Below are 57,671 nucleotides of genomic sequence, written 5' to 3' on the forward strand. Positions count from 1 at the left end.
TGTACATCAGCGTGCTGCCGGCCGGGACCGGGTGGCCGCCCAGCTCGGCGTCGGTCGGTGCGGTGCGGCTGACCAGCCAGACCGGCGGGTAGAGGCGCAGGGCCTCGGTGAACACGCGCCGGGTGAACGGGAGCCGGTTGAGGTCGTCGTTGGCCGGGGCGCGGCCGTCGAGGACCCCGTCGAGCTCATCGTGCATCCGCCGCTCGATCTCGGGGTGCTCGGCGAGCAGGTGGAAGGTCCATGCCAGGGACGAGGCGGTGGTCTCGACCCCGCCCGAGAACAGGTTCAGGACGTTGTCGTGGATCTCCTGGTCGGTCAGGCCCTCACCGTCCTCGTTGCGGGCCGACAGCATCATCGACAGCGCGTCGCCGTGGTCGACACCGGAACGCCGGTAGTCCTCGATGATCTTGTCGACCAAGCCGTGCAGGCGGGCGAGCGCGTCGTCGAACTCCGCCCGCTCCGCGGCGGGGAGCTGCTCGACCATCTCCTCGGGCGCGGTCATCCGCAGGTAGACGCCGCGCAGGATGATGGGCAGGCAGTGGTGGACCTCGGCGACCGCGTCCGGGCCGCCGCCGGTGGAGAACATCGTGCGCGCGGTGACACCGGTGGTCAGCGCCTGCATCGCGGCGGTGATGCCGATGCTCCGGCCCTCCGTCCACGACTCGGTGACCTTCACGGCCTCCTCACGCATCACCTCGACGTACTCGGCGATACGGCGCACATGCATGGAGGGCTGCACGAGCGGGCGCTGCCGCCGGTGGATCGCGTCCTCCGAGGAGGCCAGCCCGTTGCCGAAGAAGGCCCGGGACTTCTCGAAGATGGGGCCGCCTTTGTCGAACGTCCGGGTGTCGCGCAGCATGTCCTGGATGAGCTCGGTGTGTCGGACCAGGTAGACCGGTGTCTCACCGAGGCGGAACTCGACCAGGTCGCCGCAGGGCGCCAACGAGGTGATGAATTCCAGCGGCCTTTTCTGGAACTCCATCGCGTGGCCGATCTGCGGCAGTCCCCCCGGTGCGGTGCCGAGTCGGAATTCGGAGCGGGTCGGTGTGGGCGGCATGGTGTTTCCCTCGTGAATGTCGCGGGCGCCGGCATGGCTGTCGGCCGCAGGCAGGGAGAAAAGGGTGGGAATGCCCCGGCCGGGTTCATCGGCGCCCCGGTGGATGTCCGTCGATACCCCACTCGGCCGCGCTGGAGGCGCGGATCCCCCCGTGGGAACCGCAGGCGGTGCGGTTCGATGCCGGTGCGTGGCGCTGATCGAACGGAAAGCCGATTCGGCGTCATCGGTCGGTCGTGCTCGTTCGGCGTGCTTCAATGAAATGTCGCGTCGTCGACGTCACCTGATTCTGGAATCCGCCGATCCGGGTTCGCAAGGGATCTTCGCCGATTGGCACCCTTTCTCCCGCGCTAAGGGGGAGGACGGACATCGCGTTAAGGGGGTGTGCGTTTTCCCCGCGGAGGGGTGCCCGCGCCCTTGACAGCCCGTCGGCCGCATGAGCCGCACCGTCGGGTGGGCGCCCCGGCCCACCGCGGCCGGAGGGAGAGACCGCATGAGCGACACCGGGTCCTCGGCCGGCGGCCCTGCGCCCTGCCTGGTCGTGGGCGTCGGCGCGGTGCGCGGCGTCAGTGCCGCGGAGGTCGGAGGCCTCATCGACCGGATCCTCGCCGAGGCGGGACTGGCCCCGGAGTCGGTTCGCGCGCTGGCCACCGTCGACCGCAAGGCCGACGAGGAGGGTATCCTGCGCGCCGCCGCCGAGCGCGGCTGGCCGGTGGTCACCTACCCGGCCGCCGAACTGGCCGGCGTGGACGTGCCCCATCCCAGCGAGGCGGTGCGGGCCCGGGCCGGCACTCCGAGTGTCGCCGAGGCCGCCGCACTGCGCGCCGCCGCCGACGTCGGCTGCTGCGCCGGGCTGGCCGCGGCCAAGCGGAAGACCGCCAACGCCACCGCCGCCGTCGCCCGCTCGCACCCCCGCACGCCCCGACACGACCGTTGATCTCGGGGCCGCCGACCGGATACCGGCGAGAATTCGGTCGACGGCCCCGAGATCAACGGTCGTGGGGGAGGAGGGCCGTGACCTCTTCCGGGGTGCCGGGGTCGGGGGCGCCGACGGGAAGGAGGCCGGCGGTGCGCAGGGCGCGGCCGACGGCCGGGCCCCAGGCCGGGCGCAGCCGGGCGGCGGCCAGGAGGGCGGTGTCGTCGAGGACCTCGCGGACCGGCCCCGAGCCGAGCAGGCCGCGGTCGATGACCAGGGCGCGGTCGGCCCACCGGTAGGCCAGGTCGACCTCATGCGTGGAGACCACCAGGGTGGTGCCCGCGGCGCGCAGCCCTTCCAGGGTGGCCAGCATCGCCTCCACCCCGGCCGGGTCGAGGCCGGCGGTGGGTTCGTCGAGGACGAGGACCGAGGGCCGCATCGCGACCGCCCCGGCCAGGACCACGCGCTTGCGCTGACCGTAGGAGAGCAGGTGAGTGGGCTGGTCGGCGAGGGCGGTGATGTCCAGCGCGTGCAGTGCCCGGTCCACGCGTTCGCGCACCGCCTCGGCGTCCAGCCCCTGGTTGAGCGGGCCGAACGACACGTCCTGGCGCACGCTCGCGGAGAACAGCTGGTCGTCGGGGTCCTGGAAGACGAGCTGCACCCGGCGGCGCAGGCCGCCGATGCCGCGCCGGCTCTGCGGGACCCCGGTGCCGTCCAGCAGGATCTGCCCGGACCGCGGGCGCAGGCTCCCCGACAGAAGGCGCAGCAGCGTGGTCTTGCCGCCGCCGTTGGGGCCGAGCACGGCCAGCACCTCGCCCGGCCGGACCTCCACGGTGAGCCCGGTGAACACGGGTTCGGCGTCGTCGTAGCCGAAGGTCAGGTCGCGTCCGGCAAGGACGGCGGGCGCGGTGTCGCGGACACCGCCGGGGGGCAGGTCGATCGAGGTCACAGCCAGGCTCCGAGGACGAGGGTCGACGTCGCGACGAGAACGGGGACGGCGGCGGCCGCGAGGACGGCCCGCGGGCGCAGCGGCAGGTCGTCGACGAGCACGGTCAGCTCGCCGGTGTACCCGCGGCATTCCAGACCCCGCTGCATGCGCTGGGCCCGGTCGTAGGAGCGGATGAACAGGGCGGCGCCCAGGGAGCCGACCGAGCGGATCCACGCCCGGCGGCTCGCGTATCCCAGCCGTCCCGCCTGCCCGGTGCCGATGCGGCGGGCGGTGTCGAGCGTCACGAACAGCATCCGGTAGATGAGGGCGACCATCTCGACCAGTGCGGTGGGCAGCCCGATGCGGGTGAGCCGGGGCAGGAGGTCGGCGAGCGGGGTGGTGAACGCGAACAGCAGCTGGCACATCAGGGCCGCGGTGGCGCGGGCGACGATCTCGGCGGCGCGGGCGAGGCCGTCGGGGTCCCACGCCACCGGCCCCAGGGCGGGGCCGGTGGCCGCTCCGTCGGGTGCGCCCACGCTGAACAGCAGCGCCACCGACCCGGTGAGGACGAACAGCAGTGGCGCCCAGGCCGCGCGCGCGAACGCGCGCGGGTCCACCCCCGCCGGGCCGAACGCGACGGCGAGCGCGGCCGCCGCCGTGATCACCGCCCCCGGCCAGGCGGGGAGCACCAGCGCGCACAGCAGCAGCCCGCCGAAAAGGGTGCCCTTGACGGCGGGGTGCACGTCCCGCCAGGGGCTGCGGTAGGCGGCGGCGTCGATGGCCAGCATCGCGGGCGCCGCTCAGTCGCGGGCGGGGGCGGTGCCGTCCGGGGCGTCCCCGTGCGGGGACGCGTCCGTGGCGTCGGGGTCCCGGGGAGCCCCGGTGGTCCCGGCGGCCGAGGCGGCTGCCGACGGTGCCGGGGCCTGTTCCCGGCGCATACGGGAGCGCGTGTGCACGACACCGAAGTAGTAGCCGATGATGCCCGCGCCGATCGCGGCCTGCACCGCGAAGATGCCCGACTCGACCTCGGCCGAGGGGGCCTCGAACAAGGGGTCGAGCCACGGCTCGTAGGCCGGTGCGATCTCCTCGACGGCCTCCTCGCCCTGTTCGTCGGCGCCGGGGAAGGGTTCGTCGAGGTGGTCGCCCGCGCCGGTCACCAGTGGAAGCGCCGCGATCACCGCGATGACGGCCACCATGGCCCAGGTGATCCACGCCCGGGGGCGCGGGCCGCCGTCCCGGCGGGGGTCGGTGCCCTGGTCCGGCCGGGGCTGCTGCGGCTGTGCCGGTGTCATCGTTCAGGCCTTCTTTCGCTCGGTCGGGGCACCGGCGGTCGCCGCGGAGCGCAGCACGCCGAGTCGCAGCAGCTCGCTGCGGCTGGCACTGATGAGCAGCCGCACGATGACCACGGTCATCAGGCCCTCGATGACCGCGAGCGGGATCTGGGTGACGGAGAAGATGGTGCCGAACTTGATGAACGCGCCCAGGACGCCGGCCTGGGCGTCGGGGAAGGCCAGTGCCAGCTGCAGGCTCGTCACCGAGTAGGTGGCCAGGCTGGCCAGGCAGGCCGCGAAGAACACCGACAGCCCCAGCGAGGTGTTCTCGGTGAGTGCCCGGGTGAGCCCGCGTACCAGCCGGAACACACCGTAGGCGACCCACGGGCCGACGATGGCGAGCGAGAAGACGTTGGCGCCGAGCGTGGTCAGCCCGCCGTGGGCGAGGAGTAACGCCTGGAAGAGCAGGGTGATCGTGCCGAGTGCGGCCATGACGGGTGGTCGGAAGAGGACCGCGCCGAGACCCGTCCCGGCCGGGTGCGAGCTGCTGCCCGTGACGGACGGGATCTTCAGGGCGGACAGCACGAAGCAGAAGGCGCCGGCGGCGCCGAGGAGCAGCTTGGACTCGGGGTTGGTGCGGATCGTCGTCGTCAGCGCGCGGACGCCGTGGATGACGAACGGCGCTGAGACCGCGGTCCAGGCCACGGCGTGGACGGGCGGGAGGAAACCTTCGGCGATATGCATCTGTAGGGGACCAATCTCCAACACCTCGTGGACGGTCGTCGTATGCCGTGGCCGGTCTCCTGGCTGCGGGTCGACGCCCGTCGCCGGCCTTCCCAGGAGAGCGTCCGCGTACGGATGCCCTCCCAGTGGCCGTCACCGCCCGCTCCGCCGGAGGCAGGGGACGGGGCCCCGGGCTTCCCGTTCACAGTGGCGAGGGCCGCGCCGGTTTCGCACCGGACTTCCCGAACACCACGGCTCCCTGAAGGTAATGCCCTGGTCGTGCGCTTTGCAATAGCCAAAGATTCGCAATAGGTGCAGATGGGGCGACCGAAATCCCGACCCGGTGCGCGCTTCGGCCGCTCCGCAACGGTGCGGCCGGGCCGAGGGGGCGGGAAGCGCGGGTGTAGGGTGCGCTGTCGTCCGGTGCGGCGCGGGAACGGGAATTCGGCGAGGTGGTTTCTGGTGCGGGACACGGTGGGACGGTCTGCGGGCGCAGGCGCGCCCCCGTCGACCGCGGCCGAGGCGGACCTGCGGCACCACGGCGACGCCGAGACCGGCCCCGGGCTGCTCGACTTCGCGGTCAACGTGCGGACCGGGACGCCCCCGCCGTGGCTGGCCGAGCGGATCCGCGCGTCCGTCGCCGACCTGGCGGCCTACCCCGACCCCTCCGCGGCGCGCCGCGCCGTGGCCCGGCGCCACCGGCGCGATCCGGCCGAGGTGCTGCTCACCGCCGGGGCGGCCGAGGCGTTCGTGCTGCTCGCGCGGGTGCTCAGGCCGCGCCGTGCGGTCGTGGTGCACCCCCAGTTCACCGAGCCCGAGGCGGCCCTGCGCGCGGCCGGCCACCGGGTCGAGAGGGTCGTCCTCGCGCCCGACTTCACCCTCGACCCGCAGCGCGTCCCCGAGGACGCCGATCTGGTCATGGTCGGCAACCCCACCAACCCCACCTCGGTCCTGCACCCGGCCGCCGCCCTGGAGCGCCTGGCCCGCCCCCGGCGGGTCCTCGTCGTCGACGAGGCGTTCGCCGACTGCGTGCCGGGCGAACCCGAATCGCTGGCCGCGCGCGCCGGGGTCCCCGGCCTCGCCGTGGTCCGCAGCCTCACCAAGACCTGGGGCCTGGCCGGGCTCCGAGCCGGGTACCTGCTCGCCGACCCCGGGCTCGTCGCCCGGCTGGCCGAGGCGCAGCCGCTGTGGTCGGTGTCGACCCCCGCCCTCGTGGCGGCCGAGGCCTGCAGCACCCCGGAGGCGGTGGCCGAGGCCGACGCGTGGGCGGAGCGGCTGGCGGCCGACCGGGCCGCGCTCGCCGCGGACCTGGCCGCCCTGGGCCTGCACGTCACCCCGAACGCCGCGGCGTCGTTCCTCCTGGTCAGGGCGGAGAAGGGCGAGGAACTGCGGGCCGGGTTGCGAAACCGCGGCATCGCACTGCGGCGCGGCGACACTTTCCCCGGTCTCGGGCCGAACTGGTTGCGCGTCGCCGTCCGCGAGCGGGATACCGCTCTGCGGATGACCCGGGTTCTGGCACAGTTGCTGTAGCCGAGTCGGAGGTGAAAAGCGTCGTGTGTCCGGGTGCCCGCCGCCGGGCGGGCGTACGGCGGCGCACGGGTGCGCCCGGGGGATCACGTCAGGTCTCGGCGTCGGTGACAAGGGGGAGAACATGCCGAAGAGAGACGCGACCTGCCGGGGCGGTGCCGCGGCCGGTACCGCCGGAGGAGCACCATGACCGGTGACGAGAAGCGCCGCTACCCCGCGCGCCGGGGGGCGAGGGACAGCAGGTCGGCCGCGGACGCGCGCAACTCCGCCGGCCGTCCCACTCGCGGATCGGCCGCCCGCGGACTGCTCGACGACCTGCCGGAGGCGGGCCGGGGCGCAGGTGCCCCCGCGGCCGGGACCGCGGCCACCGCGCCGCGGCGCAACCCGTTCCACACCCCGGCGAAGCCCGCGGCGGCGCCGCGCACGCCCGCGTCCGAACCCGCGCCCCGACCGGAGGCCGACCGCGCGGGCGGGGCGGCCGGGAGCGCCGCACCGGCGCCACCGGCGGAGGCGGTGCCGTCGCCGGTGCCCGCTGCGGACCCGGACACGGGGGACGCCGCCCCGCCCTACCGGCCCCCGGCCCGGCGCGACAAGACCCAGCAGCACACCGGACAGGAACAGGAAACGGAATCCCCTTTGGAACCGAACGTCATCCCGTTGCGGGGAGGCGGCCCCGACCGCGCCCCCGCGACCACCGTCGACCCTCCGGGGGGCGATACGGACGATCGCGCGCAGCACGCCGAGCCGGCGCCGGTGCACGAGCCGCCGTTCGCGCCGCGGTACGAGCCCGCGGAGTCGGCTCCGTCCGAACCGCCGCCGGCCGTCCCCGCACCACCCGACCTGCACACCTATGCCGAGCAGGACCGCGACGCCATCTATCGGGCGATGCGCGAGCGCCGCGACGTGCGGATGGGCTTCCGGGCCGACCCCGTACCCGACGAGGTGCTCACGCGGGTCCTCGGCGCGGCCCACATGGCGCCGTCGGTCGGCTTCTCCCAACCGTGGGACTTCCTCATCGTCGAGGACGAGGCCGTCCGCGCGAGCGTCCAGGACCTCGCCCAGTCGCAGCGCGAGGAGTACGCCCGCGCGCTTCCGGCCGCCCGCGCCCGCGCGTTCTCCGGGCTCAAGGTCGAGGCGATCCTGGACACCCCGCTCAACATCGTCGTCACCGTCGACGCGACGCGCGGCGGACGGCACACCCTCGGGCGCCACGCGCAGCCGCAGACCGCCGCGTACTCCACGGCGCTGGCCGTGCAGAACCTGTGGCTGGCGGCGCGTGCCGAGGGCCTCGGGGTGGGCTGGGTGAGCTTCTTCGACGAGCGCGATCTCGCCGCCGTCCTCGATCTCCCCCCGCACCTGCAGGTGGTGGCCTACCTGTGCGTGGGCTATGTGGAGGACTTCCCCACCGAGCCGGAGCTCGCCCTGGGCGGGTGGGCGCAGCGCCGCCCGCTGTCCTGGGCCGTGCACCGCGACCACTACGGGCGCCGCGGCCTGCCCGGTGAAGAGCCGACGAGTCTGCTGGAGGAGACCATCGCAGCCATCGGCCCCCTCGACCCGCGCGCCGTGGCCGAGGCGGAGGACCGGCACTCGCGCATGACGATGCCGCCGGGTGCGCTCGGCGACCTGCAGGAGGTCGCGGTTCGGCTGGCCGGGCTGTCCGGGGAGTGCCCGCCGCCGATCCCCGAGCCGGCCGCCGTCGCGATCTTCGCCGGCGACCACGGCGTGCACGCCCAGGGGGTGACCTCCTGGCCGCAGGAGGTCACCGCGCAGATGGTGCAGAACTTCCTGTCCGGGGGCGCCGTGGCCAACGCCTTCGCCGCGCAGGTGGGTGCCGAGGTGACCGTGGTGGACGTGGGTGTCGTCGGCGACCTGCCCGCGGTCCCCGGCCTGCTGCCGCGCAAGATCGCGCGCGGCACGGCCGACATCAGCCGGGCCCCGGCGATGACGCGCACCCAGGCCGAGTACGCCATCGAGGCGGGCATCGAGGTCGCCCGCGACCTCGCCTCGGCGGGCAACCGGTGCCTGATCACCGGGGACATGGGCATCGCCAACACGACGCCCTCGGCCGCCCTGATCGCCGCGTTCACCGGTGCCGACCCGGCCGAGGTGACCGGGCGGGGCACCGGGGTGGACGACGCCGTGCACGAGCACAAGGTCGAGGTGGTCCGCCGGGCACTGGCGGTCAACGCGGTCGACCCGGAGGACCCCGTGGGCGTGCTCGCGGCCGTGGGCGGCCTGGAGCACGCCGCCCTGGCCGGGTTCATCCTCGGCGCGGCCGCCCTGCGGGTTCCGGTGCTGCTCGACGGGGTGATCGCCGGTGCGGCGTCGCTCGCGGCGGCCGCCATCGCCCCGGAGGCGACCAACGCGTGCTTCGCCGGGCACCGCTCCGCGGAGCCCGGGCACACGGTGGCGCTGGACCACCTCGGGCTGCGGCCGCTGGTCGACCTGGAGATGCGGCTGGGCGAGGGCTCCGGCGCGCTGCTCGCGCTGCCGCTGCTGCAGGCCGCGGCGCGCGCCCTTCGCGACGTCGCGACCTTCGACTCCGCCGGGGTCTCCGAGCGGGGGTGAGGCTTGGAGCGGGGGCGTGGCACGGCCGCTCCCGGTTCCGTGTTGCGTGCGGGAACCACTGCGCCGCAGTGGTTCCCGCACACGGCGTCAGGGCGGCCGGGACCGCGGCCGATCGCTCGGCCCCGGTTTCGGACAAGTGGCAGTGGGTGGGAAATCACGGCCGATTCTGCGGTTTATGCAGGACTTCGGCGTGCATTATGTGCGGGAGCGCGGGCGAAACCCCGGTTTGACACGGTATTTTTTGGGGCATTGACGCACTCCGCCTCAGCGTCGAGCACGGGTGCGGGAACGAGCAGCGTGAACACGTGCCGGAGCAGGGGCGTGGGGCACCGGGAGACGGTCGCGGCGAAGGCGGATCGGCCGGTCCCGGGCACGACGTGGCCCGCGTTCGGACGCGGTCACAGATCTGGAGGTCAGCCCAGGTGACGTATCTTCTCGGCCTGCGTATGAACGGGCGCGACGTGCTGGTCGTCGGAGGCGGCCGCGTCGCCCAGCGCCGGGTCCCCGTCCTGCTGGAGTCAGGGGCGAAGGTGACCGTGATCGCGCCCGAGGCCACGGCGGCCCTGGAGGACCTCGCCTCGGCCGGCCGCATCACCTGGCACCGGCGCGGCTTCGAACCGGGCGATGTGCGCGACGGCCGCCTCGGCGAGTTCTGGCTCGTCCACGCCGCGACCGACGCCCCCGAGGTCAACGCCGCGGTCGCCGAGGAGGCCGAGGCGGCCCGGCTATGGTGTGTGCGCGCCGACGACCGGCACGCCGCCACCGCTTGGACCCCCGCCAGCGGCAATGTGGGCGACGTGACCGTGGGTGTCGTCGCCAACGGCGACCCGCGAAGAGCGGCCGGGCTGCGCGACGCCATCACCGACGGCCTGTCCGACGGCACCCTGGACGCGCGCCGCGGCCGCGAACCACTGCGCGGTGTCGCCCTGGTCGGCGGCGGCCCCGGCGACCCCGGCCTGATCACGGTCCGCGGCAGCCAACTGCTGTCCCAGGCCGACGTCGTGGTGGTCGACCGGCTCGCGCCCATGTCCCTGCTCGACCGGCTGCCCGCCGAGGTCGAGATCGTCGACGCCAGCAAGATCCCCTACGGCCGCTCCATGAAGCAGGAGGAGATCAACCGGGTCCTCGTCGACCGGGCGCTGGCGGGGCGCTTCGTCGTGCGGCTCAAGGGCGGCGACTCCTTCCTGTTCGGGCGGGGCGGCGAGGAGGCGGCGGCCTGCGCCGCCGCCGGTGTCCCGGTCACCGTCGTGCCGGGCGTGACCAGTGCCCTGGCCGCCCCCGCCGGCGCCGGCATCCCCGCCACCCACCGCGGCGTCGCCCAAGACCTGCACATCGTCTCCGCCCACGTCGTCCCGGGCGACCGGCGCTCCACCGTCGACTGGGCCGGGCTGGCGCGGGCCGGCGGGACCCTCGTGGTACTCATGGGGGTGGAACGCGTCGGCGCCATCGCCGCCGCCCTGATCGAGCACGGGCGCGCGGCCGACACCCCCGTCGCCGTGGTGCAGGACGGCACCCTGCCCACGCAGCGGACGATCGTCGCCACCCTCGGTACGGTCGCGCGGGCCGTCGCGGACGCCGGGGTGCGCCCCCCGGCCGTCATCGTCATCGGAGAAGTGGTGGATGCGGCCCGCGAACTTGACATACTGCACGAGGGGCCGGGTGAGCCGCCGGTGAGGACGAACGGCCCCGGCGGCGACGAATCCCCCGAGGGGAACCGGATCAGGTGACCGCGAAGAGCAAGGAGAAGGGCGGAAGCGCTATGCCCCGGCCGCCTGCCGCGCCGGAATCGACAGGGCCAGGTGAAGCGAGGGCGGAGTCGGCCGCCGCCCCCGGGCGGAGCGCACCCGCCCGGCACGAAGGCGCCCGGCCCGCCATCCCCTCCTCCAAGGCCAAGCACCGGGGCGGGGTCGCCGACGACAGCAGGTTCGAACGCGTCCTGGAAGGGCTGCGCGACCGAGTGCGCGCCATTACCTTCGCCGAGGGCCTGCCCGGCGCCACCGAGGGCGTGACGGCCCGCGCCGACGTGCTGCACCAGCTCGACGACTACGTGCTGCCGCGCGTACGCCGCCCCGACACCCCCCTGCTCATCGCGGTCGCGGGGTCCACCGGCGCCGGAAAGTCCACCCTCGTCAACAGCCTCGTCGGGGAGCAGGTCACCACCACCGGGGTGCGCCGCCCGACCACCAACAGCCCCGTTCTGGCCTGCAACCCGGCCGACGTCGACTGGTTCAACGAGGCCTCCTTCCTACCCACGCTGCCGCGCGTGCGCCAGGAGGGGCTGGCCATGCCGGGCAAGGACGGCATGCTGGTGCTGGCCGCCAGCGAGTGCATGCCCAAGGGCGTGGCGCTGCTGGACACCCCCGACGTCGACTCCGCGGTCGCCGCGCACCACGAGTTCGCAGCGAAGTTCCTCGACGCCGCCGACCTGTGGGTGTTCGTCACCACCAGCCGCCGCTACGCCGACGCCCGGGTCTGGGAGTTCCTGCAGGTCGCGCGCGACCGCGACACCTCGCTCGCGGTGGTGCTCTCGCGGGTGCCCGAGCGCGGGCACGAACAGCTCACCCACCACTTCGGCGCCATGCTGGACGCCAACGGGCTGGGCAACGCGGCCCGGTTCCACATCCCCGAGACCGACCAGATCGCAGGTGAGCGCTTCACCGCCAACACCGCCGACCGCATCCGCGACTACCTGGCCGACGTCGCGGGCGACCTCGCCAAGCGCGACCGCGTCTCCCGGCGCACCTTCATCGGCGTCGTCGACAGCTTCCGCACCCGCGTGCCCGAACTCGCCAAGCAGGTCGAGCGGCAGGTCGAGATCGGCCGGGTGCTGGAGAAGTCGGCGGCCACCGCCTACGACACCGCGGTCGCCGAGGTCACCCGGTCCGTCCAGGACGGTTCACTGCTCCGCGGCAACCTGCTGGCGCGCTGGCAGGACATCGCCGCCAGCGGCGAGCTGGCCCGCACCATGCGGCTGCGCGGCAAGCGGCGCGCCACGACCTCCGAGCAGGCCGCCGAGCGGGTGAAGGCGCTGCAGGGCGCGGTCCGCGACAGCCTGCAGGCCCTCATCCTGTCCTCGGCGGGGCGCGCCGCCGAGCAGGTCGCCGAGCGGTGGGAGGAGGTCCCCGGTGCGGCGGCCATGGCGGACGCGGCCCGGGGCGAGGCGGCCGGGGGCGAGCTGGCCCGCCGCACACGTGAGGAGATCACGGGCTGGCAGCAGCGCGTGGCGGAGCTGGTCGCGGCCGACGGCGCCACCAAGCGGTCCGTCGCCCGCTTCGTCACCTTCGACGCCACCGCGTTCACCCTCGTCCTCATCGTCGACCTGCTGGGGTACGCGGCGGTGGAGCCGACCACCCCGCGCAGCGCCGGGCCGACGCCGCAGCGATTGCTGAAAGGGCTCTTCGGGGCCGAATCGCTGCGTAACATTGGCACGATGGCACGCGACGACCTGCAGCGGTGCGTCACCGAGCTGCTGAACACCGAGCGCGCGCGCTTCCTCGACGCACTGTCCGCGGCGGGGCTGCCGCAAGAAGCCGATGCCGTCCAGCTCTACCAGGCCACGTACAACCTTGAGATTGCGCGATGACGACTCAGCGGAACCCCGCTCACGCCGACGAGGAACCCGACGTGGCGGGAGCCCAGGCCGATCCGGGGGCATCTCCTCCCGCGGATCCCGCGCGGCACGCCCCGGAGGCGCCTGACGGCGCACACCGGGTACGCGGCGACGACCAGTGGACCGGCTACTCCCTCCCGGCCAAGGTCCGCAGGGACGCCGGGTGGACGCAGCCCGCGGGCAACGCCTGGCCGCCGAGCCACCCGGAGGCGTCCGACCCCGCGTCCTACCCGGCGCTGCGCCGCGCCGTCGACATGCAGTCGGGCCCCCACCCCTCCCTCGCCGACGAGCAGGACGCCCCTCCGCCGCCCGGCCACCCCGGGGACGGGAACCGCGCCCGCCCGGCCGGGGCGGAGCAGTGGGGCGACGCCGCCGCGGGCGCGGTCGGCGGGCCGGTCGGCCCCGCGCCGGACGCGGCATCGGCCTCGGGCACCTACCCGGCGCTGCGGCGCGCCGTCGACCGCGTCGGAGGGGGGCGCCGACGCAGGACCAACCCCGACCTCCTTGCCGACGACCCGGACGACGGTGCCGGCTGGCGTACCGACGCCGGTGCCCCGCCCGTGGGCGGCCGCCGCTCCGCGACCGGCCCGCGAACGGCCATGACTCCGCCGCCCGCGACCGCGGAGGCACCCCCGGGCGACCCGGGCACCGTCCCGCCGGCTGCGGCGGCGAACACCGCTCCGCCCCCGGCGGATTCCGCCGCGCAGGCAGCGCCGGAGCCGCAGGGCACCGACGGCCCGGCCACCGGGGGAGCCGACCCCGCTGACCCGGCCGCCTCGGACGGCGGCGCCCGCCCCGAGCGCCCGACCCGCGGCGGTCGGCACGCCGCCCCGAAGCGGCCCGCGTCCGCGGTCGCGGCCGACACGGCCGTCGGCCCCCCGGAGGACACCGTCGACCCCGACGCCCCGGGGACCGGCCCGGTCCACGACGGCACCGACCCCGACGACCCCGAGCGGCTGGCCGACTGGGTGGGCGCGCTCACCGAGGCCGACGACGAGACCTCCAAGATCGCCGGTCGGCGCACCGGGCCGATCCCCATCGTCACCGACGAAACCCGCGGGGACTCCTCCGCCTGGGCGGCGACCGCGACCGATGAGGACGACGAGTACCGGATCAGCTCCAACGACCCGTGGCAGCCCATGCCCGCCACCACCCGCGAGGAGCTGATCGCCCGCCTCGACGCGCTGGCCGAGATCGTCGCGATCGGCCGCGACGATTTCGACCCCGAGCTCATCGCGCACGCCCGCCACCTCCTCGACCATGCCGGTGCCCGGCTCCGCCTCTCGGGGGACCACACCGTCGTCGCGCTCGCGGGCGGCACCGGAAGCGGCAAGTCGTCGCTGTTCAACGCGTTGTGCGGGCTGGAGTTCTCCCGGGTCGGCATCACCCGCCCGACCACCTCCTCGGCGCACGCCTGTGTCTGGGGGAACGAGGGCGCCGACGGCCTGCTGGACTGGCTCGGCGTCCCGCACCGCAGCCGCCACTCGCGCACCAGCGTGCTGGACACCGGGAACTCCGAGCTCAGCGGTCTGATCCTGCTCGACCTGCCCGACCACGACTCCGTGCGGGCCATGCACACCGCCGAGGCCGACCGCCTCATCGGCGCCGCCGACCTGCTCATCTGGGTCCTCGACCCGCAGAAGTACGCCGACGCCGCGGTGCACCACCGCTACCTCAAGGAGATGTCGGGGTACGGTGCGGTCACGGTCGCCGTGCTCAACCAGGTCGACCGGGTGGAGCCCGAGGAGCTCGAAGAGCTCCTCACCGACCTGCGGCGGCTGCTGGAGACCGAGTCCGGTGTGCACCCGCGCGTGCTCACCACATCCGTCCTCACCGGCCACGGCGTCCGCGACCTGCGCGAGCTGCTCATCGGGACCGTCACCGAGCGGCGGGCGCTGATCGACCGGCTCGTCGCCGACCTCGACCAGGTCATCGTCGGCTTCGAGCGCTACCGGGGGGCCGCCGAGCCGCCCGCGGTGTCCGACGCGAGCCGCCTGCGCCTGGTCACCGACCTGCTGTCCGCGAGCGGGGTCTCCGCCATCGCCGACACCACCGAGACGGCGCACGAGCGGCGCGGCAGCAGACGGGTGGGCTGGCCGGTCACCCGTTGGGCGCGCAAGCTGCGTCGCGATCCGCTGCGCGCCATCCGCATGGGCTTCCACAGCGACGACGACGAACGCGGCGTGACCGGCCCGGTCGACGCCCACCAGGCCGAGATCGAGACCGCGACGGCCCAGATCGCCGACGGCGCCGGGGGCTCCCTGCCGTCTCCGTGGCCCAAGCGGCTGCGGGCGGCGGCCCGCCGCAACCTGCGCGACCTTCCGGTGGGCCTGGGCAACGCCATCAGCGAGACCGTGCCCGATGCCGAGGACACACCGCTGTGGTGGCAGATCGTGCGCGTCCTGCAGTACGCGCTGCTGGCCACGGCGGGCGCGGGCCTGGCCTGGTTCTGCACCCTGCTGGTCAGCTGGGTCGGTGGCGGGCTCACCGGCATCGGCCTGCTGGACGACCCCGCCTACCTCGGCTTCGCGGGGGCCGTGGTGGTCGCGACGCTGGCCGTGGGCTGGCTGACCGACGTGGGCTGCCGCAACCTCGTGTCGGTCGCCGCGACCCAGCGCCGCGACCAGGTCGAGAGGGAGAGCGCCGAGCGGGTCCGGGCGATCGCCGAGGAGCTGGTCATCACGCCCTTGGAAGAGGAGCTGGCCCGCTACCGCGCCTTCCGCCGGGCGCTCGGCACCGCCCTGGTGAAGCACGATGAGCAGGACGGGAGCCACTAGGGCGTGTTCGGCGGATGCTTTCCGGTGAGCGAGCAGCCGTCCGGCGCAGCGAGCGTCGTTCCGGTGGCCGCGAGCCGGAAACGATCCGTCAGACACGCCCCAGGTCGCGTTGCGCGGTCCATGTCCCCCGGGCGGCCGCCCGCTCTCCGCAGAGCACCCGGCGAACACGCTCGGGCGGACCCACGCCCACCGGATCCGCTCACGGCGCCGGGCGGGGGTCGCCTCCCCCGCCCGGCGCCGTCCTCCGTCGCAGAAGCGGCTAGACCCACTGGATGCCGGCGGCCATAGTCCCCCCAGTCTGTGTGCGCACACTCGGTAACGGTGCCCAGGGCGCTCGCGGCGGATCCGGACGATCGCCGGGGCCGCCCGCGACGCCGTTCACCGACTCGCGGCCGACCGGGCCGCGCCCCAGGCCATGATCGCCGCGCCGCACGTGTCGGCCAACCCCCGTCGTGCGGCCGCCTGACCGTAATGGGCGGGCTGCAGCGTGCCTCAATCTAGTGGTTTCCGCTCCGCAATGCACAATCGGCGATTAAGGTGTCACTGACTGTGATTCAATGTCGGGTCGTGTCACCCCAAGCCGCCCTGTCCCAGCGGGTTCGGGTGGCGAGGGCCAGTGAGGGCCGGTCCGGGTGCACTGGTGGCGAGCGGGGGGATCGACATGGCGGTGGCCGAGCGGGTAGTTACCGAACGTGAGCGGTCCTGGAGCTGGCAGGCGCGCCGGTGGGCGCTGTTCGACCAACCCCGACCGCTCCTCGTGTTCATGGCGATGGTGCTGGTCTGTGCGGTGTCGCTGCTTGCGATCTCCGCGGCGCTGACCCCCGCGCGCCGTGAGGAGATGGTCACCTTCTGCTCACTCGTGGTATGTGCCGCGATTTGTGTGGAGGCGATGCGCCGACTCGGTACCCCGACCGGTCTGACCCGCGATCTGCTGGGGGCGTGGTGGTTTCCCACCCTTCTGCTCCTACCGCCGGTGTACTCCCTTATCATCCCCATTCCGGTCTATCTCCTCCTGCAGTTCCGTATCAGGAGGACCATGCTGCACCGACGCGTGTTCAACGCCGCGTCGGTCGGGCTGTCGGGGTTCATCGCCTCGGCCGTCTTCCACCTCGCCCTCACCGGTGACATCGTCGGCCCGGCCGGGATGCCCTCCCACATCGGCCGGGAGATCCTGGTGACCGGGTCGGGGGCGCTGCTGGCGGTGTTCTGCTGCGCCCTGTTCACCGTGCTGAACACGCTGACCATCGCGATGGCCGTGCACCTGAGCGCGTCCGACACCACCTGGCGCCGACTGCTGTGGGACCGCGAGGCCGTCACCGTCGACAGCGTCGAGATGTGCGTGGGGCTCACCGTCGCCATCCTCTCCGGACTGTCGGTACTGCTGCTGCTCATCGCCGTGCCGCCGGTCATGCTGCTCCAGCGCAGCCTGATGTACCAGCAGCTGCAGGCCGCCGCCCGCACCGACCCCAAGACCGGGCTGCTCAACGCGGCGACCTGGGAGCGCGAGGCGCGCGCCGAGCTGCGCCGCGCCGTGCACGGACGGCGGTCGGCCGCGGTGCTGGTCATCGACATCGACCACTTCAAGCGGGTCAACGACACCTACGGGCACCTGGTCGGCGACCACGTACTGGCGGGCGTGGCGGCCACGCTCGCCCACCAGCTGCGCCAGGGCGACAGGATCGGCCGCTTCGGCGGCGAGGAGTTCGTCGTGCTCCTGCCGGGCGCCGACATGGCCGAGGCGTGCCGGGTGGCCGAACGGCTCCGCTGCACGGTCGGCCGCACCGTCCTGGCGATCGGCGAGCACACCGTGGACATCACCGTCTCGATCGGGGTGGCGCTCCTGCGCACGCACGGCGACGACCTCGTCGACCTGCTCGCCGCCGCCGACCTCGCCCTCTACCGGGCCAAGGACGCCGGACGCGACCGCGTGTGCCTTCCCGCGTTGCGCCGGCCGCCCACCCTGCGGCAGTCGCCGCTCCGGCATCGCGCGAGGTGAGCGCGGCGGCGTCGCCCCTCCCGCACCCCCGGACCGGTCGGCGCCGGGTCTCCGGGCGTCCACAGGGCCGAACGGCGCCTTTGCCGGGTGATCGCGCGATCACCCACCGTGGACGCATGGCACACGACGACGGTCCGCACCTCTCCTCCTTCACCGATCCGCCCACCCTCACCATCGGCGGCCCCACCGACGTCATCGCCGCCGTCCCCTACCTCCTCGGCTTCCACCCCGCCGACTGCCTCGTCATCCTCGGGCTCCGCCCGGGAGCCGCGCGCCTGCGCTGCGTGCTCCGCTGCGACCTGGCCGACCGGCCGCCCGACCTGCCCGCGCAGTGGGGCCGGCAGGTCGCCGCACTGCTGGCCGAGGCCGGCTGCGCCAACGTGATCGCGGTCGGGTACGGCCCGGCGCACCGCATCACCCCGCTGGTGGACGCACTGCGCGCGCACGCCCCGGCCGCCGGGGTGCCGGTGCGGGAGGCGCTGCGGGTGGTCGGCGGCCGCTACTGGTCCTATGTCTGCTCCGCGCCGGAGTGCTGCCCGCCCGACGGAGTCGCCTACGACGTCGGCACTTCCACGGTCCCGGCCACCGCGGTCGTCGGTGGGCTCACCGCCTGGCGCGACCGGCGGCTGATCGAGGAGTTCGTCGCCCCGGTCGGCGGACCGCGCTCGACCGAGATGCGGCGGGCGACGGCCCAGGCCGAGGCGCGCGCCGCGCGGCTGCGTCGCCACGCGTCCGACCTGGGCCCCACGGCGGTGCGCACCGCCCTGCGGGTCGAGGGCGTGCGCGCGGTACACGCGGCGGTCGGCGCCGCGCGCGACGGCCGCCTCGTCGACGACCCGGAGGCCATCGCCTGGCTCGGCCTGGTCCTGGCCAGCGTCCGCGTGCGCGACGAGGCGTGGGCACTCATCGACGCCGAACACATCGACACCCACGTCGGACTGTGGCGCCACGTCTTCCGGCACGTGGGCCCGGAATACGCGGCCGCCCCCGGAGCGTTACTCGCTTTTGCCGCCTGGCAGAGCGGCGACACCGCCCTGGCCGACGTCGCGCTGGACCGCGTCGAAGAGTCGGCGCCCCACTACACGATGGCGGCGCTGGTGCGCCAGGCGGTGCGCGGCGGGATGCCCCCGGAGAAGTGGGAGCCGATGAGCACCGAGTGGCTGGAGCGGGTCGCGCCGCTGGCCGGCCCGGACGGTCCCACGGCCCTGCCGGAGGCGGTGGAGCAGACCGGAGCAGCAGGGACGACCGGGACGGGCGCGGACGATGCGAATCCGCCGTGATGTCAAGGGCACCTGCGCGTACGCCCTAGGCTGGAGAGCATGCCGGAGTACATCTACACCATGCGGAACGTGCGCAAGACGCACGGCGACAAGGTCGTCCTGGACGACGTTTCGGGTTCGTTCCTGCCCGGCGCCAAGATCGGTGTCGTCGGGCCGAACGGCGCGGGTAAGTCCACCCTGCTGAAGGTCCTGGCGGGCGTCGAGCAGCCGTCCAACGGTGAGGCTCGGCTGATGCCCGGGTTCAGCGTGGGCATGCTGGCCCAGGAGCCGCACCTCGATCCGGACAAGACGGTCCTGCAGAACGTCGAGGACGGCGTCGCCGAGACCAAGCGGATGCTGGACCGGTTCAACGAGATCGCCGAGAAGATGGCGACCGACTACTCCGACGATCTCCTCGAAGAGATGGGCAAGCTGCAGGAGCAGCTCGACCACCGCAACGCCTGGGACCTCGACAGCCAGCTGGCCCAGGCCATGGACGCGCTGCGCTGCCCGCCGGCCGACACCCCCGTCACCAACCTCTCCGGTGGCGAGAAGCGCCGTGTCGCGCTGTGCCGCCTGCTGCTGGAGAAGCCCGACATGCTCCTCCTCGACGAGCCCACCAACCACCTCGACGCCGAAAGCGTGCAGTGGCTGGAGCAGCACCTGGAGAGCTACGCGGGGACGATCGTCGCGATCACCCACGACCGCTACTTCCTCGACCACGTCGCCACGTGGATCCTGGAGATCGACCGCGGCAAGCTCTACCCCTACGAGGGCAACTACACCACCTACCTCGACACCAAGGCCGCCCGCCTGAAGGTCGAGGGGCAGAAGGACGCCAAGCGGCAGAAGCGGATCAAGGAAGAGCTGGAGTGGGTCCGCTCCAACGCCAAGGCGCGCCAGACCAAGAGCAAGGCCCGTCTCCAGCGCTACGAGGAGATGGCCGCCGAGGCGGCAAAGACCCGCAAGCTGGACTTCGAGGAGATCCAGATTCCGCCGGGCCCGCGCCTGGGCGGCACGGTGGTCGAGGTCAAGAACCTCAGCAAGGGCTACGAGGAGCAGCTGATCGAGGGCCTGAGCTTCTCGCTCCCGCCCAACGGCATCGTCGGTGTCATCGGCCCCAACGGTGTCGGTAAGACGACCCTCTTCAAGATGATCGTCGGTGAGGAGCAGCCCGACGGCGGCTCGATCAACGTCGGCGACACGGTGCAGATCTCCTACGTCGACCAGTACCGGAGCCGCATCAACCCGGACAAGAACGTCTGGGAGGTGATCTCCGACGGCGAGACCTTCATCCAGGTCGGCAACGTCGAGATCCCCAGCCGCGCGTACGTGGCGGCGTTCGGCTTCAAGGGCTCCGACCAGCAGAAGCCGGCCGGTGTGCTGTCCGGCGGTGAGCGCAACCGCGTCAACCTCGCGCTCACCCTGAAGCAGGGCGGCAACCTGCTGCTGCTGGACGAGCCCACCAACGACCTGGACGTCGAAACGCTGGGCTCGCTGGAGAACGCGCTGCTGGACTTCCCCGGCTGCGCGGTGATCACCAGCCACGACCGCTGGTTCCTGGACCGCGTCGCCACGCACATCCTGGCGTGGGAGGGCGAGTCCGACTGGTACTGGTTCGAGGGCAACTTCGAGGCCTACGAGAAGAACAAGATCGAGCGTCTCGGCCCTGAGGCCGCGCGCCCGCACGCGGTGACCCACCGCAAGCTCACCCGCGACTGACCACCGACGTCTCCGGCTCACGGCCCGGATCCGCCGGAGGGCGGATCCGGGCCGCGCCGTATCCGCCGAGTCGTCGGCCCGTTCCCGGTGGGCCCCGGCGGTCGCCAGGCGGCCGGAGAGCACATAGGCTGTCCGGTGACTATGACTTCCGCGCGCGATGACCAAGTGACCTTCTACGAGGCCGTCGGCGGCGAAGAGACCTTCGTCCGCCTCGTCCGCCGCTTCTACGAGGGCGTCGCAGGCGACCCCGTGCTGCGGGCGATGTACCCCGAGGAGGACCTCGGCCCGGCCGAAGAGCGGCTGCGCCTGTTCCTCATCCAGTACTGGGGCGGCCCGCGCACCTACAGCGAGCGCCGGGGCCACCCCCGGCTGCGCATGCGGCACGTCCCCTTCACCATCGGCGCCCCCGAACGCGACCGGTGGCTGCGGCACATGCGCGCCGCCATGGACGACATCGCTCTCCCCGCACCGCTCGACCGGCAGATGTGGGAGTACATGGTGATGGCCGCGCACAGCATGGTCAACGCCCCCGAAGCCGCGGCGGAGCAGGCCGCTGCGGCTCAGGTCGCCGACCCCACCTCGATCAGCGTGGAGCGCAGCGGCGACGACAGCGACGGCGACGAACCCATCCGCATCTCGCTCCGATGATCATGGGGGCGGATCCGGTCCTGCCCGTTCCGCCCGATCATTCCGCCCGATCATTTCCCATGTTCACCGCCGGTCACGGGGTGCAGGTACTCCCCGAGGTAGGCCCGTTCATCCTCGTCGAGGCGGCGGGGTGACTGCGACTCCAGGTCGTAGCCGACGATGACCGAGGCGGCACGCGCGTAGACGTGGTCGTCGTCGAGGATCTCGTACTCCAGCCGGAAGCTCGCGTTGCGGATCTCCGACACCCACGTCTCGACGCGCACCGGCTCCGGGCGCAGCAGGATCGGGCGCAGGTAGTCGACCTCGTGCCGGGCGACGACCATGCCGCCCACTCGGGCCGCCCCGACCTCCGGCACGTCCCACTTGAGGAACGCGACCCGGGCATCCTCCAGGTAGGTCAGCATCCGGACGTTGTTGACGTGGTTCAACGGGTCCAGGTCGGCGAAGCGGACGGTCGCGAGGTACACATGCCGCCGGGGACCGCCCCCCGGGTCCTCCGAGACGGGGGTCGCGGTCATGTGCTCGGTCACGGCTGTCATCCCTCCACCGGTCGTCCACGCTGCAACCCGGCGATTCTCTCAGGTCGGCGGGCGACAGCGGCGCCCGGCCTCGGAGACGCCGGTCACACCGGCCCGTCCACCTTCAGGCCGGTGTGGTGTGCCAGGAAGGCCAGCTGGTCGGCGCTGAGGCGCACGCTGCGGCTCACCGAGCGGGAGCTGTGCCCGACATCGGCCTCGCGGCGCAGCAGGATCGGCCGCTCCTCGAACGGCGCCCCGGTGGCGTACTGCAGCTCCGCGCACATCTTCCGGGCGTGCAGCGGGTCGACCCGGGTGTCGTTGTCGAACACGGTGAACAGCGTCGCCGGGTAGCGCACGCCCTCGCGCACGTTGTGGTAAGGCGAGTAGGCCAGCAGCCAGCCGAGCGCCTCGGGGTCCTCGGCGCTGCCGTACTCGCCGTTCCACAGCTGCCCCAGCCCGAAGCGCTCGTAGCGGACCATGTCCAGCAGCGGAGCCGAGCACACGGCTGCGGCGAACAGGTCGGGGCGCTGCGTGATCGACGCGCCGACCAGCAGCCCGCCGTTGCTGCCGCCCATCACGGCCAGCCGGTCGGCGGTGGTGACACCGGTGGCGATGAGGTGCTCGGCGGCGCTCGCGCAGTCGTCGAACACGTTCTGCTTGGCGGCCAGCATGCCGCCGCGGTGCCATTCCTCGCCCTCCTCCAGACCGCCCCGGAGGTTGGCGATCGCGTACACGCCCCCGGCCCGCACCCATGCCAGCGCGGTGGCGTTGTAACCCGGGGTCAGCGAGATCGAGAAGCCCCCGTAGCCGTACAGGACCGCGGGGCGCGGACCGGCGCCGTCCTCCTCGGGCGGGGAGACCACCAGCATGCGCACGGCCGTCCCGTCGCGGGAGGTGAAGGTGACCTGCTCGGTACGCACCTCGGGAAGGTCGAGGGTGCCCGGCGGGCTCGCCCACAGGGACACCTCGCCGGTCCGCGCGTCGTAGTGGTGGACCGCGGTCGGCGACGTGTTGTCGGCGTAGCCGAACCACGCCTCGTGCCCGCCCTCGGGGCGCTCGATCAGCCCGCCGATCGAGCCGAGGCCCGGTAGCGGTAGTGCGCCGCGCCGCTCGCCGGAGGCGAGGTCGTGCACGGTGACCTCGCTGATGGCGTGCCGACGCCAGGAGACCAGCAGCTGCGGGGTGTCCGATTCGGCCCCGTCCAGGACGGCGAAGTCGGCGAGCACGGCGTCCGGGTCGGTGGCGATGAGGGTGCGCCAGTGCGCGTAGGAGGGCGCGGCGGGGTCGGCCACGCACAGGCGGCCGCGCGGTGCGTCGCGGTCGGTGAACAGGTAGAGCCGGCCGTCGCGTCCCACGTGCGGGGAGACCTCGGCGTCCACGCCCTCCTGGATCGGCACGAAGCGCGGCGCCTCGGGGCCGGCCCCGGAGAGGTCGGCGATCCAGGCGTCGTTGCGCGCGTCCGTGCCCTTTGAGGCGGTGAGCACCAGCCACCGCGCGTCGCGGCTCAGGGACAGGCCGAAGTACTCGGTCTTGTCGCGGCCCTCCCCGAAGATCAGCACGTCCTCGTCGACGGGCGTACCGACCCGGTGCAGGTAGACGCGCCGGTGGTACTGCTCCTCGCCCTCGGGGACCAGGTCGGGTGCCAGGCGCCGGATGTAGTAGAACGCCTCGCCGCCGGGCAGCCAGGCGATGGGGGAGTAGCGGCAGCGGTCGATCGGGCCGTCGACCTCCTCACCGGTGGCCACGTCCATGACGCGCAGCAGCGACTCCTCGTCGCCGCCCTCGGAGAGCTGGTAGGCGATCAGCCGGCCCTCGCGGTCGGGGCGCCAGGAGTCGAGCGTGGTGCCGCCGCTGGGGTCGATGGCGGTGGGGTCGATCAGCACCCGTTCGGTGCCGCCGTCCGGGTCCACGGTGTGCAGCACCCCGTGCTCCTGCTCGGCGGTCCGGCGGGTGAAGAAGCGCCTCTCACCCCGCCAGACGGGCGCGCCCACGAACCCGGCACCCATGAGTTCGTGGATGCGCTCGGCGAACCACTCGCGGGCGGGCAGGCTCGCGGCCTCCTCGGTATAGAGGCCGTCCTGGGCGGCCGCCCACTCCTTCGTCTGGGCGGAATCGGCCTCTTCCAGCCAGCGGTAGGGGTCACGGATGTCGTATCCGTGCAGCGATTCGCTGAGTTCCAGCCGCTCGGCGGCGGGGTAACGGCGTACAGGCATGTCCGAACTCTATCCACAGACCTTTGGCGTGCGCTCCCGGCGCGGCTGACTGGGAAAAGGGGGACGGTGGCAGAAGATGAGTTTCCCGGAGGTTTTCCCGGGCTCCCGGTATTTGGGGTGGCGGTGGAGCGCTTCGACCAAGCAAACTGAATGCGGGACGTTACTCGGCGGGAACCACCCACGGGAGGTCCGTGTGGAAACGCGAACGGTTCCGGTCATGCGACCGGTACACAAGGAGGCAGCCTGGCTGGCCGATCGGCTGGCCGGGGAAGAGACAGGCGGCTCGCCGGCCGACACGCCGGCACGGGAGACGCGATGAGCACCGCACGCGGTACGGAGGGCGGCACAGTCCACCGCCACGTGCTGCTTCTCAACGCGAGTTACGAACCTTTGACGACCCTACCGTTGCGGCGAGCGATCCTGCTGGTGTTGCGGGAAAAAGCCGAAGTCGTGCATGGCGACGCCGGAGGCGCCGTCCTGCACTCGGCGTCCACCGCGCTGTCGGTTCCGTCGGTGATCCGGCTTCGGCGCTACATCCGCGTCCCCTACCGGAGACGGGTCCCCCTCACCCGGGTGGCGCTCATGCGCCGGGACGGGCACCACTGCGCCTACTGCGGGAAGCGGGCCGAGACCATCGACCACGTGATCCCGCGCAGCCGCGGCGGCGCCCACGTGTGGGAGAACGTCGTGGCGTCGTGCAAACCGTGTAACCACCGCAAGGCCGACCGCCTCCTCGACGAGCTCGGCTGGGAACTGAACGTCACACCCACGGTTCCCCGGGGCCTGCACTGGCGGCTCATCAACGGCGAGAATCACGGCGACCCCCAGTGGGCGCCGTACATGGCCCGAGTGGCGGCCTGACCGGCCCGAAGAAGAGCCGAAGGAGAACAACCGAGAACGCCCCACGGCCCCAGGCCACCGGCGCCCAGGACCCCACCGGCCCTGGGCGCCGCCCTTTCCGCCCGCCCCGCAATGGAGAACCCGGTGGCCCGGTGGCCCGGTGGCCCGGTGGCCCGGTGGCCCGGTGGCCGGCCCGGCCGGATGGCGGCCGGGCCGGCCACGCCTCAGCGCCCGAGGTGGGCGCCGCCGTTGACGTGCAGTACCTGGCCGGTGATGTGTCCGGCGCCGGGGGAGGCGAGAAAGCCGACCAGAGCGGCGATGTCGTCGGGGGTTCCGGCCCGCCCGGTCGCGGTGGCAGCGATGAGCCGCCGCTCGCGCTCCTCGCCCAGTCGGCCACGGAAGAACTCGGTGCCGACGGTGAGTCCGGGTGAGACCACGTTGGCCGTGATCTCCTGACCACCGAGCTCTGCCGCCAGGTCGGCCGTCCACGCCTCCACGGCGGCCTTGGCCGCTCCGTAGGACCCTGCCCCGGTCCGAGCGGCGATGGACCCGATGGTCACCACGCGGCCCCCGGGGGTGAGCCGGGGGCGGAGAGCCGCCGTGAGCAGGACCGCCGAGAGCAGGTTCGCGTCGATGTTGCGCCGCCAGCCTGCTGCCAGCTCCGCAAGTTCCCCGGTGCGGGGCATTCCGCCGGCCCCCGCATCGCCGTCCGGTCTCGGCGGCTCGTCCAGGTCGGCGTTTCCGCCTGCATTGTTGACCAGGACATCGACCGCCTCGGGCAGCCGGGGTAGGGCGGCCTCCAGCGCGGAGGGGTCGGCCACGTCGCAGACCACCGCATCGGCGCCGATCGCCTCGGCGGCCTGCCGGAGTAGCTCGGCCCGGCGCCCCAGGATCGTCACCCGGGCTCCGGACGATGCGAAGTGCTCGGCCACGGCCCGGCCGATACCTGTCCCGCCTCCGGACACCACGACGCGCGCCACAGTAATCTCCTTTAGTGCTGAAATATGTGTTTCAGCGCTAAAGTACCACTATGGGAAGTGAACACGGAGAAAAGTGCGCTGGGGAGTGTGCGGCAGCACCCGCGAAGGGCGCCACCCAGCCAACGGAGGACGCGGTGGACCGCATCCAGAAGGCGTGGCTGCGCGAGCGGCCCGGCACCCCGGTCGACTCCATCGGCGTCATCACCCGTGTCTGGCAGGTGGCCAAGCTTCTCGACGACGACCGCAGGCGCACCATGGCCCGCCTGGGCATGGACGCCGCCACCCGTGACCTACTCAGCACCCTGCGGCGGGCCGGTCCGCCCTACCGGCTCACCCCCGGAGAGATCGCCCGGGCCGCACTGGTCAGCCCGGGGGCGGTGTCGCTGCGGCTGGCCCGTGCCGAGGAGCAGGGCCTGGTGCGCCGCTTCAAAGAGGGGGCGGATGGGCGCAGCACGACCGTCGAGCTCACGCCGGAGGGGCACGCCCTCATCGAGCGGACCGTCGACGACCTGCTCCGACATGAGGAGAGCCTGCTGGACGGCCTCACCACCGATCAGCGGGACCAGCTCGCCGACCTGCTGCGCGTTCTGCTCGCTCACCTCGGCGAGCGCACCGCCGCACACAAGTCGGCCGCCCCACCGCGGCCGGAAGGGTCCGGTGCGGTGGGGCGGCCATGAACGGGAGCCGCGAGTCGGCTTACTCCACCTGGGTGACGTCGCGGGCGGCGCCGGTGGAGGCGGAGGTGGCCATGGCGGCGTAGGCGCGGAGGGCCGGGGTGACCGGGCGGTCGCGGTTCTTGGGGCGGAAGCGGCCGAGTTCCTTGAGGAGGCGTTCGCGGCGGGCCTCCAGTTCCTCGGCGGGGACCTCCAGGGTGATACCGCGGCCGGGGATGTCGATGGAGATGATGTCGCCGTCCTCGACCAGGGCGATGTCGCCGCCCGAGGCCGCCTCGGGGGAGGCGTGGCCGATGGACAGGCCCGACGTGCCGCCGGAGAAGCGTCCGTCGGTGATCAGGGCGCAGGCCTTGCCCAGGCCGCGGCCCTTGAGGAAGCTCGTCGGGTACAGCATCTCCTGCATGCCGGGGCCGCCCTTGGGGCCCTCGTAGCGGATGACGACGACGTCGCCCGCCTCGACGCGCTTGCCGAGGATGCCGTCGACCGCGTCCTCCTGGCTCTCGAAGACCTTGGCCGGGCCGCTGAACGTCCACAGCTCCTCCTCGACCCCGGCCGTCTTGACGATGGCGCCGTCCGGGGCGAGGTTGCCGGACAGCACCGCGAGGCCGCCGTCGGCGGTGTAGGCGTGCTCGACGGAGCGGATGCAGCCGCCTGCCCGGTCGGTGTCCAGGGTGTCCCAGCGGACGTCCTGGGAGTAGGCCTTGGTGGTGCGCCGACCGCCCGGGGCGGCGTGGAACAGCTCGACGGCCTCGGGCCGGACTCGGTCGGAGGCGATGTCCCACGCGGCCAGGAGCTCGCCGACGGTGCGGCCGTGCACCGTCGGCAGCGAGGTGTCGAGCAGCCCGCCGCGGGCGAGTTCGCCGAGGATGGCGGGGATCCCGCCGGCGCGGTGGACGTCCTCGATGTGGTACTTGTCGGTGTTCGGCGCGACCTTGCACAGGCAGGGCACCCGGCGCGACAGCGCGTCGATCTCCGTGAGCCCGAAGTCCACTCCGGCCTCGGTGGCCGCGGCCAGCAGGTGCAGGATGGTGTTGGTGGAGCCGCCCATGGCGACGTCGAGTGCCATGGCGTTGGCGAAGGCCGCCGGGGTGGCGATGGACAGCGGCAGCACCGAGGGGTCGTCGTCCTCGTAGTAGCGCCGCGCGGCCTCGACCACCAGGCGTCCGGCGTCCTCGTAGAGCCTCTTGCGGGCGACGTGGGTGGCCAGCACGGTGCCGTTGCCGGGCAGGGCCAGCCCGATGGCCTCGGTCAGGCAGTTCATCGAGTTGGCGGTGAACATGCCCGAGCAGGAGCCGCAGGTGGGGCAGGCGGCCTCTTCCATCTCGTCCAGCTCGGCCTGCGAGACGCTCTCGTCGGCGGCGGCGATCATCGGGTTGATCAGGTCGAGCTTGCGGACCGTGGTGGCGGTGCCCTCGACGACCGTGACCTTGCCGGCCTCCATCGGGCCGCCGGAGACGAACACCGTGGGGATGTTCAGCCGCATGGCGGCCAGCAGCATGCCCGGGGTGATCTTGTCGCAGTTGGACACGCACACGAGCGCGTCGGCGCAGTGGGCGTTGACCATGTACTCCACGGCGTCGGCGATCAACTCGCGGCTGGGCAGCGAGTAGAGCATCCCACCGTGGCCCATGGCGATGCCGTCGTCGACCGCGATGGTGTTGAACTCGCGGGGGACGCCGCCCGCCTCGCGAACGGCGTCCGCTACGACGTCGGCCACCTCGCGGAGGTGGACGTGGCCCGGAACGAACTGGGTGAAGCTGTTGGCGACGGCCACGATGGGCTTGCCGAAGTCTTCACGTTCCACGCCGGACGCGCGCATGAGGGCGCGCGCTCCGGCCATGTTCCTGCCGTGGGTGACCGTGCGTGAGCGAAGCGCGGGCATGGGGTGGGACTCCCATCGACTACGAGTGGTTCCTCTCGATGGTAGCCGTGCCCGCGACGTGCTCGCGTCTCGGTGGAGAAGATCGAACGTCCGGATGCTGAGATGGCGGGGTTCGGGCGGAGGAAAGCGAGGGATGGGCGGACCGAGGCCGCCCATCCCGCCCGACCGGGGCCAGGGGATCGGGCCGATCGAGGCTCGCTCAGGTGCGCCGCCTCGGGGACGCTCCGCGCGGAGCACCCCTCAGTAGCGCTGCGGAAGGACCTTGAGCGCCGCCTGGTAGATCTCCTCGATCTCTGTCTCGGTCAGCCGGTCCTTTCCGGTACGCAGCCACTTGCGCACCTTGTGTCCCTGGATGATGTCGACGCCGCGCAGCCGGTGGCTGTCCCACGGCATGCCCGGTCCGTAGATGGCCAGCGACGCGCGCACCTTGATCTCGCGGCCGAGCTCCTCGCTGATGAGGCGCTGGGCCACGAGGGCCTCCTCCAAGGCCTCATCGATGCGCTCGTTCTTCGAGAACCGCCCGTGGTAGAGCTTTTCCAGCTTGTTGCGCAGCGGCAGACGCTTGTCCCAGGACTCGGAGTCGATGGCGAACGCGCCGCGGCGCCCGACGATGAAGTGGTCGATCTGCCCGTTGCCGCCGGGGATGCCGCGGGCGTGTAGGACCCGGTAGCCCATGCGCTGCATCACCCGGAGCTGGGCCTCGGTCTTGCGCTGCGCGGCCGAGGGCGTGCGCCACCGCGGCACCTCGGAGTAGCGCCGGACGGAGTAGACGGTCATACCGATGAGCGCGGCGGCACCGAGGGTCACGCCGATGCGCCAGTCACTCGTGAGGAATCCGACGGCCAAGCCGACCACGACGGCCATGCCGGCGCGGACCGCCCATCGTCGCGCCGACTCTCCGGCGAGCAGTGAGCCATAGGTTCCGGCCGTGGCGTCTCTGAGACCGAGCGAACTTCGGAAACGACCGCCGTCGGCTGTGACGAACGGGGACGGGTAGGACGGTTCGGGGCCCTGGTCGCCCTCTTTGACTCTGGTTGCCGATTCCACAATGGAAAGAGTAGATCCCTGGATTTGCGAGTCATAGTCCATCGGATCTCACACTTTTCTTCCCTGCGGCGAGGTGTTTCTCACGTGTTCAGGCGCCTGCGGCAGGGAATATCTGGTCCTTATCGGCCGACCTCTCTAGAGAAGGCGCCCGCAGCCGCTTCCCGGGGCGCGCCGCCCCCCGGCCTCATGCGTCCAGTTACCCTCGGCTCATGACGGAGATCCACCACCTCACGGCGATCGAGCTGGCCCGCGCCGTGCGGGAACGCGAACTTTCCCCCACCGAGATCACCGACCACTACCTGGCGCGCATCGAACGGCATGACGAGCGCGTCGGTGCCTTCATTACGGTCACCCAGGAACAGGCGAGGCAGCAGGCGCGAAACGCGGAGAAGCGGGTGATCCAGGAATCGCCCGAGGACCTGCCCCCGCTGCTCGGCGTGCCGGTCCCGATCAAGGACCTGGACCCCCAGGCCGGAGTCCGGCACACCTACGGCTCCCGGGCGTTCGCCGACAACGTCCCCGACTACGACGCCGCCGTCGTCACCCGGCTCCGTGCCGCGGGCGCGGTCTTCCCCGGCAAGACCAACACACCGGAGTTCGGATCCCCCTGCTACACCGAGAACGACGTCGCCCCGCCCGCGCGCACCCCCTGGGACCTCACCCGGTCGGCCGGGGGATCCAGCGGCGGCGCCGCGGCCGCGGTGGCCGCGGGCCTGGCGCCCGTCGCGCACGCCAGCGACGGCGGCGGCTCCATCCGCATCCCCGCCAGTGTCTGCGGCATCTTCGGCATCAAGCCCACCCGCGGCCGCATCAGCGGGGCCCCGGAGAAACCCGACCTCATCGGCCTGTCCACCGCGGGCCCCCTCGCCCGAACGGTGCGCGACGCCGCGCTGCTGCTCGACGTCATGTCGGTCAGCATCCCCGGCGACTACTACACCGCCCCGCCGCTGCCCGCGGGGGAGACCTTCCTCGGCCACGCCGGGCGCGACCCCGGTCGGCTGCGCCTCGCCCGCTTCCGTGCCCCGGTCGTCCCCGGCGCGGAGGTCCACCCCGACGTGGTCGCCGCCTACGAGTCGGCGACCGAGCTGCTGGTCTCCCTCGGCCACGACGTCGAGGAGATCGAGCCGCCCTTCGATTCCGCGGCGATGGACCACTTCGCCACGGTATGGGCGGTGATGGCGCTGGCCGTCCCGGTGCCGCCGGAGCGCGAGGAGCTGCTGCGCCCGCTCAACCGCTGGTTGCGCGAACGCGGCCGCTCCTGCTCTGCCCAGGACTACCTGCGGGCGACCACCGCGCTCCAGCAGGGCGTCCGTGCCGCACTGCCCCGGGTCCTGGGATACGACGCGGTGCTGACCCCGACGCTGGCGCTGCCCCCGGTACCGGTCGGCCACTTCGGCACCGACCCGGCCGAGGAGTTCGCACGGATGACCGCGTTCACCCCCTTCACCTCCATGTTCAACGTCACCGGGCAGCCCTCGGTCAGCGTCCCGCTCCACTGGACCGACGAGGACCTGCCCATCGGCGTCATGATCAGCGGCCCCATGGGCGGCGAGCCGATGCTCCTGTCCCTCTCCGCCCAACTGGAGGCGGCGCACCCCTGGATCGACCGCACTCCGCCGATCTGGAGCCGGTGACCCGCACGGCCGCCGCCCCTACCGGGTCAGCGCCCCCTGCCTTCGCGGGCGGACTCGCCCTCCGCGGGGCGCGCGGCCGTGTCCGGCGCCCCGCGGCCGCCCTCCGGCTCCTCGGGTTCCGCGCGCCCCACCGGGAGGAACGGGCTGATCGCCGCGGCGAGCACGACAAGCGCGGCCGCGCCCGCGGCCCCCGACGCGATACCGCCCCAGTCCATGAGCGCCCCCATGAGCGGGGATGTGGCCGCGGATCCGGCGGTCTGGGCCGTCGTCATCCACCCGAACGCCTCGGCGCGCCGGTCCGGCGGGGCGGTGGCGCTGAGCCGCCCCATCGCCGCCGCCAGCGTCGGCGCGATGAACAGCCCCGAGGCGAACAGCACCGGCAGGATCAGCATCGGTGTCGGCAGGTGCGTCACCGGGGGGAAGAACGGCACCAGCAGCACGATCCCCAGCGCCGAGCCGGCGAATCGGCGGGAGAGCCGGGGCGTGCCCGGCAGCGCGCCCGCGACCAGGCCGCCGACGAGCGAGCCCAGCGCCCACACCGCCGCCAGCACCATGGCCAGCGCGGGGCTGTTCAGCTCGTTGGCCCAGGCCACCAGCACCAGGTCCACCCCGATGATCCCGGCGACGAGCGCGAAGAGCATGGCGATGAACAGCACGAACCCGCCGGAGGCCAGCAGGGACGGCCGCGGCCCCGCAGCACCGGTCGACGCCTCGTGGGCCGAAGCCTCCCCGGCGGGCGGCGCGGCGTCGGCCACACCGGCGCGCCGCAGCGCGGCGGCGAACCCGAGCGAGCCGACCAGCGCCGTCGCCGCCAGCACGACCAGCGCGACGCGCGCATCCGCGAACGCCACCGCCCCCGCCGCCAGCATCGGGCCGAGTACGAACAGCAGCTCCTGCAGGGTCGCCTCCGCCGCGTAGACGGCCTGCAGGTCGCGGCCGCGGGTGAGGCGCGGCCACAGCGCGCGCACGATCTGGTTGGCGGGGGGTGAGAACAACCCCGTGGCCAGCGCGAGCGGCAACGCCGCCCACCACCGCTCGGCCGGCAGCAGGGCGATGGCGCTGAGTCCGGCGGCGTAGACGACGCCGCACACGACGACGATGCGGGCGGCGTGGCCGCGGTCGGCCATCCGCCCCCGCATCGGCGCGACCAGTGCGGTGCCCAGGATGAGCAGGCCGACGACGAGGCCGGCCTTGGTGTAGGAGCCGGTCCAGTCGGCGACCAGGAAGGTGATGGCGATCGGCTGCCCCGGCATGTACAGGCGGGAGGCCAGCGACCAGCTCAGGAGGGAGCCGACGTGGGGGATCGCGAAGAGCCGGCGGTAGGAGCGGAGCATCGTCCGATTATGCACGGCATTCTGGGGATCATGGGTTGATTTTCTGCAGATAGCCCGGTTTCGGATATCCGTCCGGAATGCGGATGATGTGCCAACGGGTGAGGCAGGAGGGCTCCGGGAGCCGTACTGCCGGATTACGGCGGGTCCAACGCGCGATCAAGGTATGGCGTAGCCGCGACGGAAGAGCGCGGTAGGGCATCATCGTTTCTTGTGAGGGATGCGGATCTGGCCCGGTTGGCCGAGGAGCACGGCGTCGCGACGGTCTACGAGGACTGGCGGGGCCGGACCGTCCAGGTGCCCCTCGACACCCTGCGGCACGTGCTGACCGCCCTCGGCGTGGACGTCTCCGACCCCCGGGCCGCGCTGGAGGCCCACTGGTCGGCCCAGGGGCGCCGCCTGCTGCCGCCCGCCGTCGTCGTCCGGGAGGGGCGGCGTCCCCACCTCCCTCTGCCCGACGGCACCCATGCCTGGGTACAGCTCGACAACGGAGACCGCGCCGAACCCGACCCCGGCCTGCCCCTGGGTGTGCACCGGCTGCACGTGGAACACATCCCGCCCGCCCGCACCGGGCGCGGGGCCGACGCCTACGACGGCGCCGTCGCCCAGAGCGCCCCTCTGCTGGTGGTCCCCGACCGGCTCGATCTCCCCGAAGCCCTGCGCGACCGCTGCGCCTGGGGTCTGACGGTCCAGCTGTACTCGCTGCGCTCGCGCGCCTCCTGGGCCATGGGCGACCTGCGCGACCTCGCCGAACTCGCCGACTGGAGCGCGCGCGACCTGGGTGCCGACTTCACCGTCATCAACCCGGTGCACGCCACCGAGCCGGCGCCGCCCATCGAACCCTCGCCCTACCTCCCGGTCAGCCGCCGCTACGCCAGTCCCCTCTACATCCGCATCGAGGACGTCCCGGAGTACACCCGTCTGGAGTCCGCCCAACGTGAGGGCATCCAGCGCCTCGCCCGCCCGCTGCGCGAACGCGGCCGCACCGCCGACCTGCTGGACCGCGACAGCGTCTGGGAAGCCAAGCGCGCCGCACTCCTGGCCCTGTTCCAGGTGCGCAGGACCGCTGCCCGGGAGTCCGCCTACCAGGCCTTCCTAGAGCGCGAGGGTGCCTCCCTGGTGGAGTACGCGACCTGGTGCGCGCTCGCCGAGCAGTACGGTTCCGACTACCGCGACTGGCCCGAGCGGCTGCGCGACGTCGGCGCGCACACCGTCGGTCGTGAGGCGCTGCGCCGCTGGCCCGACATCGAGTTCCACCGCTGGCTGCAGTGGATCCTCGACGACCAGCTCGCCGCCGCCCAGGCGGGAGCCCGCGCCGCCGGGATGTCCATCGGCGTCGTGCACGACCTGGCCATCGGGGTGCGCCCGGGCGGGGCCGACGCGTGGATGTACCGCGACTCCCTCATCGACGGCGTCGGTGTGGGGGCGCCGCCCGACGCGTTCAACCAGCAGGGCCAGAACTGGGCACAGCCGCCCTGGCACCCCGTCCGCTTGGCCGAACAGGGCTACGCCCCCTTCCGCCACGTGCTGCGCCAGGCCATGCGGCACGCGGGCGGGGTGCGTGCCGACCACGTCATGGGCCTGTTCCGGCTGTGGTGGATCCCCGAGGGGGCGGAGCCGGACCAGGGCACCTACGTCCGCTACGACCACGAGGGCATGGTGGGCGCACTGACCCTGACCGCCAGGGAGACCGGGTCGGTGGTGGTGGGGGAGGACCTGGGCACGGTGCAGCCGTGGGTCCGCGACCACCTCGCCGAGCGCGGCGTCCTGGGCACGTCGGTGCTGTGGTTCGAGCGGGACGGCGCGGGCACGCCGCGGCGCCCGGAGGAGTGGCGCTCGGAGTGCCTGGCCACCGTGGCCACCCACGACCTCCCGCCGGTCGCCTCCTACCTGTCGGCCGAGCACGTCGAGCTGCGCGACCGCCTCGGCCTGCTGCGCCGCCCCGTCAAGGAGGAGCGCGCCGATGCGGAGGAGCAGGTGGCGGTGTGGCGCGAGCTGCTCATCGAGCTCGGCCTGCTGGCCCCCGACATCGACCCCGTCTCCACCCCGGCCGAGGTCGTGGTAGCGCTGCACGCCTACCTCGCGCGCACCCCGGCCCGGATGATCGGGATCGCGCTGGCCGACGTGGTGGGCGACCGCCGCATGCAGAACCAGCCCGGCACCAGCACCGAGTACCCCAACTGGCGGATCCCGCTGACCAGCGCCGAGGGTGAGCCGGTGCTACTCGACGAACTCGTGGCCGACCCCCAGCTGTGCGCGCAGGTGCGCCGCGCCCTGCGCCCCCTGGCGGCCTCCCACATGCGCGCCGCCCTCGACGGCCCCCGGTGGTCCGCACCCCGCCGCACCCGCCGCTGACCCTTTTCCGCCGTTCGCGGAGACACCGGGGCTTCGCGGGCGCCTTTCCCTCCGATGTCTCCGCGACCGACGACTGGCCGGGGTGGTCGCCGCGACCCGCCTCCGGGGTCGCGGCGACCACCCCGGTCGCTCCTGGCGGAAGGCTAGCCCTGGGCGTCGCGGCGCTGGGCCTTCAGGGCGCGCTCGACGCCGGCACGGCCCTCGATGAGCAGGCGGTGCAGCGCGGGGGCGGGGTTCTCGGCCTCGATGTAGGCGTCGGTCCGGCGCAGTGTCTCCTCCTCGATGAGGTTGCCCGGGTAGGCGCCCTCGGCGAAGGACTGGGCGAACTCGCCGGTCCAGTTCTTCCACGCGTCGGCGAGCAGGCCGAAGTACTTCTCCACGTAGGGCCGGTACAGCTCGCGGTGGGCCGGCTCGTTGAAGCCGCCCAGCGTCGCCCGGAACTCCGCGTTGGCCATGTCCGGCGCGTGCTGGATCCGCTGCCAGGTGGCCGCCTTGGCCTCGGGGGCCGGGATCGCCGCGCGGCACCCGGCCGCCTGGCGCTCGCCCGTCGCGGTCGGGTCGATCTCCAGCTCGGCCGCGATCTCCTTCTCCCCGGCCTTCCCGCCCGAGACCAGGCGGCGCAGCAGCCGCCAGCGCAGATCGGTGTCGATGGTCAGGCCGTCGACCGTGATCGCTCCGTCCAGCAGCCCCTGCAGCAGCGACAGGTGCTCGCTGTCGACGGCCGCGTCGGCGAACGCGTGCGTGTAGGCCAGCTGCAAGTCGCTGCCGGGCTCGGCGGCGGTGAGCAGGTCCCGCAGGCGGGCCGCGAGACGGTTGAAGCCGGTCTCGCGCCAGTCGGGGGCGGCGTAGCTGTGCAGCGCGGCGATGGCCTGCCGGAGCAGCATCTGGGCCACGGAGACGTCGCTGACCCCGTCGATCCCGGAGATGACCAGTTCGACGTAGTCGCGGGCGGCCATCTCGGCGTCCCGGGTCATGTCCCAGGCGGCGGAGAAGCACAGGGCGCGCGGCAGCGACTCCCGGATCTCCCCGACGCCCTCCACCACGGTGCGCAGCGAGCGCTCGTCCAGGCGGATCTTGGTGAACGTCAGGTCGTCGTCGTTGATCAGCACCAGGTCGGGCTGGGTCTCGCCGACCAGCTCCGGTACTGCGGTGCGCGGGCCGGAGACGTCGAGTTCCACCCGGCGGCGGCGCACGATGCCCTCGTCGGTGCGGTCGTACAGGCCGATGGCCAGCCGGTGGGAGCGCAGCGTCGGGTGGTCGGGCGCCGCCTCCTGCAGCACCGCGAACGACGTGAAGGCGCCGTCGGCGTCCACCTCGAACTCCGGGCGCATGGTGTTGACGCCCGCGGTCTCCAGCCACTCGCGCGACCAGGACGACAGGTCGCGGCCCGAGGCCTGCTCCAGTTTCACCAGCAGGTCGCGCAGTTCGGTGTTGCCCCAGGCGTGCTCCTTGAAGTACTCGCGCACGCCGGCGAAGAACGCGTCCACGCCGACGTAGGCCACGAGCTGCTTGAGTACCGAGGCGCCCTTGGCGTAGGTGATGCCGTCGAAGTTGACCTCGACCGCCTGCATGTCGGGGATGTCGGCGGCGATCGGGTGGGTCGAGGGCAGCTGGTCCTGGCGCAGCGCCCACGACTTCTCCACGTTGGCGAACGTGGTCCAGGCGTCCTTCCACCGGGTGGCCTCGGCCTGGCAGTGGACGCTCGCGTAGGTCGCGAAGGACTCGTTCAGCCACAGGTCGTCCCACCAGCGCATGGTGACCAGGTCGCCGAACCACATGTGCGCCATCTCGTGCAGGATGGTCTCGGCGCGGCGCTCGTAGTGGGCGTCGGTGACCCGGGAACGGAAGACGTAGTCCTCCAGGAAGGTCACCGCCCCCGCGTTCTCCATGGCGCCGGCGTTGAACTCCGGCACGAACAGCTGGTCGTACTTGCCGAAGGGGTACCGCAGGCCGAACACGCGGTGGTAGAAGTCGAAGCCCTGCTTGGTGACCTCCAGGATCGCGTCGGAGTCGAGGTGGTCCGCCAGCGAGGCGCGGCAGTAGACGCCCAGCGGGATACCGTCGTGCTCGTCGCGCACCGCGTGGTACGGACCGGCGATGAGCGCGGTGATGTAGGTGGAGACCGGCTCGGTCGCCGGGAAGTGCCAGCGCGCCTTAGGGCGGCCCGCGCCGTCCTCGACCGGTTCCCGGGAGGCGTCGGGCGCGCTGTTGGACACGACCTCGAAGTCGGCCGGGGCGAGCACGGTCAACTCGAAGCGCGCCTTGAGGTCCGGCTGGTCGAAGCAGGTGTACATACGGTGCGCGTCGGCCGTCTCGAACTGCGTGTACAGGTAGACGTTCGCGTCGACCGGGTCCACGAAGCGGTGCAGGCCCTCGCCCGTGCGCATGTAGGCGGCGTCGGCGAGCACCCGCAGCTCGTTGGCGGCCTCCAGGCCGGGCAGGGTGATCCTCCCGTCGGCGACCACGGTGTCGACGTCCAGCTCGCGCCCGTTGAGCACGACGGAATGCACCTTCGGGGCGACGAGGTCGATGAACGTTTCGGCACCCGGCTCGGAGCAGTCGAAGCGCGCCACGGTGGCCGACCGGAAGGTCTCATCGCCCGTCGTGAGGTCGAGCTCCACGTCGTACGAGGTCACGCTGAGAATCCGCGCGCGCTCGCGTGCCTCGTCGCGTGTCAGGTTGCCCGCCACGTCCACTCCCTTCACGGCCGCCGTCGTCGCCGGCCGGAGATGATGACCGCCCGCGCCGCGGATCCGCGCACGGCGGGCCGTCCCGTTGTGAGTTGTCGTCGCCCTAGATCCTGCCACGCCTGCCCCAGGAATGCGGAACCAGGCGGCGAGGTTGCGGGAGAGGAAGCAGTTGAACCGTATGTCCCGCCGGACGGGTGGTGCGGGCACGCGGCCGACCGTTCACGGATGGAGAACGCACATGAGCACGGAACCGACCCCGGTGGACTTCTGGTTCGACCCGGCCTGCCCCTGGGCGTGGGTCACGTCCCGGTGGCTGCTGGAGGTGGAGAAGGTCCGCCCGGTGCGGGCGCGCTGGCACGTGATGAGCCTGTCGGTGCTCAACGAGCACAAGGACGTCCCGGAGGGGTACGGACAGCTGCTGCGCGAGGCGTGGGGGCCGGTGCGCGTCGCGATCGCCGCCGAGCAGCGGTTCGGCAACGAGGTCCTGGGCCCCCTCTACACGGCCCTGGGCACCCGCATCCACCTCCAGAAGGACCGCTCCGCCGCGGCCGTCCGGGAGGCCCTGGCCGAGGTGGGGCTGCCGGAGGACCTGACGGGCGCCATGGAGTCGACGGACTACGATGAGGCCCTGCGCCGTTCGCACCACGACGGAATGGACCGCGTCGGCGAGGAGGTCGGCACACCGGTGATCTCGGTCGCGGGCGTCTCCTTCTTCGGCCCCGTCGTGTCGCCCGCCCCCAAGGGCGAAGAGGCGGGGAAGCTGTGGGACGGTGTCCTGCTGGTGGCGGGGACCGACGGCTTCTTCGAGCTCAAGCGCAGCCGGACGCGCGACCCCATCTTCGACTGACCGACGCAACGACCGACGGGCCGGCAGGGCCCGACGAGGCACGAGGAAGCAGAGGCATGAGCACACCGGAGGACGAGCGCCCGGTCGACCTGTTCGACGACGGCATGGAGATCCTTCCCGACACCACCGGCGACGAGCGGGGGGCCGGGTGGGGCGAGCGCGTCCCCGATGCCGGCGTCGACGCTGACACGGCCCGGCTCCTGGAGGACCGCCCGCCGCACTGGGGCTGACCGGTTCCGGACTCTCCCGGGGCGCAAAGCGCGTCGCTCCGGGGGATGACCGCACCGGTTCGGGGAATGGGGGTCGCATGAGATCCCTGTATGTCAACGGCGGTTGGACCGCATCCTCGTCCTCGGAGGCGATCGACGTCGTCAACCCCGCGACCGAGGAGGTCGTCGCCACGGTTCCGGCCGGGCACCCCGACGACGTCGACCGCGCGGTGGCCGCAGCCTCCGAGGCGTTCGGCCCCTGGTCGGGGCTGAGCGTCGGTGAGCGCCGCGCGCACCTGGCCGGTGTCCTGGAACTGCTGCAGGAGCGCGCCGACGACCTGGCCGCGCTCATCGTGACCGACGTCGGCGCGCCGCTCACGTTCGCCACCCGGGTGCAGACCGGGGTCCCGCTCGCGATGTTCGCCGACTTCCTCGACATCCTCGACGAGGTGGGGGAGCGGTACTTCACCGGGGAGAAGGTCGGCAACTCGCTGATCGTGCGCGAGCCGGTGGGGGTGGTCGGCGGCATCACGCCGTGGAACTACCCGCTGGTCCAGGTCGTGCTCAAGATGGTCCCCGCGCTGGCGGTGGGCGACACGGTCGTGCTCAAGCCGAGCGAGGTCGCCCCGCTGAGCGCCTACGCGCTGGCCGAGGCCTGCCACGACGCCGGGCTGCCGCCCGGGGTGTTCAACCTCGTCTCAGGCACCGGGCCGGTCGTGGGGGAGGCGATCGCCGCCCACCCCGGCATCGACATGGTCTCCTTCACCGGCTCCACCCGGGCCGGCACCCGGGTGGCGGAGCTGGCCGCCGGGACCGTGAAGAAGGTGGCCCTGGAGCTCGGTGGGAAGTCGCCCAACGTCGTCCTGCCCGACGGCGACCTGGACGCCGCCGTCAAGCGGGGCGTCGCCAACGTCATGAACAACAGCGGGCAGAGCTGCGACGCGCTCACCCGGATGATCGTGCCGCGCGCCCGCTACGACGAGGCGGTGCGGCTGACGGCCGACACCGTTGCGAAGTACACGCCCGGCGACCCGCTCGACGAGGACACCCGGCTGGGGCCGCTCGTCTCCGCGGCCCAGCGCGACCGCGTCCGCGACTACATCGGCGTCGGCGTGCGCGAGGGCGCCCGCCTGGTCGCCGGCGGACCCGAGGCCCCCGACGGCCTCGACCGCGGCTACTACGTCCGTCCCACGGTCTTCGCCGACGTGCGCAACGACATGCGCATCGCCCGTGAGGAGATCTTCGGCCCGGTGCTCGCGCTGATCCCCTACGACTCCGAGGAGGAGGCGGTGGAGATCGCCAACGACACCGACTACGGGCTCGCGGCCTCGGTCTGGGCCGCCGACTCCGAGCGCGCCCTGGCCGTCGCGCGCAGGCTGCGCACCGGGCAGGTGGAGGTGAACGGCGGCAGGTTCAACGTGCGCGCGCCCTTCGGCGGCTACCGGCGCTCCGGTGTCGGCCGGGAGCGGGGGCTGCACGGCCTGGAGGAGTTCTGCGAGGTGAAGGCCATCCAGCTGTAGACCGGGGCGGAGTGAGTGGGGTCATATCCGGTGTGACCACGGCGTATGGCACTATCGAAGGTGGAATATCAGGCCACCCAGCAGCCGAGGTAAGCACATTGAGCAGCAAGCCCCAGGAGTCCAAGGCCGGCCCGCTGAGCGCGGACGTCAAGGACATCATCATCGTGAACGTCATCGCGCTCGGGTCCATGGTCCTGTTCGCCGCGATGGGGCTGAGCATCACCCACGTGGCGGCCGGCCTCTGACGAGGCTGCGATCCGCGCCCACTGACACCACGGTGCCCGTCTCCCGTCGCGGAGGCGGGCACCGTCGTCGTGCGGAACCGTCCCCGCGCGCCCACCCGCCCCGCTGACCTGCCACACTGGTGTCGTGCGTGTATACCTTGGATCCGATCATGCAGGCTTCGAACTCAAAGAGCACCTCGTCTCCTGGCTGAAAGAGCGGGGGTATGAGGTCGTGGACGCCGGACCGGCCGTCTACGACGCGGTGGACGACTACCCGCCCTTCGTGCTGCGCGCCGCCGAGGGCGTCGCGGCCGACCCGGGTTCCCTGGGCATCGTCATCGGCGGCTCCGGCAACGGCGAGCAGATCGCCGCGAACAAGGTCAAGGGCATCCGTGCCGCCCTGGCCTGGAGCGACGACACCGCGAAGCTCGCCCGCGAGCACAACGACGCCAACGTGATCAGCATCGGCGGCCGGATGCACTCGCTGGACGAGGCCACCCGTTTCGTCGAGCTCTTCCTCACCACGCCCTACAGCGAGGAGGGGCGCCACACCCGCCGCATCGACATGCTCTCCGACTACGAGCGGACCGGCGAGCTGCCCCCGCTGCCTTAGGGAGCGTTCCGCATGCGCCCCGGTCGGCCCTCCGACCGCGGCCCGACCCGAGCCCACTCACCGCCGACGGCGCGCACGGCGCCGTCGGCGGTCGCCTTTCGGCCGCCCGGGTGCCGGGGGCATCCGCAGCGGGTCGGGGGGCGCGGGCGTCGGGAGAGCGTCCGGCCCGGTCGGTGGCTCCGGGGGATCGGCGGGCGGCTCGATGGGCCCGCGGCGCTGCCGGTGCGCGGGTCCGTCGCGCCCTCCGTCGCCCGTGACCGGGCCGGGGCCCGCGTGCTCCGGGGGGTCCTCCGCCGCGGCCGGCCCGTGCACCGGGAGTGGACGCGACACGTCCCGCGCCCGCATCGCGGCGGACAGGGTCACCTGCGTCCGTCCCATGTCGGGATCTCCCGCTCCACGTGCTCGTCCTGCGGAGGTTTCCTCCGGTCACGCTTCTGCCCGCGACGGTAGTACGCGGCGCCGCCGGTGAAAAGCCCCCGCAGGGTGCGGTTACTAGAAGATCACCCCGCAGAAGGGCTGATCGGAGCGGCTGAGCGCGGTGTCGAGGCGGTCCACCGCACCCGGGGTCTCCTCGGTGAGGAGCCCGGCCGCGCGATAGGCACCCAGCTTCTGCGCACCGAGGTGGGCGGAGCCGAGGTGGGAGACGTCCAGCCGGATGTCGGGTTCCGCGTCGGTCGCGGTGCACCGGGCGGCCTCGGTGTCGGCGGTCAGCCGCCACCGGCCGGCGTTCCACGGGCAGTGGGTGTCGCTCACCTCCAGCACGACGTCCACCGGTGCCGCATACCCGCGCTCCTCCAGCGCGCCGCCCACGTCGACCAGCCGCACCCACAGGCCGTCGACGGACTGGCGGTGCGCCCGGGACGGATCGGCCAGCAGGTAGAACAGGGGGTCGTCGGGCGCGATCATGTCGGTGGCCACGGTCGTCACCAGGTCCCGGGTCAGCACGTGCTCCCAGAGCAGGGCGTGCGCGGCCGGTGCCGTCGCCACCACTTCCCCCACCTGCACCCGGCAGTCGGGCGTGCCGTGGTCGGTCCACTTCGACCTGGTCCGGTACAGGGCGTAGCCGAGCGGCCCGGCGTCGTCCTCCGCGATCGCGCACCGGGCGGCGTTGGCGCCGCCGCGCCGCTCCGGCTCGTCCACCAGGACCGCCTTCCACCACGTCTCGTCGCGCTGGAACTCCCCGACCCGCTGCGGAGCGGCGGCCCGGTGGACGGTCGCGAGCTCCTTGGCCGCCTCCGCCGGTGTGGTGAGCCGGAGCCGCAGGGCGGGGTCGCGGGGGATGTCGGCGCGCAGCGCGGCAACGCGGGTGTCGACGGTGGTCGCGACCGCCTGGGAGGCCCGGCCGTAGCCGAACCGCCCGTAGATCGCGCCCTCGCTGGCGAACAGGGCGGCCACGTGCTCCCCGCGCTCGCGGATGTCGGCGAGCTGGCGGCGCATCATCGCGCTGAGGATGCCGCGGCGGCGGTAGGTGGGCCAGACGGAGACCGCCGACACCCCGGCGACCCGGCGCGGCCCGCCGGGCAGGGTCATCTCGAAGGAGTGGGCGACGGCGGTGCCGACCATCCGGGAACCGTCGAAGGCCGCCAGGGTGCGGTCGAACTCGGTCAGCCCGAGGTAGACCTCGTTCATGCTCTCGCTGGTCTCGCCGAACATCAGCGACTCGCCGAGGATGTCCCGGAACGCCGGGAACTCGTCCTCTCCGATGGGGCGGACGGCGTAGCCGGAGGCGGGAGCGGAATCGGCGGGCGGGTGCTGCGCGGAACCAGGCTGGGTATGCGACATGCTTCACGTGACTATCACCCCGAGTGACGTTCGGGCGAGTGATTTTCCGCGACGCGCCGTCGGCGGCCGCACCGGCGGCCCGAGCCCCGGCCGGGCCGTGGATTGTGAGCAGGCCGCAGAGCGGATTCATGATCGTCCGGGTCGGCGATTTTCCAACGATTCGGCGGCCAACCCGGGGGACGCCTGACGCCGGGCCGCGTCACCGGCCATACTTGACCATGCGTAGTTCTGCCTGGAGATCCGGAGTGACATGCGGCGGGTATCGGACCGTCCGTTCGACGGGGCCGCGGCGGGCCCGCCGCACGAGCGGGACACCGGCGCGGCCGCACCGCGCTGCCCTGTCGCCGCGATGACCACCCCCGCCACCGTCCGGCTCGCCCGCCACGCCCGCTCCCAGTGGCAGCGCGCCGTGGCACTCCTGCGGCGCAAGGTCCTGTTCCGCTACCGCCTCGTACTGATCACCCTGGTGGCGCTGGCCGTCGGCATCGGCGTCGGCGCCGTGTGGGGCCCGCCGGGGTGGTTCCCGCCCAGCGCGGTCATCCTCACCGTCCTGGCCGGCGGCCTGCTGCTCAAGCGCAAGAGCCTGGCGTTCCTGCTCGTCGTGGTCGCCGCGGTCCTCCTGTTCACAGGGTTCGCCCTGGACTTCGGGCACATCGGTCCGGGCCTGCTGGTGACCATCGGCGTCACGGCCGTGCTGGCCTACCTGCTGTCGGGGGTGCGCGAACGGCTCGGCGTGCAGGGGCTCAGCGGCGAGAAGATGCTCCTGGAACTGCGCGACCGGCTCCGCGACCAGGGGCGGCTGCCGGAGCTGCCGGAGGGCTGGGGAGCCACCGCCATCCTCCGCCAGGCCGGAGGTTCCTCGTTCGGCGGCGACTTCGTCGTCTCCATGCGCCACGGCGACCGCCTGGAGGTCGCCGTCGTCGACGTCTCCGGCAAGGGCGTCGACGCCGGGACCCGCGCCCTGCTACTCTCCGGCGCGTTCAGCGGCCTGCTCAGCGCCGTCTCCAGCAGTGAGTTCCTCACGCACTGCAACGACCATCTCACCCGCACCGCGCTCGGTGAGGGATTCGTCACCGCAGTGCACCTCAGCCTCGACCTCACCACCGGCGACTACCTCATCACCTCCGCCGGACACCCGCCCGCGGTCCAGTTCGACCGCGGCACCGGTGAGTGGTCGCCCACCGAGGCCAAGGGCGTCGTCCTCGGTGTCGTCCCCGGCATGACCTACACCCCGGTCGAGGGGCGGCTGCGGCCCGGCGACGCCCTCATGCTCTACACCGACGGGCTCATCGAGACCCCCGGCGAGGACCTCGACGCCGGCGTCGACCGCCTGCTGGGGGTGGCCGACCGCCTGGTCACCACCGGTTTCGACACCGGCGCCGCGCACATTGTGGACACGATGAGCGAGGACAAGAACGACGACATCGCGCTCGTCGTGATCTGGCGCCCCTGAACCGCACCGCCCGGACGGCAAGACGTGCCGCCCTTTCCGGTTCGGTGGCGGAGGCGCACCCGTCCGCCCGCTACCGGTAGGGTTTCGGTTGATCCCTGGGCTCCCACGAGCGTCCGCACGTCCGAGAACGCTCGGGCGTCCGTGCGCCCATGGGGCCGGGGCCAGGCAGCGGTGCGCCGCCTCCGGGTACTCCACACCCGCCCACCCCCCGTGCCCTGCGCCGCACAGACCCGCCGGTCCGGCCCGGGGCAGGCACGCGATACGACAAGGGGGTGCTCAGCATGGCTGACGAGCGCGGCGAAGACCTCACCCAGATGATCGTCGACAACGACCTGACCGGGATCCGACTCTGGTTGGCCGAGCATCCGCCCTACGAGATCGCCGACGAGCTCGAACGCATGGACGCCCGGTACATGATCGTCCCCTTCCGGCTCCTCGACAAGGACCGGGAGCTGGAGGTCTTCGAGGAGCTCGACCCCGTCCACCAGCAGGAGATCCTCCTCGGCCTGCGGGACTCCGCCTTCCACGAGCTGCTGGAGGAGATGGACCCCGACGACCGGGCGCGGCTCATCGGCGAGGCCCCCGCCAAGATCGCCACCCGCGCCCTGGCCGGCCTGAGCCAGGCCGAGCGCCGGATGACCGCCGCACTGCTCGGCTACCCCGAGGAGTCCGTCGGCCGGTACATGACCCCCGAGACCGTGGTCCTGCACCGCGACCTGACCGTGGGGCGCGCTCTGGAGGTGGTCCGGGCCAAGGGCGCCGACGCCGAGACCGTCTACATCCTGCCCGTGGTCGACGACGGCCGCAGACTCGCCGGGATCGTCCAGCTCAGCGACCTCGTCGTCAGCGACGACGACAGCCTGGTCAAGGACATCGTCGACGTCTTCGTGCCGCGGGTCCGGGCCACCGAGCCCGCCGAGGGCGCCGCCCGGCTCATGCAGGAGGCCAACCTCGTCGCCCTTCCGGTGGTGGACTCCGAGGAGCGCTTCGTCGGCCTGCTCACCTTCGACGACGCCCTCGAACTCATCGAAGCGGCCGACTCCGAGGACATCGCCCGTCAGTCCGCGGCCAGCCCCGTGGCCGGACACTACGTGTCGGTCACCGTGCCGCGCCTGGCCCGCGCCCGGGTGGTGTGGCTGCTGCTGCTCATCGTCGCCTCCACGCTCACCGTCACCGTGCTCACCCACTTCGAGGCGACCTTGGAACAGGTGACCGCGCTGGCCCTGTTCATCCCCATGCTCACCGGCACCGGCGGCAACGTCGGCTCCCAGTCGGCCACCGCGATCGTCCGCGCCCTGGCCGTCGGCGAGGTGCGCGTCCGCGACCTGCCCGGGGTGGCCTGGAAGGAGTGCCGGGTCGGGCTCATGCTCGGCTGTGTGCTCGCCCTCATCGCGCTGACCGTCGGGCTGCTGGTGGTGCCCGGCGGTGTGGCCGTCGCCGTGGCGATCTCGATCATCGCCATCTGCACCTGGGCCGCGGTCATCGGCAGCACGATGCCCCTGCTGGCCCGCCGCATCGGCGTGGACCCGGCGGTGGTCTCGGCTCCGCTCGTCACCACCCTCGTCGACGCCACCGGCCTGCTCATCTACTTCAGCGTGGCCCGGATGGTCCTGGGCATCTGAGGCGCGCGGGCGGCCCGGTGCCCCACCCGCCTACCTCCATGCGATTCGCGCCGCTGTCCAGCGGGTATGGCGTTTTCGGCGCTCCAGAGCGCCGTGATCGTACGGACGGAGGGGGTGAGCGCATGTCCGGTCTCAAGGACGCCATGGACAAGCTCAAGAAGGCGGCGGGTAGGAACCGCGACAAGGTCGCCGAAGGGGTCGACGCCGCTGCCGAGGCCGCCAAGGAGAAGACCGGCGGCAAGTACGACGAGCAGATCGACAAGGCCGCCGAGAAGGGCAAGGACATCCTCGCCGAGCAGGACGAGGAGCGGAAGGACGACCGCGACCGCTGAGCCGGCGATCGCGCGCGGTGCCCCGGCCCCGGTGGGCCGGGGCACCGCGGTGTCAGCAGCGCCCACAACGTCCGATGTGCGCCGTTATGAACTGCGACGATACGGTTAGGCGGGCAGGAGCCGGTTTCCCCCGATCATGCAGGAGGTTCGACGAGCGGTGTCCCCGTCAGGACAGCCGTGCCAGCTCGTGGTGTGCCGCGGGTGTTGCTGTGGCACAAAGAAGAAGCGGCCGGGAGTCGACCACAAGGGGCAGCTGCGGCGGCTGAGCGGGATCGAGGACCACGAAGGGCGCAGTGTACCGGTCCGGGTCAGCAAGTGCCTCGGAATCTGCTTCAAGGCCAACGTGGTGGTCGTCCAGCCCTCCACCCAGGGGCGTGCAGGCGGCGGCCGCCCGGTCTGGCTCGGCGAGTTCACCGAGGACCGGCTGATCGAGGACCTCGACGACTGGATCTTCGACGGCGGCCCCGGTATCGCGCCGCTCCCGGAGTCCCTTGAACCCCATGTGACCTCCAAGAACGCCAAGAAGCCGAAGAAGGCCGAGCTCAAGAAGAAGGCGAAGGCCGCCGAACGGGCGGCCGAACCGGTCGGCAAGCCCGGCAAGCCCGACAAGAAGTCGGCCGGGAAACCGGCGAAGAAGGACAAGAAGCCCAAGGCCAAGAAGCCCAAGGCCAAGAAGCCCAAGGCCAAGAAGTCCAAGGACGACAGGCCCAGGGGCCGGAAGAAGCCCACCGACGAGTAGCGGCGTGGGATGGACCGCGTGCCCGGTGGGCCCGCCCCACGCCGGTCGGTGGCCCCGGCGGGCGCCGGGGCGCAAGCGCCGTCAGCCGGCGCCCGCCTCGTCGCGCGCCGCCCCGATCTCCGTCGACAGGGGCTTCTCGCGCAGGAAGAAGGAGAGCACGAACCCGGCCACCGCCACCGGGATCGCGTAGTAGAAGATCGGCGGCAGCGCGTCGGCGAATGCGTGCACGATCGACTCCCGCAGCCCCTCGGGGAGCCCCTGGAGCATCTCCGGGGTCATCGAGCTGATGCCCGCTTCGCCCCCCTGCACGGGCAGGGCTCCGGCCGCCTGCGGCGGCAGGTCGGCCAGGCGGTCGTTCAGTCGGCTCACGAAGACCGAACCGAAGACCGCGATGCCGAACGACGCCCCGATCTGCCGGAAGTAGTTGTTGGCCGACGTCGCCGTGCCCAGGTCGCGCGGCGGCGCGCTGTTCTGCACGATGAGCACGAGGTTCTGCAGCACCATGCCCACGCCCAGGCCGAGCAGGACCATGCCGCTCGCGTTGTACACGTACGGCGTGTTCGCGTCCATTCCACCGAGCAGGAACAGGCCGACGACGACCACGGCCGTTCCGATGATCGGCCAGATCCTGTACCGCCCGGTGGCGGCGATCCGCCGCCCGGTGCCGATCGTGGCGACCAGCATGCCCACGACCATCGGGATCATCAGCAGACCGGACTCGGTCGCGCTGACCCCGTTCACCATCTGCAGGAAGGTGGGCAGGTAGGAGACGGTGGAGAACATCGCGATGCCGACGCACACGCCGATGAGCGCGGTCAGCACGAAGTCGCGGTCGCGGAAGAGCCGTAGCGGGATGATCGGCTCGGCGGCCCGCGCCTCCGCGGCGACGAAGAGGACCGCGCTGGCCACGGCGCCGACGGCCAGCCCGATGATCACGGGGCTGGTCCACGCGTAGGTGTTCCCGCCCCAGCTGGTGAACAGCACCAGGCAGACGCTGGCCGTCGCGAGCAGGAGTGTGCCGAGGTAGTCGAGTTTGGGTTTGGGGCCGCTGCGCCCGGGCAGCCGCAGGACCACCGAGGTGACGACCAGCGCCAGTGCGCCCAGCGGCAGGTTGATGTAGAAGATCCAGCGCCAGTCGAGGTGGTCGGTGAAGAAGCCGCCGAGCAGCGGCCCGGCGATCGACGCGAACCCGAACACACCGCCGATCGCGCCCATGTACCGGCCCCGCTCACGCGCCGAGACGACATCGGCGATGATCGCCTGGGCGCTGATCATCAGCCCTCCGCCGCCGATGCCCTGCAGCGCGCGGAACGCGATGAGCTGGTTCATGTCCTGGGCCACGCCGCACAGGACCGAGCCGATCAGGAACACGACGATGGCGAACTGGAAGACCACCTTGCGCCCGAAGAGGTCGCCCGCCTTGCCGTAGATCGGCAGCCCGACCGTGGCGGCCAGCATGTAGGCGGTGATGACCCAGGACAGGTGCTCCAGCCCGTTGAGTTCGCCCACGATGGTGGGCAGGGCGGTGGTGACGATGGTCTGGTCGAGGGCACCGAGGAGCATCGTCAGCATGACGCCGAGCAGGACCCAGCGGACCTGCTTCTTGGTGAAGGGTGCGGTCGGCGCCGTCTCCGACGCGTCCGCCGCTGCGGACCCGTCGGGCGGCTGTCGTGCCTCGTGAGCCGATGACATCTTCAGTGCTGCTCGCTTCCGGGAGAGGCGCGGCCGCGGAACGGCGGCCGCCGCCGGCCTTCGATGGATCGTCTTCGGTCGGCCTTCGACGGGCGGGGGTCAGGGCCCCCGGCGGGCCGAGCCCTGGTCGGCCAGGGCATGCCGGAGGACGGAGAAGGCCTCGTCCGAGATCGCGCGGACGTTCTGCGGCCCCTCCTGGCCGGACCAGGTCGCCCGCTTCATCACGAAGCGGACCGCCGCCGTGCCCACGGTCGCCAGGAGCTGCGGCCGCAGGTCGTCGGGGTCGTCGCCGAAGCGGGCGGCGCAGGATTCGGCCACCCCCTGCTCCATGGCGTGGAAGGTGGCCATGACTCGGGGGATGAGCTGGGGTTCCCGCTCGATGAGGGCCTTGCGCCGACGCAGGTCTTCGAGCAGGGGCAGGTCCTCCTCGTCATCGAGGATCGGTGAGAGGAGGAAGGCCTGGAGGTCGTCGACCAGGTCGCCGGTGGGCCCTCCGTCGACGAACACCCGCCGAGCGTCCGCTCCGGGGGAGGGCGGCCCGTCGCCGACGAGCGCGTCCTCCTTGGTGGCGAAGTAGTTGAAGAAGGTGCGCGTGGAGACGTCGGCGGCCGCGGCGATGTCGTCGACCGTGACGCGCTCGACCCCGCGGTCGATCGCCAGCTCGACCGCGGCACGCTGCAGCGCCCGCCGCGTCGCCCGCTTCTTCCGCTCGCGCAGCCCCACCGGTGCCTCCTCCCGGGTCTCCCGCATCAACGAGGATAATCTTGCACCAACTGCAAACTTTCTCCAAGCGCAATAATGCGTGATCTGCATCTCGCGGTCGGGGGCGGCGCGGATCGATCCCGGCCCTTCCCGGTGGCCATGGCGCAAGGCGTCGATGACGTCCGATCGATCCCGCCGAACGCATGGTCACCGAGGAGGGGGCGGGTGCGGTCCCTACGCCCGGGACTTCTCCTGGGAGGCGAACTGGGTGCGGTACAGGGCCGTGTACAGGCCGCCGCGGCCGAGCAGCTGCTCGTGGGTGCCGCGTTCCAGGATCCGGCCGTCTTCCAGGACCAGGATCAGGTCGGCCTCCCGGACGGTCGCCAGGCGGTGCGCGATCACCAGCGAGGTCCGGCCCGTCAGGGCGGTGCGCAGGGCCTTCTGCACCGCCGCCTCGGATTCGGAGTCCAGGTGCGCGGTGGCCTCGTCCAGCACCACCACCGCCGGCGCCTTCAGCAGCAGCCGGGCGATGGCCAGCCGCTGCTTCTCACCGCCGGACAGCCGGTACCCGCGGTCGCCGACCATCGTGTCCAGACCGTCGGGCAGCGTCTCCAGCAGGCGGCCGAGCTGGGCCGCGCGCAGCACCTCGGCCAGCTCCTCGTCGGTGGCGTCCGGGCGGGCGTAGCGCAGGTTGGCCCCCACGGTGTCGTGGAAGAGCTGGGCGTCCTGGGTGACCACGCCCACGGCGTCGCGCAGCGACGCGAAGCGCGCCTCGCGCAGGTCCACCCCGCCGATGCGGACCGCGCCCCGCACAGGGTCGTACAGCCGGGAGACGAGGTGGGTCAGGGTGGTCTTGCCGGCGCCGGACGGGCCGACCAGGGCGACCAGCTGCCCGGCCTCGGCGGTGAACGACACGTCGCTGAGCACCTGGGTGTCGCCCATGCTCTCGGCCTGGGGCGTCAGCTCCAGCGACGCCAGCGAGGACTGCTCGGCGTTCGGGTAGTGGAACGACACCCCGTCGAACTCGACGCGCAGCGGGCCAGGGGGCAGGTCGGCGGCGTCCGGGCGCTCCCCGATCATCGGCTTCAGGTCGAGGATCTCGAACACCCGGTCGAAGCTCACCAGCGCGGTCATGACCTCGACGTGCACATTGGACAGGGCCGTGACCGGTGCGTACAGCCGCGCCAGCAGGGTCGTCATCGCCACCAGGGTGCCCAGTTCGAAGGCGCCGTCGATGACCAGGTTCCCGCCGACACCGTAGACCACGGCCGTCGCCAGCGCGGTGATCAGGCCGATCAGGGTGAACAGCAGGCCGCCGAGCACCGCCTGGGAGACCCCGATGTCGCGCACCCGCCCCGCCTGGACGGCGAACCCCGCCGACTCCTCCTCCGGGCGGCCGTACAGTTTCACCAGCATGGCGCCGCCGACATTGAAGCGCTCGGTCATCAGCGAGCTCATCTCGGCGTTCAGGTTCATGCCGTCGCGGGAGATCGCCGCGACCCGGCGGCCGATCAGCTTGGCCGGAAGCACGAACAGCGGGATGAGCAGCAGCGCCAGCAGCGTGATCTGCCAGGACAGCACCAGCATGGTGGCGACGACGGCGACCGTGCTGATCAGGTTCGAGACCACCGACTGCAGCACCGAGGTGATGGCGCGCTGGGCTCCCACGACGTCGGTGTTGAGCCTGCTGATCAGGGATCCGGTCTGGGTGCGGGTGAAGAACGCCAGCGGCATCCGCTGGACGTGCGTGAAGACCTCGGTGCGCAGCATGTAGATGACGCCCTCGCCGATGCGCGAGGACAGCCAGCGCGACGTCAGCCCCAGTGCGGCCTCCAGCAGGGCGAGCGCGGCCACCGCCAGCGCCAGCCAGGTCACCAGCCCGGTGTTCCCCGGGGCGACGCCGTGGTCGATGATGGTCTTGAGCAGCAGCGGGTTGGCGACCACGATGGCGGCGCTGACCGAGGTCGTGGCCAGGAAGAACAGGATCGCCCGCCAGTGCGGGCGGGCGTAGGAGCTGATCCGCCGGACGATCCCCGGAGGCAGCCGGCTCCGGGTAGCGCTGCCGTCGTTGACCAGGGTCCGGTACAGAGGCGGGCCACCCGTCATCATCCCCGATCGCCACCCTTCCAGCTCGCTGACCGGCGGCTGTTGGGCCGCACTCAGGGTCAACGCCGCCGGTGATCTCCTGCTTCCCGCGCGGCGGCGGGGCACGGACCGGCCGCTACAGGGAGCGTGCCAGGCGGCCGAGCGCGGCCGTGGTCGACCGGCCCGGGGTCAGTGGCAGCTCCCAGGCCTCGGCCCCCAGTGCCGCGGCGCCGCGCCGCTTGGCGTCGGTGTAGGTGTCGCCTGCGGTGAACGCCAGCGCGGCAGGGGCCAGGGGGCGCAGCAGGTCGGCGTAGGTCTCCCAGTCGGCGGTCTCCGGAGGGCCGGAGATGACGAACACACCGTCGACGCAGGCGAGCGCGGAGAGCATCTCGGCGCGCTCGGTATCGGGGTTGACCGGCCGACCCGGGCCCTTCCAGGCGCGGACGCGCGCGTCGTCCTCGACGCCCACCACCAGGGGCAGGCCGCGGTCGCGGATCGCCGTAAGAAAGCGCACGTGCCCGACGTGCAGGACGTCGAAGACTCCGGTCACCACGGCGGGCGGCGTTCCCGCGCCTTCGCCCCCGTTCCCGCGGGCGTCGCCGTTCCCGCTCCCGTTTCCGGTGACGGGTTCGCGAAACCAGCGCGCCACCAGTCCGGGCACACGCACGAACAGCGGATCGGGACTCGACATCGACTCAACTTTCGCAACCGGCGCGAACGACCTTGTCGGGCCGCCGTGCCGACGGCGCCCGCATCGTCAACGTACCTCGCGGCTCCGGTATTCCGGCGCCCGGCCCGTCCCTCGGCACACACGCGGGCCGAGTGGGGACGGACCGCTGCGACGACGGACGTGAACGGCGACGGGCCAGGCGCACCGGAACGTCCCGGTAGGCCTGGCCCGAAGCGATGCGGAGCGGGCGACGGGAATCGAACCCGCACGACCAGCTTGGAAGGCTGGAGTTCTACCATTGAACTACGCCCGCATGGCGTCAGCTCGTCAGAGTTTCCTCTAGACTCGTGGAGCCGACGGGGACAACATTACCGTCTCCGTGGGGATGCTCGTACCATTCGTCGCATCCGACGGGTACAGGCGCGAGTCAACGGGGTGTAGCGCAGCTTGGTTAGCGCGCATGCTTTGGGAGCATGAGGCCGCGGGTTCGAATCCCGCCACCCCGACGAGAAATCGGCTCACGGCGGATCGGCGGCCCGCGTCCGGCTGCTGTGAGCTCCTGTGCGCCTGCCCTAGACTTGGCGTGATCAGCTCACTTTAAGAACCGCGAACGAAGACCCCGCCTCTCGGCAGGTCCCACCGGGCGGCTTCCGCAGCCCACGGTCTTCGGCGTATGCCGTACCGTGGCCGGAGGGCAGCAGTGGAGTCCGCTCCCCGTGCGCACGGGTTGGTCCCAGTGGCCGCACGACAGCGTGCCTGTTCGAGCCGGGTCGTCCCGGAAAACAAGCCGGATATCTAGGAGTACCGCCCCGTGAAGACCGATGTCGAGGAGCTCAGCCCGACCCGGGTCAAGCTGACCATCGAGGTTCCCTTCGAGGAACTTGAGCATGCCTTCGACGTGACCTACAAGTCGCTCGCCAAGCAGGTCCGCATCAAGGGCTTCCGCCCGGGCAAGGCACCTGCGCGGCTGATCGACCGTTACGTCGGGCGCGGAGCGGTGATCAGCGAGGCGGTGAACCACGCCGTTCCCGAGCTCTACAACGAGGCCATCCAGAAGGAGGAGATCTTCGCTCTCGGCCAGCCCGAGGTGGAGGTCACCAAGCTGGAGGACAACGAGGAGATCGCCTTCACCGCCGAGGTCGACGTCCGGCCGAAGTTCGAGGTGACCGACTACGAGGGCATCGAGGTCACCGTCGACGACGCCGCCGTCACCGACGAGCAGGTCGAAGACCAGCTGTCCAACCTGCGGGAGCGCTTCTCCACCCTCGTCGGTGTGGACCGCCCGGCCGAGTCCGGCGACCACGTCTCCATCGACCTGTCCGCCGCCATCGACGGCGAGAAGCTCGACGACGTCCAGGCCAGCGGCCTGTCCTACGAGGTCGGCACCAACACCATGCTCGACGGCCTCGACGAGGCCATCCAGGGCCTGTCCGAGGGCGGGTCCGCGACGTTCGCCACCAAGCTGGTCGGCGGCGAGTACGAGGGCAAGGACGCCGACGTCACCGTCACCGTGCACAGCGTCAAGGTCAAGGAGCTCCCGGAGCTCGACGACGAGTTCGCCCAGCTGGCGAGCGAGTTCGACACGATCGAGGAGCTGCGCGCCGATGTCCGGACGCGCCTGGAGCAGAACCGCCGCCTGCAGCAGCTCTCCCAGGGCCGCGACCGCGCGCTGGAGAAGCTGGTCGACTCGATCGACATCCCGCTGCCCGACTCGATCATCGAGGACGAGGTCAACCGCCGCCGCGAGAGCCTGGAGGCCCAGCTCGCGCAGGGCGGGCTGACCAAGGAGTCCTACCTGGAGTCCCAGGAGCAGACCGAGGAGGAGTTCGAGGAGGAGCTCACCAAGGGCGCCACCTCCGCCGTCAAGGCCGGCTTCATCCTCGACCAGCTCGCGCTCCAGGAGGAGCTCTCCGCCGACAACAACGAGCTGAGCTCCTACGTCGTGGAGCAGGCCCAGCGCATGGGTGTCTCGCCGGACCAGCTGGCCCAGCACCTGGTCGAGTCCAACCAGATCCGCGTCGCCTACACCGAGGTGGTCCGCGCCAAGGCCATGGACCTGGTCCTGGAGAAGGCCAAGATCACCGACGAGTCCGGCAACGTCGTCGAGCAGGAGCGTGCGGCCGAGGTCTCCGAGGTCTCCGAGGTCTCCGAGGACGCCGAGGGCTCCGCTGAGGCGGCGGCCGAGGAGGCCCCCGCGGCCGAGGCCGAGCAGGCCGGGAAGCAGAGCGACAAGTAGTCGCCCAGCCGCACCGGACCGGCCCCGAGGGCCGGTCCGGTGCGGTGGTGCACCGGCGAGCCCCGCTCCCCATCCTCACGGGTGGGGAGCGGGGCTCGTTCGCTCTGGGCCGCAAAGCCCGGCCCGGCGCGGTCCGCACCTGCGCTCAAAGCGAACAGGGAAGAGATCCGTGCGAGCGGGCGTCCGAACCGCGTTAGTGTCGCAAGCGTCGCAACCGTTTCGAATCCGGAGCAGGTGACGAGAGTGCCGCCGACCTTCAATGAGTCCATGCGAATCGACGCCCGTACGCCCGAGTCGCCGCTTCCCCCGATGTTCGAGCAGACGTCCCAGCGCCTGCTGCGTGAGCGCATCATCTTCCTCGGCCAGCAGGTCGACGACGAGATCGCGAACCGCATCGTGGGTGAGCTTCTACTGCTGTCCGCCGAGGACCGCCACAAGGACATCACGCTTTACATCAATTCACCGGGCGGATCGGTTTACGCCGGCATGGCGATTTACGACGTCATGCAGTACATCCCCAACGACGTCCGCACGGTGGGCATGGGGATGGCCGCTTCGATGGGCCAGATGCTGCTGTGCGCCGGTGCCCCGGGCAAGCGCTACGCGCTGCCGCACACCCGCGTCATGATGCACCAGCCGTCCGGTGGCATCGGGGGCACCGCCTCCGACATCCGGATCCTGGCCGACCAGCTGCTCTACATCAAGAAGATGTTCCTGGAGCGCATCTCGCTGCACACCGGGCAGACCCAGGAGCAGATCGAGAAGGACGCGGACCGGGACCGCTGGTTCACCGCCCAGGAGGCCAAGGAGTACGGGTTCATCGACGAGGTGCTGGAGGGCACCCTCGACGTGACCGGTACGACGCAGTCCCGTTGATCGGTGAGTCCAGGTGAGTCCAGTGGATAGGCGCTTTTGGGAAGGCCCGAACATGAGCGAGTACAACCTCAGCCCGGCCGGTGGCATGGCCCCGGCGGGCCCGCAGAGCCGCTACGTGCTGCCGTCGTACGTCGAGCGCACGTCGTACGGCGTCAAGGAGATGAATCCGTACAACAAGCTCTTCGAGGAGCGGATCATCTTCGTCGGGGTGCAGATCGACGACACCTCGGCCAACGACATCATGGCTCAGCTGCTCACTCTGGAGCAGATCGACGGCGAGCGTGACATCCAGATGTACATCAACTCGCCGGGCGGGTCGTTCACGGCGCTGATGGCCATCTACGACACGATGCAGTTCGTCCGCCCCGACGTGCAGACGGTGTGCATCGGCCAGGCCGCCTCGGCCGCCGCGGTGCTGCTCGCCGGCGGCACCAAGGGCAAGCGGGGCTGCCTGCCCAACGCGCGGATCCTGATCCACCAGCCCGCGACCGAGGGCACCTTCGGGCCGGCCAGTGACATCGAGATCCAGGCCAACGAGATCATGCGGATCCGTGAGCAGCTGGAGAGCACGCTCGCGCGGCACACCGACCGCTCCAAGGAGCAGATCTCCCGCGACATCGAGCGGGACAAGATCCTCACGGCGGAGGAAGCCAAGGAGTACGGGATCGTCGACTTCGTCCTCCCGTACCGCAAGACCTCCCTGAAGTAGGGTCGACTCACGGGCCTGGAACGTCGACGTGGACCGGTGGAACGACGCCGGTCGGACACCGAGTGGTGAAGCCGGTCCACTTCTTCGCCTAGTCTCGACAAGAGCGATACAGATCGCCCCGTCCACCGCTCGGCCGGGAGCGCATATCCTGCAAAAGCGGTAGCTTGCTTTACTACAGGGCACGCCATCCGCGTGGCATACGCCGGGAGCGCGATACGCGCTCCGCCGTACAGCGGGCGGAGGAGATGGCGGGGCGGCCTACGTTTTAAGGAGAAGCTGGGTGGCACGCATCGGCGACGGTGGAGACCTGCTGAAGTGCTCGTTCTGTGGCAAGAGCCAGAAGCAGGTGAAGAAGCTCATTGCCGGCCCCGGCGTTTACATCTGCGATGAATGCATTGATCTGTGCAATGAGATCATCGAAGAGGAACTCGCCGACGCCACCGAGCTCACCTGGGACAGCCTGCCCAAGCCACGGGAGATCTACGAGTTCCTCGATTCGTATGTGATCGGCCAGGAACAGGCCAAGAAGGCGCTGTCGGTCGCGGTCTACAACCATTACAAGCGCGTCCGCTCCGAGGGCGACCGCCCGCGCGAGGAGGATGTGGAGATCGCCAAGTCCAACATCCTGCTCCTGGGCCCCACCGGATCGGGCAAGACCCTCCTCGCGCAGACGCTGGCCAAGATCCTCAACGTCCCCTTCGCGATCGCCGACGCCACCGCGCTCACCGAGGCCGGGTACGTCGGCGAGGACGTCGAGAACATCCTGCTCAAGCTCATCCAGGCGGCCGACTACGACGTCAAGAAGGCCGAGACCGGGATCATCTACATCGACGAGGTCGACAAGGTCGCCCGCAAGAGCGAGAACCCGTCGATCACCCGCGACGTCTCCGGCGAGGGCGTGCAGCAGGCGCTGCTGAAGATCCTTGAGGGCACCACGGCGAGCGTGCCGCCCCAGGGCGGGCGCAAGCACCCGCACCAGGAGTTCATCCAGATCGACACCACGAACGTGCTCTTCATCTGCGGCGGCGCGTTCGCCGGCCTGGAGAAGATCATCGAGTCGCGGGTCGGCCGCCAGGGCATGGGCTTCAACGCCGTGATCCGCCCCAAGGTCGAGGAGTCCGACGACCACTTCGCCGAGGTCATGCCCGAGGACCTGCTGAAGTTCGGGATGATCCCGGAGTTCGTGGGTCGGCTTCCGGTCATCACCAGCGTGCACAACCTCGACCGCGCCGCCCTCATCCGCATCCTCACCGAGCCGCGCAACGCCCTGGTCAAGCAGTACCAGCGACTGTTCGAGCTCGACAACGTGGAGCTGGAGTTCACCGACGACGCCCTCGACGCCATCGCCGAACAGGGCATCATCCGCGGCACCGGAGCCCGGGGCCTGCGGGCCATCATCGAGGAGGTGCTGCTCTCGGTGATGTACGAGGTGCCCAGCCGCGAGGACGTCGGCCAGGTGATCATCACCCGCGAAGCCGTCCTGGAACACGTGAACCCGACCATCGTCCCCCGCGCCGACGCCGGACCGGAGCGCGAGGAGAAGAGCGCTTAGGCGCCGCCCCCGGTCCCTCCGCCCCTGATCCTCCGTCGAACGCGGGACACCGAACGGGTCCGTGACGGGACGGGGGCGCTATCCCCGGCCCAGCGTCGGGGCGGTGGGGGACCGGGCGGGAAGGGTCAGGTCGCGAGGGCCGCGCGGATCCGCTTGATCTCGGCGTTCTGCTCGGAGATCACGTCGTTGGCGATCTTGAGGACGGTCGTGTCCTTGCCATCGATCACGACGTCCTCGGCCATGTCGACCCCGCCCTGGTGGTGGGCGATCATGAGCTCGGCGAACAGTTCGTCGAACTCCGCCCCCTCCGCCTGGCGCAGTTCCTTCATCTGCGCCTCGGTGGCCATGCCCGGCATCGAGGAGTGGTCGAGGTCGGTGGGGCAGGTGACGTCGCCGCCGTGGTGCGCGCCCGAGCCGCCCCCGTCGCCGCCCTTGGCACCGTCGACGCCGCAGTAGTTGCGGTGGTTGGGGTTCTCGCGGGCGGGACCGTAGACGTGCTCCTCCAGCCAGCCCTGCATGACATCGATCTCCGCACCCTGCGCGGCGGCGATGCGGTCGGCGATGGCGGTGATCGCCTCGTTGTCGGCCCGGTCCTCGGCGAGGTCGGACATCTCCAGGGCCTGGCTGTGGTGTTCGATCATCCGC

General features: G+C 72.1%; 45 protein-coding genes, 2 tRNA genes and 1 riboswitch (2 of these 48 cut by a window edge). Of the genes, 28 read left to right on the forward strand and 19 right to left on the reverse strand.

Annotated features, from left to right (window positions below):
* On the reverse strand, window positions 1-1,057 hold the 5' portion of the coding sequence (locus tag HNR23_RS04340; RefSeq protein ID WP_184073729.1) for a cytochrome P450. The gene continues 323 nt to the left of window position 1, outside the view; 1,057 of the gene's 1,380 nt are visible here — the first part of the coding sequence; its start codon is at window positions 1,055-1,057; its stop codon lies off the left edge, out of view.
* Between the two features lie 490 nt (window positions 1,058-1,547).
* Between HNR23_RS04340 and HNR23_RS04345 the strand changes: the two genes are divergently transcribed.
* The gene (locus HNR23_RS04345) at window positions 1,548-1,991 is read left to right on the forward strand and encodes a cobalamin biosynthesis protein (protein ID WP_246421584.1); all 444 of its coding nucleotides are present in this window, start codon (window positions 1,548-1,550) and stop codon (window positions 1,989-1,991) included.
* Between the two features lie 52 nt (window positions 1,992-2,043).
* On the opposite strand, the gene HNR23_RS04350 is transcribed toward HNR23_RS04345, so the two are convergent.
* Genes HNR23_RS04350 through HNR23_RS04365 form a run of 4 tightly spaced genes read right to left on the reverse strand, consistent with a single transcriptional unit; the run spans window position 2,044 to window position 4,913 of the window.
* Window positions 2,044-2,919, reverse strand: coding sequence for an energy-coupling factor ABC transporter ATP-binding protein (locus HNR23_RS04350; RefSeq protein ID WP_343070416.1), 876 nt, complete (start codon window positions 2,917-2,919; stop codon window positions 2,044-2,046).
* Complete coding sequence (gene cbiQ / locus HNR23_RS04355) at window positions 2,916-3,686, reverse strand: cobalt ECF transporter T component CbiQ (protein WP_184073731.1); 771 nt, start codon at window positions 3,684-3,686, stop codon at window positions 2,916-2,918. The genes HNR23_RS04350 and cbiQ overlap by 4 nt, the downstream gene beginning before the upstream one ends.
* A 12-nt stretch (window positions 3,687-3,698) precedes the next feature.
* Complete coding sequence (locus tag HNR23_RS04360) at window positions 3,699-4,190, reverse strand: energy-coupling factor ABC transporter substrate-binding protein (RefSeq protein WP_184073732.1); 492 nt, start codon at window positions 4,188-4,190, stop codon at window positions 3,699-3,701.
* 3 nt (window positions 4,191-4,193) lie between these two features.
* On the reverse strand, window positions 4,194-4,913 hold the full coding sequence (locus HNR23_RS04365; protein ID WP_184073742.1) for an energy-coupling factor ABC transporter permease: 720 nt from the start codon (window positions 4,911-4,913) through the stop codon (window positions 4,194-4,196).
* 32 nt (window positions 4,914-4,945) lie between these two features.
* Window positions 4,946-5,161: riboswitch (cobalamin riboswitch) on the reverse strand.
* 205 nt (window positions 5,162-5,366) lie between these two features.
* Here HNR23_RS04365 and cobC point away from each other — a divergent pair.
* The 9 genes from cobC (at window position 5,367) to HNR23_RS04410 (ending at window position 20,999) form a co-directional block, all read left to right on the forward strand.
* Window positions 5,367-6,422 carry an Rv2231c family pyridoxal phosphate-dependent protein CobC gene (gene cobC, locus HNR23_RS04370; protein WP_343070737.1) on the forward strand — a complete coding sequence of 352 codons (1,056 nt, stop codon included), beginning with the start codon at window positions 5,367-5,369 and terminating at the stop codon, window positions 6,420-6,422.
* Window positions 6,423-6,605: 183 nt separating this feature from the next.
* Window positions 6,606-8,987: a nicotinate-nucleotide--dimethylbenzimidazole phosphoribosyltransferase gene (gene cobT, locus HNR23_RS04375; protein WP_184073743.1), complete on the forward strand. Its 2,382-nt coding sequence runs from the start codon at window positions 6,606-6,608 to the stop codon at window positions 8,985-8,987.
* A 446-nt stretch (window positions 8,988-9,433) separates the two neighbouring features.
* Window positions 9,434-10,714, forward strand: coding sequence for a uroporphyrinogen-III C-methyltransferase (gene cobA, locus HNR23_RS04380; RefSeq protein WP_184079855.1), 1,281 nt, complete (start codon window positions 9,434-9,436; stop codon window positions 10,712-10,714).
* Window positions 10,715-10,746: 32 nt separating this feature from the next.
* Window positions 10,747-12,570, forward strand: coding sequence for a GTPase (locus tag HNR23_RS04385; RefSeq protein ID WP_184079863.1), 1,824 nt, complete (start codon window positions 10,747-10,749; stop codon window positions 12,568-12,570).
* Entirely contained in the window at window positions 12,567-15,374 is a 2,808-nt protein-coding gene (locus HNR23_RS04390) for a GTPase (protein WP_184073751.1), read from the forward strand. Before HNR23_RS04385 ends, HNR23_RS04390 begins: the two co-directional genes overlap by 4 nt.
* A gap of 640 nt (window positions 15,375-16,014) precedes the next feature.
* Complete coding sequence (locus tag HNR23_RS04395; protein ID WP_343070417.1) at window positions 16,015-17,370, forward strand: GGDEF domain-containing protein; 1,356 nt, start codon at window positions 16,015-16,017, stop codon at window positions 17,368-17,370.
* Window positions 17,371-17,486: 116 nt separating this feature from the next.
* Window positions 17,487-18,650 (forward strand): DUF4192 domain-containing protein, encoded by a 1,164-nt coding sequence (locus HNR23_RS04400; protein ID WP_184073753.1) that lies wholly within the window; start codon window positions 17,487-17,489, stop codon window positions 18,648-18,650.
* A 39-nt stretch (window positions 18,651-18,689) separates the two neighbouring features.
* The gene (ettA, locus tag HNR23_RS04405; RefSeq protein ID WP_184073755.1) at window positions 18,690-20,351 is read left to right on the forward strand and encodes an energy-dependent translational throttle protein EttA; all 1,662 of its coding nucleotides are present in this window, start codon (window positions 18,690-18,692) and stop codon (window positions 20,349-20,351) included.
* Window positions 20,352-20,492: 141 nt separating this feature from the next.
* Window positions 20,493-20,999 (forward strand): globin, encoded by a 507-nt coding sequence (locus HNR23_RS04410; protein ID WP_184079867.1) that lies wholly within the window; start codon window positions 20,493-20,495, stop codon window positions 20,997-20,999.
* Between the two features lie 50 nt (window positions 21,000-21,049).
* On the opposite strand, the gene HNR23_RS04415 is transcribed toward HNR23_RS04410, so the two are convergent.
* Complete coding sequence (locus tag HNR23_RS04415; protein ID WP_184079869.1) at window positions 21,050-21,517, reverse strand: acyl-CoA thioesterase; 468 nt, start codon at window positions 21,515-21,517, stop codon at window positions 21,050-21,052.
* Window positions 21,518-21,621: 104 nt separating this feature from the next.
* Window positions 21,622-23,730, reverse strand: a complete 2,109-nt coding sequence (locus HNR23_RS04420; RefSeq protein ID WP_184073757.1) for a prolyl oligopeptidase family serine peptidase — start codon at window positions 23,728-23,730, stop codon at window positions 21,622-21,624.
* A gap of 360 nt (window positions 23,731-24,090) precedes the next feature.
* On the opposite strand from HNR23_RS04420, the gene HNR23_RS04425 reads away from it, so the two are divergent.
* Window positions 24,091-24,591, forward strand: a complete 501-nt coding sequence (locus HNR23_RS04425; RefSeq protein WP_184079871.1) for an HNH endonuclease — start codon at window positions 24,091-24,093, stop codon at window positions 24,589-24,591.
* 203 nt (window positions 24,592-24,794) lie between these two features.
* Here the strand turns inward: HNR23_RS04425 and HNR23_RS04430 are convergent, their stop codons facing one another.
* Entirely contained in the window at window positions 24,795-25,550 is a 756-nt protein-coding gene (locus tag HNR23_RS04430; RefSeq protein WP_184073759.1) for an SDR family oxidoreductase, read from the reverse strand.
* 134 nt (window positions 25,551-25,684) lie between these two features.
* Between HNR23_RS04430 and HNR23_RS04435 the strand changes: the two genes are divergently transcribed.
* Window positions 25,685-26,227 (forward strand): MarR family winged helix-turn-helix transcriptional regulator, encoded by a 543-nt coding sequence (locus HNR23_RS04435; RefSeq protein ID WP_343070418.1) that lies wholly within the window; start codon window positions 25,685-25,687, stop codon window positions 26,225-26,227.
* A gap of 19 nt (window positions 26,228-26,246) precedes the next feature.
* On the opposite strand, the gene ilvD is transcribed toward HNR23_RS04435, so the two are convergent.
* Both ilvD and HNR23_RS04445 read right to left on the reverse strand, forming a co-directional pair.
* Window positions 26,247-28,106 carry a dihydroxy-acid dehydratase gene (gene ilvD, locus HNR23_RS04440; protein ID WP_184073763.1) on the reverse strand — a complete coding sequence of 620 codons (1,860 nt, stop codon included), beginning with the start codon at window positions 28,104-28,106 and terminating at the stop codon, window positions 26,247-26,249.
* A gap of 240 nt (window positions 28,107-28,346) precedes the next feature.
* On the reverse strand, window positions 28,347-29,015 hold the full coding sequence (locus tag HNR23_RS04445) for a nuclease-related domain-containing protein (protein ID WP_246421951.1): 669 nt from the start codon (window positions 29,013-29,015) through the stop codon (window positions 28,347-28,349).
* 347 nt (window positions 29,016-29,362) lie between these two features.
* On the opposite strand from HNR23_RS04445, the gene HNR23_RS04450 reads away from it, so the two are divergent.
* The gene (locus tag HNR23_RS04450; protein WP_184073765.1) at window positions 29,363-30,787 is read left to right on the forward strand and encodes an amidase; all 1,425 of its coding nucleotides are present in this window, start codon (window positions 29,363-29,365) and stop codon (window positions 30,785-30,787) included.
* Window positions 30,788-30,813: 26 nt separating this feature from the next.
* Here HNR23_RS04450 and HNR23_RS04455 read toward each other — a convergent pair whose 3' ends face one another.
* A complete protein-coding gene (locus HNR23_RS04455) occupies window positions 30,814-32,121 on the reverse strand; it encodes an MFS transporter (protein ID WP_184073767.1) in 1,308 nt (435 codons plus the stop codon).
* A gap of 210 nt (window positions 32,122-32,331) precedes the next feature.
* Between HNR23_RS04455 and malQ the strand changes: the two genes are divergently transcribed.
* On the forward strand, window positions 32,332-34,473 hold the full coding sequence (gene malQ, locus HNR23_RS04460; protein WP_184073769.1) for a 4-alpha-glucanotransferase: 2,142 nt from the start codon (window positions 32,332-32,334) through the stop codon (window positions 34,471-34,473).
* Window positions 34,474-34,616: 143 nt separating this feature from the next.
* Here the strand turns inward: malQ and pepN are convergent, their stop codons facing one another.
* A complete protein-coding gene (gene pepN / locus HNR23_RS04465; protein ID WP_184073771.1) occupies window positions 34,617-37,163 on the reverse strand; it encodes an aminopeptidase N in 2,547 nt (848 codons plus the stop codon).
* 238 nt (window positions 37,164-37,401) lie between these two features.
* On the opposite strand from pepN, the gene HNR23_RS04470 reads away from it, so the two are divergent.
* The 5 genes from HNR23_RS04470 to HNR23_RS04490 all read left to right on the forward strand — a co-directional run bounded on the left by HNR23_RS04470 (window position 37,402) and on the right by HNR23_RS04490 (window position 40,576).
* Complete coding sequence (locus tag HNR23_RS04470) at window positions 37,402-38,010, forward strand: mycothiol-dependent nitroreductase Rv2466c family protein (protein ID WP_184073773.1); 609 nt, start codon at window positions 37,402-37,404, stop codon at window positions 38,008-38,010.
* A 56-nt stretch (window positions 38,011-38,066) separates the two neighbouring features.
* The gene (locus HNR23_RS04475) at window positions 38,067-38,240 is read left to right on the forward strand and encodes a hypothetical protein (RefSeq protein WP_184073775.1); all 174 of its coding nucleotides are present in this window, start codon (window positions 38,067-38,069) and stop codon (window positions 38,238-38,240) included.
* 77 nt (window positions 38,241-38,317) lie between these two features.
* A complete protein-coding gene (locus HNR23_RS04480; RefSeq protein WP_184073777.1) occupies window positions 38,318-39,739 on the forward strand; it encodes an aldehyde dehydrogenase family protein in 1,422 nt (473 codons plus the stop codon).
* 98 nt (window positions 39,740-39,837) lie between these two features.
* Window positions 39,838-39,984, forward strand: a complete 147-nt coding sequence (locus HNR23_RS04485; RefSeq protein WP_184073779.1) for a hypothetical protein — start codon at window positions 39,838-39,840, stop codon at window positions 39,982-39,984.
* A gap of 124 nt (window positions 39,985-40,108) precedes the next feature.
* Window positions 40,109-40,576, forward strand: coding sequence for a ribose-5-phosphate isomerase (locus HNR23_RS04490; protein WP_184073781.1), 468 nt, complete (start codon window positions 40,109-40,111; stop codon window positions 40,574-40,576).
* 492 nt (window positions 40,577-41,068) lie between these two features.
* Here HNR23_RS04490 and HNR23_RS04495 read toward each other — a convergent pair whose 3' ends face one another.
* Complete coding sequence (locus HNR23_RS04495; protein WP_184073783.1) at window positions 41,069-42,358, reverse strand: GNAT family N-acetyltransferase; 1,290 nt, start codon at window positions 42,356-42,358, stop codon at window positions 41,069-41,071.
* A gap of 349 nt (window positions 42,359-42,707) precedes the next feature.
* Here HNR23_RS04495 and HNR23_RS04500 point away from each other — a divergent pair, with 349 nt between their 5' ends.
* The 4 genes from HNR23_RS04500 (at window position 42,708) to HNR23_RS04515 (ending at window position 46,504) form a co-directional block, all read left to right on the forward strand.
* Window positions 42,708-43,811 carry a PP2C family protein-serine/threonine phosphatase gene (locus HNR23_RS04500; RefSeq protein WP_184079875.1) on the forward strand — a complete coding sequence of 368 codons (1,104 nt, stop codon included), beginning with the start codon at window positions 42,708-42,710 and terminating at the stop codon, window positions 43,809-43,811.
* Between the two features lie 281 nt (window positions 43,812-44,092).
* Window positions 44,093-45,433 carry a magnesium transporter gene (gene mgtE, locus HNR23_RS04505; RefSeq protein WP_184073785.1) on the forward strand — a complete coding sequence of 447 codons (1,341 nt, stop codon included), beginning with the start codon at window positions 44,093-44,095 and terminating at the stop codon, window positions 45,431-45,433.
* 122 nt (window positions 45,434-45,555) lie between these two features.
* Window positions 45,556-45,765 carry an antitoxin gene (locus HNR23_RS04510; RefSeq protein WP_184073787.1) on the forward strand — a complete coding sequence of 70 codons (210 nt, stop codon included), beginning with the start codon at window positions 45,556-45,558 and terminating at the stop codon, window positions 45,763-45,765.
* 136 nt (window positions 45,766-45,901) lie between these two features.
* Entirely contained in the window at window positions 45,902-46,504 is a 603-nt protein-coding gene (locus HNR23_RS04515; protein WP_184073789.1) for a (2Fe-2S) ferredoxin domain-containing protein, read from the forward strand.
* A gap of 81 nt (window positions 46,505-46,585) precedes the next feature.
* On the opposite strand, the gene HNR23_RS04520 is transcribed toward HNR23_RS04515, so the two are convergent.
* The 5 genes from HNR23_RS04520 to HNR23_RS04540 all read right to left on the reverse strand — a co-directional run bounded on the left by HNR23_RS04520 (window position 46,586) and on the right by HNR23_RS04540 (window position 51,966).
* Window positions 46,586-48,196, reverse strand: a complete 1,611-nt coding sequence (locus HNR23_RS04520) for an MDR family MFS transporter (RefSeq protein WP_184073791.1) — start codon at window positions 48,194-48,196, stop codon at window positions 46,586-46,588.
* Window positions 48,197-48,295: 99 nt separating this feature from the next.
* Complete coding sequence (locus HNR23_RS04525) at window positions 48,296-48,946, reverse strand: TetR/AcrR family transcriptional regulator (protein WP_221308029.1); 651 nt, start codon at window positions 48,944-48,946, stop codon at window positions 48,296-48,298.
* A gap of 186 nt (window positions 48,947-49,132) precedes the next feature.
* On the reverse strand, window positions 49,133-51,004 hold the full coding sequence (locus HNR23_RS04530) for an ABC transporter ATP-binding protein (RefSeq protein ID WP_184079879.1): 1,872 nt from the start codon (window positions 51,002-51,004) through the stop codon (window positions 49,133-49,135).
* Window positions 51,005-51,119: 115 nt separating this feature from the next.
* Window positions 51,120-51,674 (reverse strand): adenylyltransferase/cytidyltransferase family protein, encoded by a 555-nt coding sequence (locus HNR23_RS04535; RefSeq protein ID WP_184073793.1) that lies wholly within the window; start codon window positions 51,672-51,674, stop codon window positions 51,120-51,122.
* A 221-nt stretch (window positions 51,675-51,895) separates the two neighbouring features.
* Window positions 51,896-51,966 (reverse strand) — tRNA-Gly (locus HNR23_RS04540).
* Between the two features lie 118 nt (window positions 51,967-52,084).
* Here HNR23_RS04540 and HNR23_RS04545 point away from each other — a divergent pair.
* The 5 genes from HNR23_RS04545 (at window position 52,085) to clpX (ending at window position 57,026) form a co-directional block, all read left to right on the forward strand.
* Window positions 52,085-52,159: transfer RNA gene (locus HNR23_RS04545), tRNA-Pro, on the forward strand.
* A gap of 305 nt (window positions 52,160-52,464) precedes the next feature.
* Entirely contained in the window at window positions 52,465-53,889 is a 1,425-nt protein-coding gene (gene tig / locus HNR23_RS04550) for a trigger factor (RefSeq protein WP_184073795.1), read from the forward strand.
* A 309-nt stretch (window positions 53,890-54,198) separates the two neighbouring features.
* On the forward strand, window positions 54,199-54,765 hold the full coding sequence (locus HNR23_RS04555; RefSeq protein ID WP_184079881.1) for a ClpP family protease: 567 nt from the start codon (window positions 54,199-54,201) through the stop codon (window positions 54,763-54,765).
* Between the two features lie 52 nt (window positions 54,766-54,817).
* The gene (locus HNR23_RS04560) at window positions 54,818-55,474 is read left to right on the forward strand and encodes an ATP-dependent Clp protease proteolytic subunit (RefSeq protein WP_184073797.1); all 657 of its coding nucleotides are present in this window, start codon (window positions 54,818-54,820) and stop codon (window positions 55,472-55,474) included.
* A 280-nt stretch (window positions 55,475-55,754) separates the two neighbouring features.
* Window positions 55,755-57,026: an ATP-dependent Clp protease ATP-binding subunit ClpX gene (clpX, locus tag HNR23_RS04565; RefSeq protein ID WP_184073799.1), complete on the forward strand. Its 1,272-nt coding sequence runs from the start codon at window positions 55,755-55,757 to the stop codon at window positions 57,024-57,026.
* Between the two features lie 125 nt (window positions 57,027-57,151).
* Here clpX and HNR23_RS04570 read toward each other — a convergent pair whose 3' ends face one another.
* Window positions 57,152-57,671, reverse strand: partial view of a DUF305 domain-containing protein gene (locus tag HNR23_RS04570; RefSeq protein WP_184073801.1) — the 3' portion only. 203 nt of this gene lie beyond the right edge of the window; only the last 520 of its 723 coding nucleotides appear in the window; its start codon lies off the right edge, out of view — the gene reads right to left on this strand; the stop codon is at window positions 57,152-57,154.

Origin of the sequence: Nocardiopsis mwathae (genome assembly GCF_014201195.1) — a bacterium.
GTDB lineage: Bacteria > Actinomycetota > Actinomycetes > Streptosporangiales > Streptosporangiaceae > Nocardiopsis_C > Nocardiopsis_C mwathae.

Coding starts and splice junctions, on each gene's coding strand:
- HNR23_RS04345 (WP_246421584.1), top strand. CDS start 1,548: ATGAGCGACACCGGGTCCTCGGCCGGCGGCCCTGCGCCCTGCCTGGTC.
- cbiQ (WP_184073731.1), bottom strand. CDS start 3,686: ATGCTGGCCATCGACGCCGCCGCCTACCGCAGCCCCTGGCGGGACGTG.
- HNR23_RS04360 (WP_184073732.1), bottom strand. CDS start 4,190: ATGACACCGGCACAGCCGCAGCAGCCCCGGCCGGACCAGGGCACCGAC.
- HNR23_RS04365 (WP_184073742.1), bottom strand. CDS start 4,913: ATGCATATCGCCGAAGGTTTCCTCCCGCCCGTCCACGCCGTGGCCTGG.
- cobT (WP_184073743.1), top strand. CDS start 6,606: ATGACCGGTGACGAGAAGCGCCGCTACCCCGCGCGCCGGGGGGCGAGG.
- cobA (WP_184079855.1), top strand. CDS start 9,434: ATGAACGGGCGCGACGTGCTGGTCGTCGGAGGCGGCCGCGTCGCCCAG.
- HNR23_RS04385 (WP_184079863.1), top strand. CDS start 10,747: ATGCCCCGGCCGCCTGCCGCGCCGGAATCGACAGGGCCAGGTGAAGCG.
- HNR23_RS04390 (WP_184073751.1), top strand. CDS start 12,567: ATGACGACTCAGCGGAACCCCGCTCACGCCGACGAGGAACCCGACGTG.
- HNR23_RS04400 (WP_184073753.1), top strand. CDS start 17,487: ATGGCACACGACGACGGTCCGCACCTCTCCTCCTTCACCGATCCGCCC.
- ettA (WP_184073755.1), top strand. CDS start 18,690: ATGCCGGAGTACATCTACACCATGCGGAACGTGCGCAAGACGCACGGC.
- HNR23_RS04410 (WP_184079867.1), top strand. CDS start 20,493: ATGACTTCCGCGCGCGATGACCAAGTGACCTTCTACGAGGCCGTCGGC.
- HNR23_RS04415 (WP_184079869.1), bottom strand. CDS start 21,517: ATGACCGCGACCCCCGTCTCGGAGGACCCGGGGGGCGGTCCCCGGCGG.
- HNR23_RS04420 (WP_184073757.1), bottom strand. CDS start 23,730: ATGCCTGTACGCCGTTACCCCGCCGCCGAGCGGCTGGAACTCAGCGAA.
- ilvD (WP_184073763.1), bottom strand. CDS start 28,106: ATGCCCGCGCTTCGCTCACGCACGGTCACCCACGGCAGGAACATGGCC.
- HNR23_RS04450 (WP_184073765.1), top strand. CDS start 29,363: ATGACGGAGATCCACCACCTCACGGCGATCGAGCTGGCCCGCGCCGTG.
- HNR23_RS04455 (WP_184073767.1), bottom strand. CDS start 32,121: ATGCTCCGCTCCTACCGCCGGCTCTTCGCGATCCCCCACGTCGGCTCC.
- HNR23_RS04470 (WP_184073773.1), top strand. CDS start 37,402: ATGAGCACGGAACCGACCCCGGTGGACTTCTGGTTCGACCCGGCCTGC.
- HNR23_RS04475 (WP_184073775.1), top strand. CDS start 38,067: ATGAGCACACCGGAGGACGAGCGCCCGGTCGACCTGTTCGACGACGGC.
- HNR23_RS04480 (WP_184073777.1), top strand. CDS start 38,318: ATGAGATCCCTGTATGTCAACGGCGGTTGGACCGCATCCTCGTCCTCG.
- HNR23_RS04495 (WP_184073783.1), bottom strand. CDS start 42,358: ATGTCGCATACCCAGCCTGGTTCCGCGCAGCACCCGCCCGCCGATTCC.
- HNR23_RS04500 (WP_184079875.1), top strand. CDS start 42,708: ATGACCACCCCCGCCACCGTCCGGCTCGCCCGCCACGCCCGCTCCCAG.
- mgtE (WP_184073785.1), top strand. CDS start 44,093: ATGGCTGACGAGCGCGGCGAAGACCTCACCCAGATGATCGTCGACAAC.
- HNR23_RS04510 (WP_184073787.1), top strand. CDS start 45,556: ATGTCCGGTCTCAAGGACGCCATGGACAAGCTCAAGAAGGCGGCGGGT.
- HNR23_RS04515 (WP_184073789.1), top strand. CDS start 45,902: ATGCAGGAGGTTCGACGAGCGGTGTCCCCGTCAGGACAGCCGTGCCAG.
- HNR23_RS04520 (WP_184073791.1), bottom strand. CDS start 48,196: ATGTCATCGGCTCACGAGGCACGACAGCCGCCCGACGGGTCCGCAGCG.
- HNR23_RS04525 (WP_221308029.1), bottom strand. CDS start 48,946: ATGCGGGAGACCCGGGAGGAGGCACCGGTGGGGCTGCGCGAGCGGAAG.
- HNR23_RS04530 (WP_184079879.1), bottom strand. CDS start 51,004: ATGACGGGTGGCCCGCCTCTGTACCGGACCCTGGTCAACGACGGCAGC.
- HNR23_RS04535 (WP_184073793.1), bottom strand. CDS start 51,674: ATGTCGAGTCCCGATCCGCTGTTCGTGCGTGTGCCCGGACTGGTGGCG.
- HNR23_RS04555 (WP_184079881.1), top strand. CDS start 54,199: ATGTTCGAGCAGACGTCCCAGCGCCTGCTGCGTGAGCGCATCATCTTC.
- HNR23_RS04560 (WP_184073797.1), top strand. CDS start 54,818: ATGAGCGAGTACAACCTCAGCCCGGCCGGTGGCATGGCCCCGGCGGGC.